Annotated in this window: 49 protein-coding genes, 1 pseudogene and 1 riboswitch (1 of these 51 running past the window's edge); of the genes and pseudogenes, 27 read left to right on the top strand and 23 right to left on the bottom strand. The window is 71.2% G+C overall.

Translation table 11 applies throughout. From position 1 onward, the window contains the following. The 4 genes from AB0M26_RS23885 to AB0M26_RS23870 form a co-directional block, all read left to right on the top strand. Positions 1-347, top strand: partial view of a roadblock/LC7 domain-containing protein gene (locus tag AB0M26_RS23885; RefSeq protein ID WP_365263857.1) — the 3' portion only. The gene continues 85 nt to the left of window position 1, outside the view; the window shows 347 of its 432 coding nt (coding positions 86-432); the start codon falls outside the window, past its left edge; it ends in the stop codon at positions 345-347. A 461-nt stretch (positions 348-808) separates the two neighbouring features. Continuing rightward, complete coding sequence (locus tag AB0M26_RS23880) at positions 809-1,615, top strand: carbon-nitrogen hydrolase family protein (RefSeq protein WP_365263856.1); 807 nt, start codon at positions 809-811, stop codon at positions 1,613-1,615. A gap of 57 nt (positions 1,616-1,672) precedes the next feature. After that, positions 1,673-3,376: an NAD(P)/FAD-dependent oxidoreductase gene (locus AB0M26_RS23875; protein WP_365263855.1), complete on the top strand. Its 1,704-nt coding sequence runs from the start codon at positions 1,673-1,675 to the stop codon at positions 3,374-3,376. Between the two features lie 214 nt (positions 3,377-3,590). Beyond that, positions 3,591-4,076 (top strand): phospholipase, encoded by a 486-nt coding sequence (locus AB0M26_RS23870; RefSeq protein ID WP_365263854.1) that lies wholly within the window; start codon positions 3,591-3,593, stop codon positions 4,074-4,076. A 12-nt stretch (positions 4,077-4,088) separates the two neighbouring features. Here AB0M26_RS23870 and AB0M26_RS23865 read toward each other — a convergent pair whose 3' ends face one another. After that, positions 4,089-4,781 (bottom strand): DUF5995 family protein, encoded by a 693-nt coding sequence (locus AB0M26_RS23865; protein ID WP_365263853.1) that lies wholly within the window; start codon positions 4,779-4,781, stop codon positions 4,089-4,091. Positions 4,782-5,395: 614 nt separating this feature from the next. After that, the gene (locus AB0M26_RS23860) at positions 5,396-6,667 is read right to left on the bottom strand and encodes an MFS transporter (protein WP_365263852.1); all 1,272 of its coding nucleotides are present in this window, start codon (positions 6,665-6,667) and stop codon (positions 5,396-5,398) included. Positions 6,668-6,764: 97 nt separating this feature from the next. On the opposite strand from AB0M26_RS23860, the gene AB0M26_RS23855 reads away from it, so the two are divergent. From AB0M26_RS23855 to AB0M26_RS23805, 11 genes are all read left to right on the top strand, one after another. Then, positions 6,765-8,054: an ROK family transcriptional regulator gene (locus AB0M26_RS23855; protein ID WP_365263851.1), complete on the top strand. Its 1,290-nt coding sequence runs from the start codon at positions 6,765-6,767 to the stop codon at positions 8,052-8,054. 160 nt (positions 8,055-8,214) lie between these two features. Next, positions 8,215-8,345: riboswitch (FMN riboswitch) on the top strand. Between the two features lie 151 nt (positions 8,346-8,496). Then, positions 8,497-9,636 carry a bifunctional diaminohydroxyphosphoribosylaminopyrimidine deaminase/5-amino-6-(5-phosphoribosylamino)uracil reductase RibD gene (ribD, locus tag AB0M26_RS23850; protein ID WP_365263850.1) on the top strand — a complete coding sequence of 380 codons (1,140 nt, stop codon included), beginning with the start codon at positions 8,497-8,499 and terminating at the stop codon, positions 9,634-9,636. A gap of 1 nt (position 9,637) precedes the next feature. Further along, a complete protein-coding gene (locus tag AB0M26_RS23845) occupies positions 9,638-10,285 on the top strand; it encodes a riboflavin synthase (protein ID WP_365263849.1) in 648 nt (215 codons plus the stop codon). Beyond that, positions 10,282-10,929: a nicotinamide mononucleotide transporter family protein gene (locus AB0M26_RS23840; protein ID WP_365263848.1), complete on the top strand. Its 648-nt coding sequence runs from the start codon at positions 10,282-10,284 to the stop codon at positions 10,927-10,929. Before AB0M26_RS23845 ends, AB0M26_RS23840 begins: the two co-directional genes overlap by 4 nt. Continuing rightward, entirely contained in the window at positions 10,926-12,359 is a 1,434-nt protein-coding gene (gene ribA, locus AB0M26_RS23835; protein WP_365263847.1) for a GTP cyclohydrolase II, read from the top strand. The genes AB0M26_RS23840 and ribA overlap by 4 nt, the downstream gene beginning before the upstream one ends. A gap of 101 nt (positions 12,360-12,460) precedes the next feature. Further along, complete coding sequence (ribH, locus tag AB0M26_RS23830; protein WP_365263846.1) at positions 12,461-12,946, top strand: 6,7-dimethyl-8-ribityllumazine synthase; 486 nt, start codon at positions 12,461-12,463, stop codon at positions 12,944-12,946. A 135-nt stretch (positions 12,947-13,081) separates the two neighbouring features. Then, positions 13,082-13,354 carry a phosphoribosyl-ATP diphosphatase gene (locus AB0M26_RS23825; protein WP_360854301.1) on the top strand — a complete coding sequence of 91 codons (273 nt, stop codon included), beginning with the start codon at positions 13,082-13,084 and terminating at the stop codon, positions 13,352-13,354. A gap of 75 nt (positions 13,355-13,429) precedes the next feature. Further along, positions 13,430-14,278: an ATP phosphoribosyltransferase gene (gene hisG / locus AB0M26_RS23820; RefSeq protein WP_365263845.1), complete on the top strand. Its 849-nt coding sequence runs from the start codon at positions 13,430-13,432 to the stop codon at positions 14,276-14,278. A 141-nt stretch (positions 14,279-14,419) separates the two neighbouring features. Next, positions 14,420-14,827 (top strand): PH domain-containing protein, encoded by a 408-nt coding sequence (locus AB0M26_RS23815; RefSeq protein WP_365263870.1) that lies wholly within the window; start codon positions 14,420-14,422, stop codon positions 14,825-14,827. Positions 14,828-15,059: 232 nt separating this feature from the next. After that, entirely contained in the window at positions 15,060-16,571 is a 1,512-nt protein-coding gene (locus tag AB0M26_RS23810) for a hemolysin family protein (protein ID WP_365263844.1), read from the top strand. Further along, a complete protein-coding gene (locus AB0M26_RS23805; RefSeq protein WP_365263843.1) occupies positions 16,568-17,683 on the top strand; it encodes a hemolysin family protein in 1,116 nt (371 codons plus the stop codon). The genes AB0M26_RS23810 and AB0M26_RS23805 overlap by 4 nt, the downstream gene beginning before the upstream one ends. Positions 17,684-17,724: 41 nt before the next feature. Here the strand turns inward: AB0M26_RS23805 and AB0M26_RS23800 are convergent, their stop codons facing one another. Further along, positions 17,725-19,623 carry an AAA family ATPase gene (locus tag AB0M26_RS23800; RefSeq protein WP_365263842.1) on the bottom strand — a complete coding sequence of 633 codons (1,899 nt, stop codon included), beginning with the start codon at positions 19,621-19,623 and terminating at the stop codon, positions 17,725-17,727. A gap of 488 nt (positions 19,624-20,111) precedes the next feature. Next, positions 20,112-20,654 carry a hypothetical protein gene (locus AB0M26_RS23795; protein WP_365263869.1) on the bottom strand — a complete coding sequence of 181 codons (543 nt, stop codon included), beginning with the start codon at positions 20,652-20,654 and terminating at the stop codon, positions 20,112-20,114. Between the two features lie 272 nt (positions 20,655-20,926). Here AB0M26_RS23795 and AB0M26_RS23790 point away from each other — a divergent pair, with 272 nt between their 5' ends. From AB0M26_RS23790 to AB0M26_RS23770, 5 genes are all read left to right on the top strand, one after another. Continuing rightward, positions 20,927-22,348, top strand: coding sequence for a peptidase C39 family protein (locus tag AB0M26_RS23790; RefSeq protein WP_365263841.1), 1,422 nt, complete (start codon positions 20,927-20,929; stop codon positions 22,346-22,348). 313 nt (positions 22,349-22,661) lie between these two features. Then, on the top strand, positions 22,662-23,489 hold the full coding sequence (locus tag AB0M26_RS23785) for a SigB/SigF/SigG family RNA polymerase sigma factor (protein WP_365263840.1): 828 nt from the start codon (positions 22,662-22,664) through the stop codon (positions 23,487-23,489). Positions 23,490-23,575: 86 nt separating this feature from the next. Then, positions 23,576-24,148, top strand: coding sequence for a TetR/AcrR family transcriptional regulator (locus tag AB0M26_RS23780; RefSeq protein WP_365263839.1), 573 nt, complete (start codon positions 23,576-23,578; stop codon positions 24,146-24,148). A gap of 152 nt (positions 24,149-24,300) precedes the next feature. Next, positions 24,301-25,482, top strand: coding sequence for an acyl-CoA dehydrogenase family protein (locus AB0M26_RS23775; RefSeq protein ID WP_365263838.1), 1,182 nt, complete (start codon positions 24,301-24,303; stop codon positions 25,480-25,482). Beyond that, positions 25,482-26,240 carry an SDR family NAD(P)-dependent oxidoreductase gene (locus AB0M26_RS23770; RefSeq protein WP_365263837.1) on the top strand — a complete coding sequence of 253 codons (759 nt, stop codon included), beginning with the start codon at positions 25,482-25,484 and terminating at the stop codon, positions 26,238-26,240. Before AB0M26_RS23775 ends, AB0M26_RS23770 begins: the two co-directional genes overlap by 1 nt. Positions 26,241-26,522: 282 nt before the next feature. Here AB0M26_RS23770 and AB0M26_RS23765 read toward each other — a convergent pair whose 3' ends face one another. The 3 genes from AB0M26_RS23765 to AB0M26_RS23755 form a co-directional block, all read right to left on the bottom strand. After that, positions 26,523-28,490 (bottom strand): ABC transporter permease, encoded by a 1,968-nt coding sequence (locus AB0M26_RS23765; RefSeq protein ID WP_365263836.1) that lies wholly within the window; start codon positions 28,488-28,490, stop codon positions 26,523-26,525. A gap of 94 nt (positions 28,491-28,584) precedes the next feature. Beyond that, the gene (gene modA / locus AB0M26_RS23760) at positions 28,585-29,385 is read right to left on the bottom strand and encodes a molybdate ABC transporter substrate-binding protein (protein ID WP_365263835.1); all 801 of its coding nucleotides are present in this window, start codon (positions 29,383-29,385) and stop codon (positions 28,585-28,587) included. A 120-nt stretch (positions 29,386-29,505) separates the two neighbouring features. Then, positions 29,506-29,901, bottom strand: a complete 396-nt coding sequence (locus AB0M26_RS23755; protein WP_365263834.1) for a helix-turn-helix transcriptional regulator — start codon at positions 29,899-29,901, stop codon at positions 29,506-29,508. A 204-nt stretch (positions 29,902-30,105) separates the two neighbouring features. On the opposite strand from AB0M26_RS23755, the gene AB0M26_RS23750 reads away from it, so the two are divergent. After that, positions 30,106-30,528 carry a TOBE domain-containing protein gene (locus AB0M26_RS23750; RefSeq protein WP_365263833.1) on the top strand — a complete coding sequence of 141 codons (423 nt, stop codon included), beginning with the start codon at positions 30,106-30,108 and terminating at the stop codon, positions 30,526-30,528. Between the two features lie 796 nt (positions 30,529-31,324). Continuing rightward, entirely contained in the window at positions 31,325-32,668 is a 1,344-nt protein-coding gene (gene gdhA / locus AB0M26_RS23745) for an NADP-specific glutamate dehydrogenase (RefSeq protein WP_365263832.1), read from the top strand. A 648-nt stretch (positions 32,669-33,316) separates the two neighbouring features. Here the strand turns inward: gdhA and AB0M26_RS23740 are convergent. The 5 genes and pseudogenes from AB0M26_RS23740 to AB0M26_RS23720 form a co-directional block, all read right to left on the bottom strand. Then, complete coding sequence (locus AB0M26_RS23740; RefSeq protein ID WP_365263831.1) at positions 33,317-34,501, bottom strand: zinc-dependent alcohol dehydrogenase; 1,185 nt, start codon at positions 34,499-34,501, stop codon at positions 33,317-33,319. Positions 34,502-34,639: 138 nt separating this feature from the next. Further along, entirely contained in the window at positions 34,640-35,761 is a 1,122-nt protein-coding gene (locus AB0M26_RS23735) for a sulfite oxidase (RefSeq protein WP_365263830.1), read from the bottom strand. A 345-nt stretch (positions 35,762-36,106) separates the two neighbouring features. Beyond that, on the bottom strand, positions 36,107-36,862 hold the full coding sequence (locus AB0M26_RS23730) for an SRPBCC domain-containing protein (RefSeq protein WP_365263829.1): 756 nt from the start codon (positions 36,860-36,862) through the stop codon (positions 36,107-36,109). A 79-nt stretch (positions 36,863-36,941) separates the two neighbouring features. Further along, a pseudogene (locus tag AB0M26_RS23725) lies at positions 36,942-37,766 on the bottom strand (SAM-dependent methyltransferase). A gap of 195 nt (positions 37,767-37,961) precedes the next feature. Beyond that, positions 37,962-38,711 (bottom strand): DUF2071 domain-containing protein, encoded by a 750-nt coding sequence (locus tag AB0M26_RS23720; RefSeq protein WP_365263828.1) that lies wholly within the window; start codon positions 38,709-38,711, stop codon positions 37,962-37,964. A 354-nt stretch (positions 38,712-39,065) separates the two neighbouring features. On the opposite strand from AB0M26_RS23720, the gene AB0M26_RS23715 reads away from it, so the two are divergent. Then, complete coding sequence (locus AB0M26_RS23715; protein WP_365263827.1) at positions 39,066-40,955, top strand: penicillin-binding transpeptidase domain-containing protein; 1,890 nt, start codon at positions 39,066-39,068, stop codon at positions 40,953-40,955. Positions 40,956-41,007: 52 nt separating this feature from the next. Here the strand turns inward: AB0M26_RS23715 and AB0M26_RS23710 are convergent, their stop codons facing one another. Next, entirely contained in the window at positions 41,008-41,841 is an 834-nt protein-coding gene (locus AB0M26_RS23710) for a serine hydrolase (protein ID WP_365263826.1), read from the bottom strand. A gap of 483 nt (positions 41,842-42,324) precedes the next feature. On the opposite strand from AB0M26_RS23710, the gene AB0M26_RS23705 reads away from it, so the two are divergent. The 4 genes from AB0M26_RS23705 to AB0M26_RS23690 all read left to right on the top strand — a co-directional run bounded on the left by AB0M26_RS23705 (position 42,325) and on the right by AB0M26_RS23690 (position 48,312). Continuing rightward, positions 42,325-44,556: a SpoIIE family protein phosphatase gene (locus AB0M26_RS23705; protein ID WP_365263825.1), complete on the top strand. Its 2,232-nt coding sequence runs from the start codon at positions 42,325-42,327 to the stop codon at positions 44,554-44,556. 122 nt (positions 44,557-44,678) lie between these two features. Next, on the top strand, positions 44,679-45,494 hold the full coding sequence (locus AB0M26_RS23700) for an SAM-dependent methyltransferase (RefSeq protein WP_365263824.1): 816 nt from the start codon (positions 44,679-44,681) through the stop codon (positions 45,492-45,494). 724 nt (positions 45,495-46,218) lie between these two features. Continuing rightward, on the top strand, positions 46,219-47,205 hold the full coding sequence (locus AB0M26_RS23695; RefSeq protein WP_365263823.1) for a right-handed parallel beta-helix repeat-containing protein: 987 nt from the start codon (positions 46,219-46,221) through the stop codon (positions 47,203-47,205). A gap of 42 nt (positions 47,206-47,247) precedes the next feature. Then, entirely contained in the window at positions 47,248-48,312 is a 1,065-nt protein-coding gene (locus AB0M26_RS23690) for a methyltransferase (RefSeq protein ID WP_365263822.1), read from the top strand. Positions 48,313-48,501: 189 nt separating this feature from the next. On the opposite strand, the gene AB0M26_RS23685 is transcribed toward AB0M26_RS23690, so the two are convergent. The 10 genes from AB0M26_RS23685 to AB0M26_RS23640 all read right to left on the bottom strand — a co-directional run bounded on the left by AB0M26_RS23685 (position 48,502) and on the right by AB0M26_RS23640 (position 56,868). Next, a complete protein-coding gene (locus AB0M26_RS23685; RefSeq protein WP_365263821.1) occupies positions 48,502-49,902 on the bottom strand; it encodes an acetyl-CoA carboxylase biotin carboxylase subunit in 1,401 nt (466 codons plus the stop codon). Positions 49,903-49,906: 4 nt separating this feature from the next. After that, positions 49,907-50,542 carry a biotin/lipoyl-containing protein gene (locus tag AB0M26_RS23680; protein ID WP_365263820.1) on the bottom strand — a complete coding sequence of 212 codons (636 nt, stop codon included), beginning with the start codon at positions 50,540-50,542 and terminating at the stop codon, positions 49,907-49,909. After that, entirely contained in the window at positions 50,539-52,260 is a 1,722-nt protein-coding gene (accD, locus tag AB0M26_RS23675) for an acetyl-CoA carboxylase, carboxyltransferase subunit beta (RefSeq protein ID WP_365263819.1), read from the bottom strand. Before accD ends, AB0M26_RS23680 begins: the two co-directional genes overlap by 4 nt. 33 nt (positions 52,261-52,293) lie before the next feature. Further along, on the bottom strand, positions 52,294-52,629 hold the full coding sequence (locus AB0M26_RS23670; RefSeq protein WP_365263818.1) for a TcmI family type II polyketide cyclase: 336 nt from the start codon (positions 52,627-52,629) through the stop codon (positions 52,294-52,296). 149 nt (positions 52,630-52,778) lie between these two features. Continuing rightward, positions 52,779-53,264: an SRPBCC family protein gene (locus AB0M26_RS23665; RefSeq protein ID WP_365263817.1), complete on the bottom strand. Its 486-nt coding sequence runs from the start codon at positions 53,262-53,264 to the stop codon at positions 52,779-52,781. 1 nt (position 53,265) lies between these two features. Further along, positions 53,266-53,523, bottom strand: coding sequence for an acyl carrier protein (locus AB0M26_RS23660; RefSeq protein ID WP_365263816.1), 258 nt, complete (start codon positions 53,521-53,523; stop codon positions 53,266-53,268). 35 nt (positions 53,524-53,558) lie between these two features. Further along, the gene (locus AB0M26_RS23655) at positions 53,559-54,809 is read right to left on the bottom strand and encodes a ketosynthase chain-length factor (RefSeq protein ID WP_365263815.1); all 1,251 of its coding nucleotides are present in this window, start codon (positions 54,807-54,809) and stop codon (positions 53,559-53,561) included. Next, on the bottom strand, positions 54,806-56,074 hold the full coding sequence (locus AB0M26_RS23650; RefSeq protein ID WP_365263814.1) for a beta-ketoacyl-[acyl-carrier-protein] synthase family protein: 1,269 nt from the start codon (positions 56,072-56,074) through the stop codon (positions 54,806-54,808). Before AB0M26_RS23650 ends, AB0M26_RS23655 begins: the two co-directional genes overlap by 4 nt. Beyond that, positions 56,071-56,505 carry a cupin domain-containing protein gene (locus tag AB0M26_RS23645; RefSeq protein ID WP_365263813.1) on the bottom strand — a complete coding sequence of 145 codons (435 nt, stop codon included), beginning with the start codon at positions 56,503-56,505 and terminating at the stop codon, positions 56,071-56,073. The genes AB0M26_RS23650 and AB0M26_RS23645 overlap by 4 nt, the downstream gene beginning before the upstream one ends. A gap of 105 nt (positions 56,506-56,610) precedes the next feature. Further along, a complete protein-coding gene (locus tag AB0M26_RS23640) occupies positions 56,611-56,868 on the bottom strand; it encodes a hypothetical protein (RefSeq protein WP_365263812.1) in 258 nt (85 codons plus the stop codon). Between the last annotated feature and the right edge of the window lie 167 nt (positions 56,869-57,035).

Genomic DNA, 57,035 nt, shown 5'->3' with positions numbered 1-57,035 from the left:
TACGGCAGGCCGTGCTGTTGTCCGCGGACGGCCTCGCCACCAGCGCATCGGAGGGGATGCGCGGTGAGGACATCGACCATCTCGCCGCGGTCGGTTCCGGGTTCCACAGTCTCGCCAAGGGGCTGGCGGATCGTTTCGCTGCCGGTGGGGTGCGGCAGACGATGATCATGCTCGACGATGCGTACCTCTTCGTCACCCCGGCCGGCCAGGGAAGCCGTCTGGCCGTCCTGGCCGGAGCCGAGACGGACACGGGACAGCTCGGCTACGAGATGGCGCTGCTCGTCAAGCGCGTCGGGCGGCACCTGTCAGCACCGCCGCGCGGGGGGTCCAAGGCCGCGAGGCGTTGACGCGTCCGGACGCCCGGGCCCCCGCGCGCTCGCCGTTCGCCGGCGACGTGGACGGGCCGCTCACCCGGCGTCCGGGCCGTGCTCGGCGATCTCGTCGATGCCGGGCTCGTATGCGTCGGGGGCCCTCGGGGGCCCTCGGGGCCCTCCGCCCGCCGGCGGGCGTCCCGACCCCTCGCTGCTGCGCGATGTCCTGAGACGTCTTCGCGACCTCTGACCTGCTCGGTAGGTGTGGTGGGCGGGCGCGTGCTCCGCATACCGCGCCCGGACAACGATTCGCCGAGATGCCCGGAAAGCGCGCAACACATCGCTCGCCGATGCGCAACGGACGCGCCTTGTCCACCCGTACGCGCGGAACGTACCGTCGTGACGTCTCCCCGAGCACGCCCGCAGGCCGCCCTGCGCACCGCTGCTCACCCCTGCCCACCCGCAGTCCAGCCCTGCACACACCGCGAAGAGGTCCCATGACGCCGTTGCGCACCGCGCTGCTCCAAGGCCCCGGCGGCGTCCCGTGCTCCAGCGAGGACAGTCTCGCCGCACTCGACGCCGCCGCAGGCCGTGCCGCCCGCGCCGGCGCCCGGCTGCTGGTCACGTCCGAGCTGTATCTGACCGGCTACGCCGTCGGCGACGCGCTGCCCGGGCTCGCCGAGCCCGCCGACGGGCCCGCTGCCCGCCGCGTCGCGGAGATCGCCGCGGCACACGGCCTGGCCATCGCCTATGGCTATCCCGAGCGCGACGGTGGGGCCCTCCACAACTCCGTCCAGTTGGTCAGCCCCGGCGGCGACCGTCTCGCGAACTACCGCAAGACGCATCTCTTCGGTGCGTTCGAGACGGCCTGGTTCACGCCCGGCGACGAGCCCGTGGTCCAGGCGGAACTCGACGGCGTCCGGCTCGGCCTGCTGATCTGCTACGACGTCGAATTCCCGGAGACCGTACGGGCTCACGCCCTGGCGGGCACCGAGCTGCTGCTGGTCCCGACCGCCCTCATGCGCCCGTACGAAATCGTGGCGCACACCCTCCTCCCGGCCCGCGCCTGGGAGAGCCAGCTCTTCATCGCGTACGCCAACCGCTGCGGCCCGGAAGGCGACTTCGACTTCGCCGGGCTGAGCTGTCTCGCCGCGCCGGACGGGAACGCCCGCGCCCGCGCCGGGGCGGGCGAGGACCTGATCCACGCCGATGTGGACCCCGGTCTCCTCAAGGTGTCCCGCGCCGAGAACACCTACCTCGGTGACCGCAGGCCCGGGCTCTACGGCTCACTCGTCCGCGACTGAGCCTCGCGCCCGCTCACCCCGTACCGCCCCGCATACCCGCCAGGAAAGACCACGCCCATGACGTCCGTGCCCACCGCAGTCCACGACGAACAGCACGCCGAGGCGCAGGAGCAGCCGCCGATCACCATGTTCGGCCCGGACTTCCCGTATGCCTACGACGACTACCTCGCCCACCCGGCCGGTCTCGGGTCCGTCCCGGCCGCGCGGCACGGCACCGAGGTCGCGGTAATAGGCGGCGGCCTGTCCGGCATCGTCGCAGCGTACGAGCTGATGAAGATGGGCCTCAAACCGGTCGTCCACGAGGCCGACCGGATCGGCGGCCGGTTGCGTACGGTCGGCTTCGAGGGCTGCGACGCCGAACTGACCGCGGAAATGGGCGCGATGCGCTTCCCGCCCTCCTCGACCGCCTTCCGGCACTACGTCGACCTGGTCGGCCTGGAGACGCGGCCCTTCCCCAACCCGCTGGCCCCGGACACCCCGTCCACCGTCGTCGACCTCAAGGGCGAGACCCACTACGCCCGTACGGTCGAGGACCTTCCCGAGGTCTACACCCAGGTCATGAACGCCTGGAACGCCTGCCTGGAGGAGGGCGCCGACTTCTCCGCCATGCAGCATGCGCTGCGCGAGCGCGATGTGCGCAAGGTCCGCGAGATCTGGTCCCGGCTGGTGGAGAAGCTGGACAACCAGACCTTCTACGGCTTCCTCTGCGACTCCGCTGCCTTCTCCTCCTTCCGGCACCGTGAGATCTTCGGCCAGGTCGGCTTCGGCACCGGAGGCTGGGACACCGACTTCCCCAACTCCATTCTGGAGATCCTCCGGGTCGTCTACACCGGCGCTGACGATGACCACCGCGGCATCGTCGGCGGCAGCCAGCAACTCCCTCTCCGCCTCTGGGAGCGCGAGCCGCGCAAGCTCGTGCACTGGCCGTACGGAACGTCGCTGTCCGCGCTGCACGGCGGTCACCCGCGCCCTGCCGTGACCCGGCTGCACCGCACCGCGGGCAACCGCATCACGGTCACGGACGCGGGCGGGGACATCCGGACGTACGAGGCGGCGATCTTCACCGCGCAGAGCTGGATGCTGCTCAGCAAGATCGACTGTGACGATTCGCTGTTCCCCATCGACCACTGGACGGCGATGGAGCGCACCCACTACATGGAGTCGTCCAAGCTCTTCGTTCCCGTCGACCGGCCCTTCTGGCTGGACAAGGACGAGGACACCGGTCGGGACGTGATGAGCATGACGCTCACCGACCGGATGACCCGCGGCACCTACCTCCTGGACAACGGGCCCGATGAACCCGCCGTCATCTGCCTCTCGTACACGTGGTGCGACGACAGCCTCAAGTGGCTGCCGCTGAACGCCAACGAGCGGATGGAGGTCATGCTCAAGTCGCTGTCGGAGATCTATCCGAAGGTCGACATCCGCAAGCACATCATCGGCAACCCGGTGACCGTGTCATGGGAGAACGAGCCGTACTTCATGGGCGCGTTCAAGGCGAACCTGCCGGGCCACTACCGCTACCAGCGGCGTCTGTTCACCCACTTCATGCAGGACCGGCTGCCCGAGGACAAGCGAGGCATCTTCCTCGCGGGCGACGACATCTCGTGGACCGCGGGGTGGGCCGAGGGCGCGGTGCAGACGGCGCTGAACGCGGTGTGGGGCGTCATGCATCACTTCGGCGGCGCCACGGATGCGACGAACCCGGGGCCGGGCGACGCGTACGAGTCGATCGCGCCGGTGGAGCTCCCGGAGGACTGACCGGGTGTCACGCCCCGGCGTGACGGCGGAGATGCGGGCCGGCGACGTGCGAGCAGCACGGCACCGGCCCGCGTTCATGTCCCGACACCCGCCCTGTACAGGATTTCATGGGGAATTGAGGTGCTTGAGGTGTGAAAGGGCCGTTGAGTTGTCAATTATTTTGTCATGAACCTGCGGCCCTACGGGCGGGTCGCAGCCCACTGGAGGTGTTGGGATGCACCGCAGACGCTCCACCGGCCTCGCCGCAATTGGCCTCGCCCTCCTCTCCGCCGTCGTCACCGCTTCGTCCGCTGCCGCCGCCCCTGCCGCACCGCCGGACAAGCCCCAAGTCCTGGCGAGCTGGACCCGGACCAGCGTCGCCGGCTACAACGCCTGGGCCGCCGCGCGCGCCGACCAGTCCGCCTGGACCGCGTACGCCTTCGACTGGTCCACCGACTACTGCTCCTCGTCCCCCGACAACCCGTTCGGCTTCCCCTTCCGGATGTCCTGCGCCAGGCACGACTTCGGTTACCGCAACTACAAGGCGATGGGCGCCTTCGAGGCCAACAAGGCGCGCGTCGACAGCGCCTTCTACGAGGACCTCAAGCGCGTGTGCAACCGCTACAGCGGGGCGACCAGAACCGCTTGCAACAGCACGGCGTGGACCTATTACCAGGCCGTCAAGATTTTCGGCCGCCAGAACCCCGCCCTGGTGGGGTGACCGGCCGGACGATCAGCCCAGGGGGGTGAGCAGAAAGCGCCCGACGAGACCGACCCCCTCGTCGAGCCGCTCCGCGAACTCCCCGTACAGACCGTCCGTATGCCGCAGCCCCCACAGCACGCGGGACGCCGCCCACGCGGCGTCCCGCGCCCTGTCCAGACTCCATGATCCGGCGAGGTGGGTCAGCGGATCGGCGACGTCGAGCAGGTCCGGGCCCGGCATCAGGTCCTCACGGATGCGCTCCTCGAGTGCGGCGAGCACATCGCCCACGCGCTCGAAGTCCGTCTCCAGCGCGGCGGGTCGGCAGGCCAGACTCGCGCAGGTGTCCACCACCGCCAGTGCCAGATCGTGCCCGACGTGCGCGTTGATCCCGGCGAGGGCGAACTGCACCGGGCTCACCCCGGGGTGACGGCGCTGCTGGAACAGCGGACGCCAGCAGGCCGGGGGCCGCTCCCCGGCCGCGGCGGCATCCACGGCCCGCAGATAGCGGTCGGCGAAGCGCGCCGCGAGGGCGGAGGCGGACGAGGGGTTCCGGAAGAAGCCCGCGGCGCCTCGCAAGGTGATCTCGTCGGTGACGGCCAGATAGACCCGGTTGAAGATCGCGACCCCGTCGTGGGCGGGCAACCCGGCGTCGAGCGCGCGCATGCGCTCCGCCGCACGGTGCAGATCCGCCGCCACCGTGCACGGCTGCCGAGTCGTCGTCATGTGCCCAGGGTGGCAGGGCACTTCGCCGGAGAGCGGCTGCACCGGCACGGATGACCGGAACGGCGTAACGGGCCGCGGGGGCGGCGGTGGAGGGCCGTCGGATCGTGGGGGTGCGCACGTCTCTGGCACAGCGCTCATGCGGCGCCTACCGTGGACTCATGGGAAGCGTCGAGGACCACAAGGGCTGGAGTTCCGCCAAGTTCTCCTGTCGCGTGTGCAAGAGTCCGGTCCCGGCGGTGGCGAGGAAGCGTCGCAAGGTGTTCGGTGCGTATGTCCCGGTATGGGAACCAGGTCCGTGCGAGAACCCGGAGTGCCCGCTGCTCGCGGGTGCGGCGTCGGCGTCGGCGACTGAACGGACGTCGGCATCGGCCCCGGCCCCCGCGGAATCGCCGGAGTCCTCCGGTGCGGAGTCCGCGGACCGGGCCGAGGACGGTCCGGGTGGCGGCTCCGAGAAGACCGAACCGGGCCAGGGGCCCATGGGGAGTCCGGGTCGGTCCGCTTAGGGAAAGCCGAGTCGGTCCCGTTGGTGAAAGCCGGTCGGTCCGGTTGGCGAAACCGGGTAGGTCGCGTTAGTAACCCGGTCGGTCCGTCTTGGGAGCCCGGGTTGGTCCGGTTCAGGAATCCCGGCCCATGCCGCTTCCCTGTGAGCTGTTCGCCCCCGCACGGTCCACGTCCTGCCGCGCCACCGCATGCGAACCCCGCCCAGCGGACCGCAGGACGCCCGCGCCCACCACGAGCCCGAACGCCAGCACCGTGACCAGGCCGAACGACACCGTCAGCGACGTGACATCAGCGATCGAGCCCATGGCGGACGGTGCGATGAGGCCCGAGGTGTACGTGATGGTGGCGACACCCGCGATCGACTGGCTCGGCGCCGGACCGCTGCGCCCCGCGGCGGCGAACGCCAGTGGCACCACGACCGCCACGCCCAGGCCGATGAGCGCGAACCCGCCCATGGCCATGACGGGATGGACCGCCGCGACGACCAGGGCACCGCCCGCCGTCGCGAACACCCCGCCCGCGCGCACCGTCCGTACCGGTCCGAACCGTTCCACCGCGGCGTCGCCCGCCAGCCGCGCCGCCGCCATCGTGCAGGCGAAGGCCGTGGTGGACCCCGCGGCGAGCCCGGCCGACGTACCGAGTGCGTCGCGCATATAGACCGCCGACCAGTCCAGGCTCGCGCCCTCGGCGAAGACCGCGCAGAAGCCGACCGCGCCGATGATCAGGGCGGACTTGGGCGGCAGGGCGAAGTGCGGCGGCGGATGCTCCTCCGGATCGCTGCGCAGATCGAGGACGCCCTGGCAGGCGGCCACGCCGATGGCGGTGAGGACGGCCGCCGCGAGCGCCAGATGCGTACGGGCATCCAGGTTCGCGTGGGCTGCGACGGTCCCGGCCGCGGAACCGGCGAGAGCACCGGCGCTCCACATGCCGTGCAGCCCGGACATGATCGACCGGCCGAGGCGCTCCTCGGTCTCGACACCGAGCGCGTTCATCGCAACGTCCGACATCCCCGAGGTGACACCGAAGACGAAGAGAGCCGCACAGAGGGAGGGGAAACCGGTGGCCAGCGCGGGCAGCGCGAGGGCGGCGGTCCACAGCGCGATCAGCCCGCGCAGGGCGGCCCGGGCGCCGAAGCGGTGGCTGATCCGGCCGGCGAGCGGCATGGCGACGGAGGCGCCGATCGCGGGGAAGGCGAGCGCGAGGCCGAGCTGCCCCGCACTGATCCCGGCGTGGTCCTGTATCCAGGGGATCCGGGTGGCGAAGCTCCCGGTGACGGCGCCGTGGACGGCGAAGACCGTCGCCACCGCGATACGGGCCCGGCGCAGCCGTTGTCCGGGTATCACCTCCCGGTGTGCCGGTGCGCCCATGGCCCCGCTGCTGTCCATACAGCCAGTCCTCCCCGAAGCGCCCCGGCCACGTCAAACCCGTAAACTATCAGGAACCCTGCCTGATAGATAGGCGCCGATCTGAGAGGATCCGGGTGTGACACCGACACGCGTTCACCCGGCAGGCCGTACCGCATCGCCCAGTACCGCCCGGGCCATCAACGACCGGCTCGCGCTGCGCCTGCTCCAGACGGAAGGCCCGCTGACCGCCGGTCAGCTCAAGACGCTCACGGGTCTGTCCCGGCCGACCGTCGCCGACCTCGTCGAGCGGCTGCAGGGCGCGGGCCTGATCTCCGTGGTGGGCGAGGCCGGCGCCGAACGCCGCGGCCCGAACGCGCGGTTGTACGGAATCGTGGCCGACCGCGCCCATCTGGCAGGTGTCGATGTCCGCCGGCACGGGGTCACTGTCTCGGTCGCCGATCTGCTCGGCCGCCCGCTGGCCGAGGCGTCACTGCCGGTCGACCCCGGAGCGGACGGCACGCGCGCCGTCGGAAGCGCGGTCGCGCTCCTGGAACGTACGGCTGCGCGGGCCGGAACCAGCGCGCTCCACACGATCGGCGTCGGCGCGCCCGGTCTCGTCGACCCCGCCAGCGGCGCCCTCGGGCCCACCGGCCAACTGCCCACCTGGCACGGCGAACTCGTCGCGGAACTACGCCGGAAGCTGGAGGTCCCCGTCCTGCTGGAGAACGAGGTCAACCTCGCCGCCGTCGCGGAACAGCGCGACGGCGCGGCCCACGACCGCGACACCTTCGTCCTGCTGTGGCTGGGCCACGGAGTCGGCGCGGCCGTGGTGCTCGACGGCCGCCTGCGGCGCGGCGCCTCGGGCGGCACGGGCGAGATCGGCTTCCTGCCGGTGCCCGGCACCTCCGGCCCGCCCTCGGCGACGGGCTGCGGCGGCGGCTTCCACGCCCTGGCCGCGAGCCATGCGGTCTGCGCGCTTGCGCGTGAGTACGGCCTCAGCGGATGGGCGGACACCGCCGCCGCGAGCCGAACACGGGGGGCCGCGGGAGCGGATGCGGTACGGGGACGTGAGCCGAGTGCGCTGCCGGCGGCGGACGACGCGACGGATGCGGAGTCGGCGATCCGGTGTGCACTCGGCTCGGGGGAGCGGGGCGAGGCGTTCCTCGACGCGGTGGCCGACCGGATCGCCATGGGCGCCGCGGCGGTGACGGCAGTCCTGGACCCGGGCTGCATCGTGCTCGGCGGCGAAACGGGGCATGCGGGCGGAGCCGCCCTGGCCGGTCGCGTGGCCGACCGTCTGCTGCGGCTGTCCCCGCTCCCGACGGAGATCCGTCCGGCCACGGCGGGCGGCACGGCGGTCCTCCGCGGCGCGGTGCTCACCGCAATGGACGCGGCACAGGAAACGCTCTTCACCCCGAACGCGTAGACACCGCGACCGCGGTTCATCCGCCGGCGTTGCCGCGGCCCGGTGCGTCCGCCGACGTTGCCGCGGGTGACCTCCGGACTGCGTGCTGTGAGGCAAGCCACAGAGATCGGCTGCATGGTCCTATCGCTGCCGTGGCAGACTGGACCCGTACCAGTGACGCAAGCGCACTCCGGGGTCGGTGAAAGTCCGAACCGGCGGTTACAGTCCGCGACCCGTCCGCATCCAGCGGCCGGTTGACCAGGTGAAATTCCTGGACCGACGGTGAAAGTCCGGATGGGAGGCAGTGCGCGGCGGAGCAAGCACCGGTGCGCCGCCGTCCCGGCGGCCCGTCCGCGATCCGCAGATGGTCCGTACGAATCGGCCTCGGCGCCCCTGTTGCTCTGTTCCGCATCTGTCATCTCGACAGCCCCGGAGTCCGTGCCCGAAGAGGCAGGAGGACCCGGTGGCCACCTCAGCGGCCGAAGCCGACGCGATGCGCCGTGCCATCGCACTCGCCGCGCGCGGTCTCGGATCCACCAGCCCCAATCCCGTCGTCGGGTGCGTGATCCTCGACGCCTCGGGGGAGACGGCCGGGGCCGGCTGGCACCGCCGCGCCGGCGGGCCGCACGCCGAGATCGAGGCGCTCCGCGAGGCGGGGGAGCGGGCCCGCGGCGGGACCGCGGTCGTGACCCTCGAGCCCTGCAACCACACCGGTCGTACGGGCCCCTGCACCCAGGCCCTCATCGACGCGGGGGTCGTACGCGTCGTCCATGCCGTGTCCGATCCCAATCCTGCCGCCACGGGCGGTGCCGCCACGCTCGCCGCAGCCGGGGTGGACGTCGAGAGCGGCCTGCTCGCGGAGGAGGCCGAGGCGGGCAACATCGCCTGGCTCACTTCCGTACGGCGCGGCCGCCCCTTCGTGCTGTGGAAGTACGCCGCCACGCTCGACGGCCGTGTCGCCGCGGCCGACGGCACCAGCCGCTGGATCACCTCGCCCGAGTCCCGCGCCGATGTCCACCGGCTGCGCGCCCAGGCGGACGCCGTGGTCGTCGGCTCGGGAACCGCCCGCACCGACGACCCCCAACTGGGCGCCCGCGTCCGTGAGTCGGGCCTGCTGGACTCCGAGGTCACACAGCCGCTGCGCGTCGTGGTCGACAGCAACGCCGGGGTCGTCAAGCCCGGTGCCCGAGTCCTGGACGGTACGGCTCCGACGCTCATCGCCGTCGCCGAGGACGCGGACGCGTCGCACCTGGAAGGCCTGGCCCCCGTCGTGCGGCTGCCCCGCGCCCCCCTCGGCCGTCGCGGTCTGAGCATCCCCGCCCTCCTTACGGCCCTCCAGGAGCGCGATGTCCGCTCCGTGCTGCTGGAGGGCGGGCCAACGCTGGCCGGAGCCTTCGTCGCCGCGGGCGCGGTCGACCAGGTCGTCGCCTATCTCGCGCCCACCCTGCTCGGTGCCGGGGCCGCGGCCCTGGCCGACGCCGGAATCACCACCATCGCGCAGGCGTTGCGGCTCGAGGTGACCGACACCGTCCGTCTGGGCCCCGACCTGCGCATCATCGCCGTACCCGCCCCCATCACCGCACCATCTCCCGAGGAGAGCTGACGTGTTCACCGGAATCGTCGAAGAACTGGGCGAGGTCGTCGCCGTGGAGGACCTCGGAGACGCCGCCCGCTTCCGGCTGCGCGGCCCCGTCGTCACCGAGGAGGCCCGGCACGGCGACTCGATCGCCGTCAACGGCGTCTGCCTCACCGTCGTCGACGTCCGGAACGGCGAGTTCGCCGCCGATGTGATGGCCGAGACCCTGAGCCGCTCCAGCCTCGGCGCCCTCGCCCCCGGCTCGCGCGTCAACCTCGAACGCCCGATGGCTCTCGGCGGGCGCCTGGGCGGCCATCTCGTCCAGGGGCACGTCGACGGCACCGGCACGGTCCTCGACCGCAAGAGCGCGGAGAACTGGGAGATCGTCACGGTCTCGCTGCCGGAGCACCTGACCCGGTACGTGGTGGAGAAGGGCTCCATCACTGTCGACGGCATCAGCCTCACGGTCGTCGACGCGGGCCCCGACTTCTTCACCGTCAGCCTGATCCCGACGACGCTCGCGCTCACCACCCTCGGCAGCAAGCAGCCCGGGGACCCGGTCAACCTCGAGGTCGACGTCATCGCCAAGTACGTCGAGCGGATGCTCGCCGCGGGGGCGGTGGGCGCCGCGGCCGCCGCACAGCCGGGCCGTACGGAGTCGGAGGGCGTCAAGTGAGCGCTCTCGACTGGCTGAACGGCCAGGCTTTCGACATCTTCGGCCAGCGGGTGATCCGGTCGGACATGATCGGCAACACCATGGGCCTGATCGCCCTCGGGCTCGGCTGGCGCCGGTCCATATGGACCTGGCCCGCCCAGCTCCTGGCCGGAGTCGTCCTCGTCGCCGCCTATGCCTCCGCCCAGCTCAGCGGCGGCGTCGGCAAGCAGCTGCTCGTCATCGGCGTCGCGGTCTGGGGCTGGTACCAGTGGCGTCGCGGCCACCGCGACCAGGACGGGGAGATCGCCGTACGGTTCGCCACCCGGCGCGAGCGCGGCATCCTCGCCGGTGGAACGGCGGCGGGCACCTTGGCCGTCGGCGGCCTGTTCACCGCCGTACCCGAACTGTCCTGGAACCCCTGGCCCGACGCCTACATCTTCGTCGGCACTCTCGCCGCGATGGTCGCGCAGGCGCGCGGCCTCGTGGAGTTCTGGTTCGCCTGGATCCTGGTCGACCTCGTCGGCGTCCCGCTCGCCTTCAGCAGCGGCCTCGCCTTCTCCGGTCTCGTCTACGTCGTGTACCTCGTTCTCGTCCTGTGGGGCATGCGCGACTGGTGGCTGCGCACGCGAAGTCCCGGGCCCGCCTTGGAAGGAGCAGCGGCATGACCGCACTGCAGAGTTGGTACGGCGGCATGGAGGGCGAGGAGGACGAGCTGAGGCTCGACCCCGTCGGCCGTGCGATCGCCGAGATCGCCGCCGGGCGGCCCGTGGTCGTCGTGGACGACGAGAACCGCGAGAACGAGGGCGACCTCATCATCGCGGCCGAGATGGCCACCCCCGAAATCGTCGCCTTCATGATGACCGAGTGCCGCGGGCTGATCTGCGCCCCCATGGAGGGAACGGAACTCGACCGCCTCGAGCTGCCCCAGATGGTCGAGGACAACACCGAGTCCATGCGGACGGCCTTCACCGTTTCCGTCGACGCGTCCGCCGCGCACGGCGTCAGCACCGGTATCTCCGCCGCCGACCGGGCCACGACCCTCCGTCTGCTGGCCGAAGGGACCAGCACGGCGGGCGACTTCGTGCGCCCGGGCCACGTCTTCCCGCTGCGCGCGCGGCCCGGCGGCGTGCTCGAACGCAACGGCCACACCGAGGCAGGTGTCGACCTCGCGCGCCTGGCGGGCCTGCGCCCGGCCGCCGCGATCGTCGAGATCGCGGCCGAGGACGGCACGATGATGCGGCTGCCCGAGCTGATCCCCTTCGCGCGCAAGCACGGCCTGGCGATCATCTCCATCGAGGACCTCATTGCGTACCGCAAGGGCGCCGAGCCCACGGACCGGCCCGAAGCGGTGACGGGCGTCCTGCCGGAAGCGGTGACGGGTGTCCTGCCGAAGACCGAAGTTCTGCCCGAAGCGGAGACCGAAGTTCTGCCCGATGGGGAGACCGAAGTTCTGCCCGGCGCCGAGACCTTCGTCCGGCGTGAGGCCGAGACACGACTGCCCACGGCATTCGGCGACTTCCGGGCGTACGGCTACCGCTCCACGGCCGACGGCGTCGAGCACATCGCCCTCGTCCAGGGCGAGATCGGCGATGGCGAGGAGGTCCTGGTCCGGGTCCACTCCGAATGCCTCACCGGCGACATCTTCGGCTCGCTGCGCTGCGACTGCGGCCCGCAGCTCCAGGCGTCCCTGGCCCGGATCACCGAGGACGGCCGGGGCGTGGTCATCTATCTGCGCGGGCACGAGGGCCGCGGCATCGGCCTGCTGTCCAAGCTGCGCGCGTACGAGTTGCAGGAGCGCGGCCGGGACACCCTTGACGCCAACCTCGAACTCGGGCTGCCCGCCGACGCGCGCGACTACGCCGCCGGCGCCCGGATGCTGACCGACCTCGGGGTGCGCAGCCTGCGCCTGATGACCAACAACCCGGAGAAGAGCGAGGCATTGGTACGCCACGGCCTGCGGGTCATCGGACGTGAGCCCATGCCCGTCCAGGCGGGCGAGCACAACCTCCGCTATCTGCGAACCAAGCGGGACCGGATGGGACACGAGCTGCCCTGGCTGGACGGCGAGCAGCTCTCGGCCTGCGGCAACCAGTAGGGCCGTTGCGGCGGACGGGCCCGCGAGATCCGAACGCCGGGCAGCGACGGCAACCACAACCACCACAGCAACAAACAGCACCGGATCCACCGAGGAGAGACGTGAGCGGCAAGGGCGCCCCAGAACTGACCGTGAAGAACTGCCGGGACCTCCGGGTCGCGGTGATCGCGGCCCAGTGGCACGAGAAGGTGATGGACGGCCTCGTCCACGGCGCCCTGCGCAAGCTGCACGGGCTGGGCATCGACGAGCCGACCCTGCTGCGCGTCCCGGGCAGCTTCGAACTGCCGGTCGTGGCCAAGGTACTCGCCGGCCGCGGCTACGACGCGATCGTGGCGCTGGGCGTCGTCATCCGCGGCGGCACCCCGCACTTCGAATACGTCTGCCAGGGCGTCACCCAGGGCCTGACCCAGGTCACGGTCGACACCGGAGTGCCCGTCGGGTTCGGTGTGCTGACCTGCGACACCGAGGAGCAGGCGCTCGACCGGGCGGGTCTGCAGGGCTCGTCGGAGGACAAGGGCGACGAGGCGGTCACGGCCGCCGTGGCCACCGCCGCCCTGCTGCGGTCGGTGTCCGAGCCCTGGCGGTGACCGGGCGGTGGCCCGCCCTGGCCGTGGCCGGGCGGTGGCCCTGGCCGTGACCGGGCCGTGGCCCTGGCGGTGACCGGCCCGGACCGGGCGCCCGGGCGAAGAGCGCGCCGCCCGACACCGTAGGCTAGGGCCACCATGGCGAACAAGACTTTCGAGGAGCTCTTCGCCGAGCTCCAGCACAAGGCCGCCACCGGCGACCCCAGCACGTCCCGCACCGCCGAGCTGGTCGGGAAGGGCGTGCACACCATCGGGAAGAAGGTCGTCGAGGAGGCCGCCGAGGTGTGGATGGCCGCCGAGTACGAGGGGGCCGACCGTACCGCCGAGGAGATCTCCCAGCTCCTGTACCACCTTCAGGTGATGATGGTCGCCCGGGGCATCTCCCTGGACGACGTATACGCTCACCTTTGAGCCTTTCCCGCGCCCTCGGCCCTCCGGCGGCCGGCGTCGGTTTCACCCGCACCCAGACGAAGGAAGAGCAACCCCATGCTGCGCATCGCCGTCCCCAACAAGGGTTCATTGTCCGACCCTGCGTCGGCGATGCTGCATGAGGCCGGCTACAAGCAGCGCAAGGATCGCCGCGAACTGGTCCTCGTCGACGCCGAGAACGAGGTGGAGTTCTTCTTCCTCCGTCCCCGTGACATCGCCGTCTACGTCGGTTCCGGCCGGCTCGACATCGGCATCACCGGCCGCGATCTGCTGCTGGACTCCGGCGCGGAGGCCGAGGAGATCATGCAGCTCGGCTTCGCCGGCTCCACCTTCCGCTACGCGACCCGACCCGGCACGGCGAAGGACGTGAAGGACTTCGGCGGCATGACCGTCGCGACCTCCTTCGCCGGGCTGGTCACCCGCCACCTCGCCGAGAACGGCGTCGACGCCTCGGTCGTCCGCCTGGACGGTGCGGTGGAGACCGCCATCCAGCTCGGCGTCGCCGAGATCATCGCCGATGTCGTCGAGACGGGTACGACGCTGCGCAATGCGGGCCTGGAGATCATCAGCGAGCCGATCCTGAGGTCCGAGGCCGTCGTCATCCGGCGCACGGGCGAAGGCACCGAGGACCCCAAGATCCAGCAGTTCCTCCGCCGCATGCAGGGCGTTCTGGTGGCCCGGCGCTACGTGATGATGGACTACGACATCCGCGTGGAGCACGTCGAGCGGGCCGTCGCGCTCACCCCCGGCCTGGAGTCACCCACCGTCTCCCCGCTGCACCACGAAGGCTGGGTGGCCGTCCGCTCGATGGTCCCGTCCAAGGACGCCCAGCGGATCATGGACGAGCTCTACGACCTGGGAGCCCGCGCCATCCTGACCACCGGCATTCACGCCTGCCGTCTCTGACAGCCCCGTGCGGGCCTCCGACAGCCACCACAGCCTCCGAACCGTCTTCGATCCGCCCCCGGATCCGGCCGAAACGTGACCACGACCGTGCCCCAGTCCGAGACCCCCGACCTCCCCGAACTGCCCGTCACCTTCCGGCCGATGCGCACCCGGGTCGTCCTGCTGACCGTTGGCGCCGCGCTGTTCGCCGTCCTCGTGGTGATCGCCGTGCTGCTGCCGACGCCGAGCCCCGGGGAGCGGCTGAGCTTCGTCCTCACCGGATTGCTGTTCTTCCTGGTCCTGCTGCTTCTCAGCCGTCCCAAGGTGGTGGCCGACTCCGGCGGTGTCACCGTGGTCAACCTCACGACCAGGCGTCGCCTCGAGTGGGCCGAGGTGCTGCGCGTGAACCTCCGCCCCGGCGATCCGTGGGTCCATCTCGACCTGGCCGACGGCACGAACCTGCCCGCGATGGGCATCCAGCCGGGCATCGCCAAGGAGCAGGCGGTGCGCGACGCCCGTACGCTCCGTGCCCTCGCCGAGGCGTACGGTACGGGGGAGTCCACGGTGTGAGACCCCTGCACCCGCCGACGGGGACCGCCCTCGGCAGGGTGTCTTCGCAGAGTTTTTCTCAATGATTACTCTTGTCGCGGCGGCGCGTAGTGCGCCGTCGCCCCGTACCGCGGAGCCCGCGCACAGCCCGTGCCCCGCAGGGGCACCTGCTCATCGAGGAGTGACACCCTCCGGCAATGGACGGATCGTCCTGTAGTACCTGCGCCGCCCCCTTCCACGAGGTGGCGGCAACATGACCACCTCCCTGCTCCTGCTCGGCGCAGCCCTGCTGCTGATCCTCGCCAACGGGTTCTTCGTGGCCGCCGAGTTCGGGCTCGTCACCGTCGAGCGCCCCGAGGCCGAGCGGGCCGCCGCCGACGGCGACCGCCGTGCCCGCACCGTGGTCACCGCACTGCGCGAACTCTCCTTCCAGCTCTCCGGCACCCAGCTCGGCATCACCATCACCTCCCTGGTGGTCGGCATGCTCGCCGAGCCCGCGCTGGCGCATCTGCTGGCCGGACCCTTCGCGGCCACCGGGCTCCCCGAGGGGGCGGTCCCCGGTGTGGCCGTGGTCGTCGGCATGCTCGCCGCGTCCGCCGTCCAGATGGTGGTCGGCGAACTCGTGCCCAAGAACTGGGCCGTCTCACGGCCGTTCCAGGTCGCCCGGTTCGTCGCCGGCCCCCAGCACGCCTTCTCCCGCTTCTTCCGCCCCGTCATCGCGTTGCTCAACGCCGTCGCGAACCGCATGGTGCGCGCGGTCGGCGTGGAGCCCACCGAGGAGCTGGCCTCGGCTCGTACGCCCGACGAACTGGTCTCCCTCGCCCGTCACTCCGCGCGGGCGGGCGCCCTGGAGGAGGACACCGCCGACCTCTTCGTGCGGACTCTCTCCCTGGGCGAGCTGACCGCCCAGCACGTCATGACGCCGCGGGTGCGGGTCAGCGCCCTGCAGGCCACCGCGACGGCCGAGGACGTCCTGAACCTCACCCGCGCCACCGGCCTGTCCCGCTTCCCCGTCTACCGGGACCGGTTGGACGAGGTCGTCGGAATGGTCCACCTCAAGGACGCGCTCGCCGTGCCCGCGCACGAGCGGCTTCGCACGCCCGTGGGCCGGGTCGCCGTACCGCCGCTGCTGGTCCCGGAGACCGTTCCCGTCCAGCCGCTGCTGGAGCAGTTGCGCAGCGAGCAGCCGATAGCCGTGGTCGTCGACGAGTACGGCGGTACGGCCGGGGTCGTGACCCTGGAGGACATCGTCGAGGAGCTCGTGGGCGAAGTACGGGACGAGCACGACGGCGACGATCTTCCGGAGCTGGCCTCGGCCCTCCCGGAGGACGGCCGTCCGGCCTGGGAGGCCGACGGAAGCTGCCGCGTCGACACCCTCCGCCGGATCGGGCTCGAGGCACCCGAGGGACCGTACGAGACGGTGGCCGGTCTGGTCGCCGATCTGCTCGGCCGCATCCCCGCGCCGGGCGACATCGCGGAACTGCCCGGTTGGCGGCTCCGGGTGCGAATGGTCGACCACCACAGGGCCGCACGGGTACGGATCGTCCGGCCGGACGGTACGAGGGCCCGGCAGGAGGGCACTGCGGGCACCCCCGATTCCACCAAGGCGTCCGAGAAGGCCAAGTCGCCCCGGAGCACCAAGGCCTCCGACGGCGCAAACGGCGCGCACGATGCCGCAATGGCCGGAGGCGCCAAGGCTCTGCTGCGGGAGGGCGCCGCGGAGCGGAAGGCCCGGCAGAACGGCACGAAGGCGGCGGCCCGATGAGCGCACTCCAACTCCTCTTCGCCATACTTCTGGTCCTGGGCAACGGCTTCTTCGTGGGGGCCGAGTTCGCCCTCGTCTCGGTGCGCCGCAGCCAGATCGAGCCGCTGGCGGCCGAAGGTTCCGCCCGTGCCCGTACCGTGCTGCACGGGCTGGAGAACCTGCCGCAGATGATGGCCGCCGCGCAGTTCGGCATCACCGTCTGCTCGCTGACGCTCGGTGCGGTCGCCGAGCCCACCGTCGCGCGACTGCTGGAGCCGGTCTTCCATGTCGCGCATGTGCCCGACGGGCTCATCCATCCGCTGGGGTACGCGATCGCGCTCGCCGTCGTGGTCTTCCTCCACCTGGTCGTCGGCGAGATGGTGCCGAAGAACCTCGCCATGGCGGTCCCGGAGAAGACCGCGATGTGGCTCGGGCCCGCGCTGGTCGGATTCGCCCGGCTCTGCCGCCCGGTGACCGCGTTCTTCGGTGCGTGCGCCAGGCTCGTCCTGAAACTGTTCCGGGTCGAGCCCAAGGACGAGCTGGAGGCCGCGTTCACCAGCGAGCAGCTGACGCATCTGCTGGAGGACTCCCGTCAGGCGGGCCTGCTCGAACCCGGAGAGCAGGAGCGTCTCGCCGACGCACTGGAGCTGGGCAGCCGTCCCGTCACCGAGGTCCTGCTCGACCGGGCCGGTCTCGTCACCGTCGATCCGACCGTGACGCCGCAGGAGGTCGAGGAGCTGACGGTGCGCACCGGCTACTCCCGCTTCCCCGTGGTCGCCGCGGGGGCCTTCATGGGCTATCTGCATGTGAAGGACGTCCTGGACCTGGAGGAGACGGACCGGGCGGTACCGCAGCAGGTGTGGCGGCCGATGGCCACGCTGCGGGCGGAACTCCCGCTCGACGACGCGCTGACCGTCATGCGCAGGGCGGCCAGCCACCTTGCGCAGGTGGCGGACTCCACAGGCCGGGTGCTGGGGCTCGTCGCCCTGGAGGACGTCCTGGAGATGCTGGTCGGTGAGGTCCGCGACCCGGCGCATCGCATGGTGGCGGTACGGCAGCGCAGGCCCGGAGGCGTACCCGTGGCGCAGCCCGAGCCGGCAGGCGAGCGGTCGCCGGTGGCGGCCGGGAAGTAGGGGCTCCACGGCCGGGCCGCCGCGTGAGGCGGCCCGGCCGGTCACATCAGCGGGTCCTGGGGGCCGCGGTCCCGCGGGCCTCGGCCCGAGAGGACCTCGCCGTACGCCTGCATCAGATCCGGCAGGCGGAGCGTCGCCAGGTCGTCCCTGCTGGGCGGGCCGCTGTAGCCGGACAGCCGCAGATCGCGGTACGCGCAGCTCTTCTCGTACAGCGTGCGCAGAAACCGGCCGTTGCCCAGCTCGTCGATCCAGCCCTGGTCCACCACGTGTCCGCTGATGCTGCGCAGTTCCTCGACGGCTTCCTCGTCCCAGCAGTCGCCGTTGTCCGCGGCCAGCACCTCGCCGATCTTCGTCAGTTCCAGCGGGCGGTAGCTGGGGAAGTCGACCCGGGTGGTGAAACGTGAGCCGAGGCCGGGGTTCGCGGCCAGCAGCCGGTCCATTCCCTCCGGGTAGCCGGCCAGAATCACCACCAGCCGGTCGCGGTTGTCCTCGGCCCGCTTCAGCAGTACCTGGAGGGCCTCGTCGCCGTATGCGTCGCCCTTGCTGTAGCCGGTGTTGGACAGGCTGTACGCCTCGTCCACGAACAGCACGCCGCCGAGCGCCGAGTCGATCAGCTCATTGGCCTTGACCGCGGTCTGCCCCAGGAACTCGCCGACGAGATCGGCACGCTGGGCCTCGACCAGATGGTCTCCGCCCAGCAGCCCCAGGGCGTAGAAGACCCGGCCGAGGATCCGCGCCACCGTCGTCTTCCCCGTGCCGGAGGGGCCCGAGAAGACGAAGTGGCGTTTCGGCGGCTGCACGGGCAGGCCCTGCGCCGCCCGGAGCCGCGCCATCCTCAGCTGTGCCGACAGCGCCCGCACCTGCCGCTTCACCGGTTCGAGGCCCACCATCCGCTCCAGCTCCGCGAGCGCCTGCTGCAGCAGCACGGCGTCGGCCGGCCCCGACGGCAGCGCCGGCTGCGAGGGCTGCACCGGGAAGACGGCCTTCTCCCGTACGGAACCGTCCGCGTCCACGGGGGCCGTGATGGGCACCGGCTCGTCCGGATCCGCCGGGAGGGTGGTCCTGCCGTCTCCCGGCCCGTCGGGGGAGAGGAGGTCGGGGTCGGCCGTGGCGTCGAGCGCGTCCTGGCCGATCCCGGCGATGGAGACGGCGGCCAGGCCACCCGCCTCGTCCAGGCCGTCGCCCTCGGAGATCGCGGCCAGCCGTGCCGCCGTGTCCATGAAGGCCGGATCGACGCGGTGGACGGCGCGGTAGAGCGGCAGGGCCGCGGCGCTGCGGCCGGTGCCCTCGTGCGCGCGGGCGAGCCAGTAGCGCAGCTCCTTGCGCTGCGGCTGCTCGCTGCGACAGCGCATCAGGGCGGCCGACAGCAGCGGTTCGGCCTGCCCGTACATCTCCAGCCGCACCCGTGCCATGCCGCCGAAGAGGCCGGCCTCGATGCCCAGCATCGGATCGTTGAGCAGCGGCTCGGTGTGGCGTACGAGCTGCTCCCAGTCCTTGACGAGATACGCGCGGCAGGCGTGCAGGAAGCGCACCTGCGGATCGGCGTCCACGGGCGGGCAGCCGGCGAGGGCACGGTCCAGCTCGGGCACGTGCCGGCCGTCGAGCCAGTGGGAGGCGTGCGCGAGCAGCAGATCCCGCGGGCTCTCCAGGACGGGCTGGACCCACCAGCCCAGCCAGTACCAGGAGTTGAGCGCCCGGCGGTGGCGTGCGCGCTGCTCGCCGAAACGGTCGCGGTGGCGGTTCATCCGCAGCAGCGCGGTCGTGGTGTCGACGCGCAGCGCGTGCAGGCCGAGCCATCCGTCCGCCATACCGGGGTCGAGCCGGACCGCGGTCCTGAATTCTTCCTCGGCCTGCGCGTAAGCGCCCATGGTGTAGGCGTCCACGGCCCGAACCCAGGCGAGATCGGCGGGGGCGTCCGAGCCCTGCGAGCCGATGTCCATCACGTCCCCCACAAACCGTGCCCCCGTGGTGTGCCGCCGGGCCTCTGCCGGGCGGCGGCTTGCCGAACCGCCGCACTGTGGACGGGAGTTGTGCTCCCGAAAGGCATCGTACCTGCGCCATCGCCGGCCGCCGAGGTGCGCCGCGCGACGATCGTCGAACCGGACTCTATCCGGTCGGACCGAAAGGCGGTACGGGCGTGCGCATCCCGCTTGTGACCGAGCGTGAGTGGGCCACCGCGCGGGGCGCCTGAATTGGGTGATCCTATGCGGATCCCGGAAGTGCGCCCGGGCAGAACGAAGCCCCCGATCACGGGGGAACAACCGGGGGCTTCGCATCTGCGGGCGGTCGTCGCAGACCGCTCATTGAGAACGTAAGACCTGTACGGCCGCCAGGTCAAGCCGAGTTGAGTCAGTCGCGGGGTGTCCCGGACACCTGTCCGGACGCCGCTGCCCGGGAGTTGTTCACGCTGTGTGAACGAACGGGTGGTTCACGCGGTCGCAGCAGGGCCCGGCAGCACCACGTATCCCTCGTTCCCCTGCCGTACCAGGGCATCGGCGTACGGGCGCGAGGGATCGGCGGCGAAATGCTTCCGCTCGGCGGCAGTCCATGCGTCCCAGAATCCGGTGAGACCGGGGCCGTCGCGCCGGCGCCCCCGTTCCCACGCCAGATGCTCGGGAACCTCCAGCCACAGCAGGCGGGCGAGATGCGGCCGCAGGGCGCGCCGGCCGCTCCCCACGCCCTCGACGACGACGAGCGGAGCGGGCGGCAGGACCTCGTGGCGGCTGAAGCGGCGCCGTACCCAGTCGTAGGTGCCGTAGCGGGCGGTGCGGCCGAGGGAGAGCGGGGTGAGAACCTGGTCGCGCAATCGGTCGGTCCAGGCGAACACCTCGTCGTGCGTCGCCAGGTCGTCCAGGTGGAGCACGGGGGCTCCGCCCGCGGCCCGTGACAGGTGCGCGGCGAGGGTGCTCTTGCCGGAGCCCGCATGCCCGTCGACGGCCACCAGCCGCACCGGCCCGCACGAGGGTTCCAGCGCCCGGAGGCTGCGGACGAGTGCGTCGAGCCCGCTCGGTCGGGCCGGGGCAGAGGGCTGAGCGGATGCGGATTGCGGCTGGTCCACGCGCTTCACCCTACGGGCCCCGCCCGTGCCCCGGGATGCGAGCCCCCTGGTCACTTCAGTGGTCTCGACCAATATTGGTCCCCTGGCACCCGGAGAGTCTCTGGCAGAAGCGCCGGATGACCGGAGATAGTTGAGCATCTGTCGTGCACCTGTCCCACTTGAAGACGACTGGGGGACCTTCTGTCATGACCAGACCCACCCCACGGCGAACCCTGCTGGCGGCCGCCCTGGCGGCGGCAGCGGCGGGCACCGTGCCCGCGTCGTCGGCGCACGCCGCCGAGACGGCCGCATGCGGCTCCGCTACGGACTCCGGTTCCGGAGGTTCCGGAGGATCCGGTCCCGCCCGAAGTCCTCGACCGGGAAAGGGGGTCGCTCGCGTGGACTACCGCGGCTGGACCACGTACAGCGACTGGCGCAGCGGCTCCGCCCGCGGCACCCGCGCCGAGGCCGGCCCCCGTCCCGGCCTCGTCATCGGGACCCCCGCCGGCCGCACGGACTACACCGACCCGCACACCGGCAAGAAGTCCTCATGGGAGTACGCAACCTGGACCGCCCCGGTCCACAGGCCCGAGGTGCCCGCGAGCGAACTGGTCGCCTCCTGGAACGCACGCACCCCGGCCGGAACCTGGCTTCAGGTCGAACTCCTCGGCGCCTACACCGACGGCAAGAAGACCCCGACGTATCTGCTCGGGCGATGGGCGGCGGGTGACCGCGACATCAGGCGCACCTCCGTCGACGACCAGACCGACGGGAAGAGCACGGTGTGGACCGACACCTTCTCGATCGACGACACCTCGAAGCCGCTGCGTCTGGCCTCGTACCGGCTGCGGCTGACCCTCTACCGCAAGCCGGGCACCGACCTGACGCCGATGGTCTGGCGCCTGGGCGCCATGGCCTCCGATATCCCGGACCGCTTCGAGGTGCCGGCATCGAAACCGGGGGAGGGCGCCGGACGGGAGCTGAAGGTCCCGCGCTACTCGCAGAACATCCACAAGGGGCAGTACCCGGAGTACGACAACGGCGGCGAGGCGTGGTGCAGCCCCACCTCCTCCCAGATGATCATCGAGTACTGGGGCCGCAAGCCCACCAAGGGCGACCTGGCCTGGGTCGACCCGGACTACGCCGACCCGCAGGTCTGCCACGCGGCCCGCTACACCTACGACTACCAGTACGAGGGGTGCGGGAACTGGCCGTTCAACGCCGCCTACGCCTCGACGTACAAGGACATGCAGGGGGTCGTCACCCGGCTCGGGTCCCTCAACGACCTGGAGAGGCTCATCGCCGCGGGAATTCCGGTGATAACGTCCCAGTCCTTCATCGAGTCCGAACTCGACGGCGCGGGATACGGCACGGCGGGGCATCTGATGTGCGTCGTCGGCTTCACGAAGAGCGGTGACGTCGTCGCCAACGACCCGGCGAGCGACAGCAATGCCGAGGTCCGCAACGTCTACAAGCGGCGCCAGTTCGAGAACATCTGGCTGAGGACGAAGCGCAAGGACGCGGAGGGCAAGGTCAAGAGCGGTACGGGAGGCGTCGCGTACCTGTACTGGCCGGCGCGTCCCACCGCGATCCAGAAGAGGGTACTCGCATCGCTCGGCATCGAGTGAGCATGCGCCTGAAGGTCGACTCGACGAACGGGCGGCAACTCCCGCTGCCAAGAAGGTGAGTTGACCGTAGCGGTCCACCATGACCTTGACATGGCTGTGGCCCATCCGACGGGGCACCTCGTGGATGGGCCACACCCTTGCAGGTGAGCGACTTTGGCCGGTTGCCTGTTTGTCGCCCTGTCTCAGGGGCAGGCGCATCAACGTGCTTCGGACCGTAGGCACTCCCGTGGGAGCGGTGTGTCTGCTCGGGTGTCCTCCGGCGCGGTCCTCGGAGCTCCTGCGGTCAACCGAACGCCGTTGATGGAGCTTGACGATGACGACCGTACGAGCACAGGCTGCAGCACCCCTCCGGGCCGAGCGCCCCTCCGCGAAACACCCGCATGACGACGCCCCCGACACCACCGCCGAGTTCGAGGAGATCTCGCATCTCCCCGACGGCCCGGAGAAGGAAGAACTGCGGCAGCAGGTCGTCCAGGCGTGGATACCGATGGCCGAGCGGCTGGCCCGGCAGTTCCGCAATCGTGGCGAGTCCCTGGAAGACCTCGAGCAGGTGGCCGCGCTCGGCCTGGTGAAGGCCGTGATCCGTTACGACCCGGCGCGCGGCGCGGCGTTCGAGAGCTTCGCCGTCCCGACCGTCGTCGGCGAGGTCAAGCGGCACTTCCGGGACCACATGTGGGGTCTGCACGTACCCCGCCGGGTCCAGGAGCTGCGCAACCGCGTACGCACCGCCCACCGCGAGCTCTCCCACTCACTCGACGGACGCGGACCCGGCGTCGAAGAACTGGCCGAGCACACCGGGCTGACCGAGGACGAGGTCCGTACGGGCCTTGAGGCGCTCGACAGTTTCTCCACGCTCTCGCTGGACGCACAGACGGCCGGCTCCGAGGACGGCTTCGCCCTGATGGACGTCCTCAGCGATCCGGAACCCGGTTACGACCGGATCGTCGACCGCGAATCGCTCAAGCCGAAGCTCGCGGTGCTGCCCGACCGCGAGCGGCAGATCCTCTACCTGCGCTTCTTCCGCGACATGACGCAGAGCCGGATAGCCGAGCGGATCGGCATCTCCCAGATGCACGTTTCCCGCATCATCAGCCGTACCTGTGCCTCGCTGCGCGACCAGGTGATGGCCGATGCCGGCTGACCCGCGTCGGCCGCCCGCGCCCCGGCCCCCGGCCGGAGGGGATACGCACCGTGGTTGCGTTCGGGGGCGCCGGTTACTCTGAGCCCATGCCGCCTGTACGCCGTACCGCCCGCCAGACCGATCTCCTGGAACGGCTGGTCGCGCTGCTGGCGGCCGAGGGGTTCGCCTCCTTCACGCTCGACGATCTCGCCGAGCGGCTGCGCTGTTCGAAGACCACGCTCTACCAGCTCGCCGGGAGCAAGCAGTCGCTCGTCCAGGAAGCGGTCAAACACTACTTCCGGACGGCCGCGGATGCCGTCGAGAAGCGGGTCGCCGACACGTCGGAGCCCTCGGAGCGCGTGGTGACCTATCTGAACGCGGTGGCCGAGCAACTCCGCCCGCTGTCACGGCAGTTCCTCGACGACATGGCCGCATCCGAGCCCGCGCGCGAGGTGTACGAGGCCAATACACGGCTTGCCGCCGAGCGGGTCCGCCAGTTGATCACCGAGGGCGTCGCGGTCGGTGCCTTCCGTGAGGTGCACGCCGCCTTCGCCGGCGAGGTCGTGGCCGCGACGATGCAGGAGATCCAGCGCGGCGAGGTGGCGGCCCGTACCGGACTGAGCGATTCGGCCGCCTACGCGGAGTTGGCGTCGCTCATCGTCCACGCCGTCTCCTCCTGACGGGCTGTCCGTCGGGACGCCCCGGGCCCACCGGCTACTGATCGCAAAACCGACCGACTCGAACGGGTGGCGGCGGATGTCGTCAGCAGCGCAAGCGTACCGAGACTGATACTGTCGTATCCAGCTCAGTATCATTTTCGTGGAGGGTCCGGATGCCTGCCACCCGCACGGTGCCCACTCAGGAAGCCGCCGATCTCATCTGCCTCACCCGTGAGCTCGCGGAGAAGGAGCTGCTGCCCCGCGTCGCCCGGGCAGAGGCCGACGAGGAGTTCCCGCGCGAGGTCTTCCGCACGCTCGGCCGCGCCGGACTGCTCGGCTTGCCGTACCCGGAGACCCACGGCGGCGGCGAGCAGCCGTACGAGGTCTATCTGCAGGTGCTCGAGGAGATCGCGGCTGTCTGGTCCAGCGTCGCCGTGGGCATCTCCGTCCACGCCCTCTCCTGCTTCGGCCTCGCCGCCTTCGGTACCGAGGAGCAGCAGGCCGAGTGGCTCCCCGACATGCTCGGCGGCGAACTCCTCGGCGCGTACTGCCTGTCCGAGCCGCACGCCGGCTCCGACGTGACCGCCATGCGCACGCGCGCCGTCCGGGACGGCGACGCCTATGTCCTCAACGGCGCCAAGGCGTGGACCACTCACGGCGGGCACGCCGACTTCTACAAGGTCATGGCCCGCACCTCCGATGACCGCAACCACGGCATCTCCTGCTTCCTCGTCCCCGCCGACACCCCGGGCCTGAGCGCCGACCCGCCCGAGCGGAAGATGGGGCTCACCGGTTCCGCCACAGCCACCCTGCGGCTGGACGACGTACGGGTCCCGGCCGACCGGCTGCTCGGCGAAGAGGGTCAGGGGCTGCAGATCGCGCTCGCGGGCCTGGACGCCGGCCGCCTCGGCATCGCGGCGGTCGCCACCGGCCTGGCCCAGGGGGCGCTGGACCACGCCGTCCGCTATGCCCACGACCGCGAGACCTTCGGCAAACCGATCATCGAGCACCAGGGCCTGGCGTTCGTGCTGGCCGACATGTCGGCCGCGGTCGAGTCGGCCCGGGCCACCACCCTCGCCGCCGCCCGGCTCAAGGACCGGAAGCTGCCTTACGGGCGAGAGGCGTCGATTGCGAAACTGGTGGCCACGGACAACGCCATGCGGGTCACCACGGATGCCGTTCAGGTGCTCGGCGGGTATGGATACACCCGTGACTTCCCGGTGGAGCGCTACATGCGCGAGGCCAAGGTCATGCAGATCTTCGAAGGAACGAACCAGATCCAGCGCATGGTGATCGGCCGTGCGCTGAACAGGGACACCCAGGGCGTCATCGCCGTACACGGCAAGGAGTACTGATGCAGCTCGACAACACCGCCGCGATCGTCACGGGCGGGGCCTCCGGCCTCGGCGGCGCGACCGCGCAGGCCCTGGCGAAGCAGGGAGTGGCGGTCTTCGTCCTCGACCTCCCGGCGAGCATCGAGAACGCCCCGGAGGTCGACCATGTGACGTACATCGGGACCGACGTCACCGACGGCGAGCAGGTACGGGCCGCGGTGGAGACCGCGGCGTCGAGCGGCGTCCCGCTGCGCACGGCCGTCAACTGCGCCGGCATCGGCCCCTCGATGCGCATCCTCGGCAAGAAGGGTGTGCACGACCTCGACTTCTACGCCAAGGTCGTCCAGGTCAACCTGATCGGGTCGTTCAACGTCCTGGCGCTTGCCTCCGAGGCCATCGCGCAGACCGAGGCCGACGAGCAAGGGCAGCGCGGAGTCATCATCAACACCGCCTCCATCGCCGCCTTCGACGGCCAGGTGGGCCAGGCCGCGTACGCCTCCTCCAAGGGCGGCATCGTCGGCCTGACCCTGCCCGCCGCGCGCGACCTCGCCCAATACGGGATCCGGGTGTGCACCATCGCCCCGGGAATCGTCGAGACCCCGATGCTCGCCACCGTCTCGGAGGAGTTCAGGGCCGGACTGGCCGCCGGTATCCCGTTCCCGCAGCGCCTCGGGCGGCCGGAGGAGTACGCCCAGCTCGCAATGTCGATCATCGCCCACGACTACCTCAACGGCGAGACGATCCGCATGGACGGCGCCCTGCGCATGGCACCTCGCTAGTGCCGCCCCGTCAAGTCTGCCCGGTGGCGAGGTGTCCAGGTGCGGTCGGAGCAAGTCGCCGGAACGTTCTCGTAGTGGGCCTGCTCGGCTGATCCGGCAAGGCAGCAGACGGCCGTGCCGGGGGCGGGCGACGAGCGGGGCAAACCTTGGCGGGGTCGGTGCCAGCCCTGTCTTGAGAGTCCCGTCCGCTCCCGGCGCCCGCCCGGCGGGCGGACGCCGCTCCTTCGAAGACGGGCCACGTGCCGCCGCGGAGGTCGTCGGCCGCGCACCCCGGTTCGTCCTTCACAGCGGGACGAGCGCGACCTCCGTCGCTTTGACGCTCGTGAACACCGGTGTGCCTTCGGCCAGTCCGAGCTCCGCAGCGGCCGCCGGAGTGACCTCGGCGACGAGGTCCGGGGCCTCGCCGGACGTCACGAGCACGCGCAGACGGCTGCCCACCGCGGTGATCTCGTGCACCGTGCCGGGCCAGACGTTCCGCGGGCTGCCGCTGGGCCTCTCACGGTGCAGCGCGACCGCCTCGGGGGCGATGACCGCGAGTGCTTCCACCCCCGGGTCCACCGGCTCGGCCGCGACGATGCCCGTACCGCCGGGAAGTCGGAGACCGTCCGCCGTGGACGTGCCCGGCCAGGCGTTCCGGCCCAGCATGCGCGCGACCCACGGGGAGCGCGGATGGCGGGTGACCTCCAGCGGGGGCGCGTCCTGCAGGGCACGGCCGTCCTGGAGGACGAGCACACGGTCGGCCAGGGACACCGCCTCGACGGGATCGTGGGTGACGACAAGGCAGACGCCGCCGAACGCTTCGAGGTGGCGTCGCAGCAGATGCCGTACACGGGCCCGAGTCGACTGGTCGAGGGCGGCCAGCGGCTCGTCCAGGAGCAGCAGCCGCGGGCGGGCGGCCAGCGCGCGGGCGAGAGCGACCCGCTGGGCCTGGCCGCCGGAGAGCTGCGCCGGCCGGCGATGGGCGAGAGAGCCGACGCCGAGCCGTTCCAGCCACACCTGCGCGGCCCGGCGCGCCTCGGTGCGCGGCACGTGGTGCGCCCGCAGCCCGTACGCGGTGTTGGCGAGGGCGGACAGATGCGGGAACAGCGCCCCGTCCTGCGGGACCCACGCCACGCCGCGGCGGTGCGGCGGGAGCGCGGTGACGTCGGCGCCGCCGAGGCGCAGCGTGGCGCGGGACCGGTCGGTGAGGCCCAGCAGCGCGCGCAACAGGGTCGTCTTTCCCGCGCCGTTGGGGCCTACGACCGCGATGGTCGTGCCCGGCTGGGCTTCCAGGGCCAGCCGGTTGAAGCCGGTGACCTCCGCGAGCAGGGACGTGAGGGGCGTGTCGTTTCCCGGTACGGGGGACGGGGCGCTGTTCTCCGTTGCGCCTTCCCACGGCACGGGCGCGTCGTCGTCCCCGTCCGGCCGCTCCGGCGGGCCGCTGGGCGAACGGCCGCCCGTGACGCCCGTCCAGCGCCCGCGCAGCGCGACGAGTACGGCGAAGGCGACCGAGAGCAGCAGCAGCGAGACCGAGGTGGCTGCCTCCGGCCGGTCCTGGAGCAGCAGATACACCTGGAGCGGAAGGGTCTGGGTGGTGCCGGGGAGATTGCCGGCGAACGTGATGGTCGCACCGAACTCGCCGAGCGCCCGCGCCCAGGTCAGCGCGGCACCTGCGGCCAGCCCCGGGGCGACCATGGGCAGCGTGACGGTGAGGAAGACCCGTATCGGCGAGGCGCCGAGCGAGGCGGCCGTCTCCTCGTACCGGCGGCTGAGCGCGGCGAGCGTGCCCTCCAGGCTGATGACGAGGAACGGCATCGCCACAAAGGTCGCGGCGACGACCGCCCCCGAGGTGTGGAACGGCAGGGTGACGCCGAACCACTCCTCCAGCCATGGCCCGAGCAGCCCGCGTCGCCCGAAACCGAGCAGCAGCGCGACACCGCCGACCGTGGGCGGCAGCACCATCGGCAGCAGGACGAGCGATCGCACCAGAGCCTTGCCGGGGAAGTCGACGCGTGCCAGGAGCCAGGCCAGCGGCACGCCGAGGACGAGGGAGAGCACCAGCGCCCACGCCGATACGACCAGCGAGAGCCGCAGCGCCTGGACGGACTGCGGAGTGCCGAGGTGGTCGCCGAGTTCGCCCCAGGACGTCCGCGCCAGGATGCCGATGAGCGGCAGGAGCAGAAACGCGACGGCGAGAGTTGCGGGGACGGCCAGGGGGAGGGGCGCGCGCGGCCGGCGAGCCGGCGGGCGTATGCCGTGGCTGATTCTCATCGTGATGTCCCGGAGCGGTGTGCGGGGGAGTGCTGGTGCACCGGGGGGGGCGCCCGTCCCCCCACACGCGGCCGGCCCCCGTGCACCGGGTCGGTCACGGCTTCTGGAACCCGGCGTCCCGGAGGATCTTCTGCGCCTCGGCGGACGACAGCCACGCCACGAACGCTTCGGCCGCCTCCGCGTGCGCCGACTGCTTGAGTACGGCGGCCGGGTACTCGGCTACGGCGTTCTGGTCGTCCGGGATCGTCACGGCGTCGACCTTGCCGGTCGCCGTGTCCGCGTCGGTCTTGTAGACGAGCCCCGCGTCGGCCTCGCCGAGTTCGACCTTGCTCAGGACGGCCCGGACATTCGGCTCCTCGGAGACCGGCTTCACCGAGACCTTCCGCGCGTCCAGGATCTGCCGGCTGTAGCGCCCGACGGGGACCTCCGGCGCTGCCAGAACCACCTTGAGCTTCGGGTCGGCGAGGTCCTCCAGGCCGTCGATCTTCTCGGGGTTGCCCTCGCCGGTGGCGATCACGAGGCGGTTCTCGGCGATGACCTTGGGCTTCCCGGTGTCGCCCTTCAGTCCGTCCATGGTCTTGGTGTCGGCGGTGACCAGGGCGTCGGCGGGGGCGCCCTGTTTCACCTGGGCGGCCAGTTCCTGTGAGCCCGCGAAGGAGAACGTGATCTTCGTGCCGTGGTGCGTCTTCTCGTAGGCGTCCGCGGCCTTCTCGAAGACATCGGTGAGGGAGGAGGCGGCGAGCACGGTCAGATCGGCCGGGGGCGCGGAGGTCGCCTCGGGGGACCCGGAGCCGGTGTCCTTCGTGTCATCGCTGCCGCAGGCGGCGAGAGACAGCGCCGGCGCGACGGCGAGGAGGGCGGCGGCGGCACGGCGCCGGGTGACGGCGAGGGACATGGGAATTGCCTCCTGGGAGAGGTGACGCGACGCGCGCGGTGGCGTCCGGCGAGGGCGAGGGAGCGGACGGCGGTCGGCCGGGCGGACCGGAAGACGGCCCCGCCCGTATGTGACGGGGCATCAGGTGCGGTCGACGTGCACGCTCGTGGACTTCACCCGGGCGGTGGCCTGCATGCCGACTTCCAGCCCCAGCTCCTCGACCGCCTCCCGGGTCAGCAGCGAGACCAGCCGGTGAGGTCCCGCCTGGATCTCCACCTGGGCCGCGACATCGCCGAGCTTGACCGCGGTGACGATGCCGGGGAACGCGTTGCGGACCGAGGTGTACGAGGTCTCCTCCTCGCCGGTGCCGCTCTGCGCGAGTTCGGTCGAGAACGCGGCCAGATCTCGGCCGTCGATCAGGCGGCGGCCACTGTCGTCGCGGTGGGTCGCGACCCGGCCCGCGTCGGCCCAGCGGCGCGCGGTGTCGGGACTGACACCGAGGAGACGCGCCGCCTGGCCGATGGTATAGGACTGCATGTGCGCCACCGTAGAGCTGAAGTCCTCGCATCTGCAATGTGTCAGGCGCGTTGTTGTAGCAAATGCGGACTCGCTTGGAGGAACTGCCGAGCGGCGGGACCTGAGGTCGCCCGTCGGGGTGCCGGACGGTGGTCCACGGCATGGCTAGAGTGCGGAGGCACCCGACGAAACATGACATGCGATCAGAGGATGGGGCATTCCGGTATGGACTTGAGCATCCGCAATCAGTTGGCCGGCACCGTCGTTTCCGTGACGCGGGGCGAGGTCATGGCCGTCGTCAAGGTCCGCCTCTCGGGCGGGCAGGAGGTCAGCGCGGCGGTCACGGCCGAGGCCGTACGGGATCTGGGCATCGCGGGCGGCTCCGCTGTGCAGGCACTGGTGAAGTCCACCGAGGTCGCTCTCGCCACCGGGCCGGTCGCCGCCATCAGTATCCGCAATCAGATCCCCGGCACGGTCACCGGTATGACGGCCGGCAGTGCCATGGCGGGTGTGAAGATGGATGTGGAGGGCGGCGCGACGCTGACCGCCGCGGTCACCCAGGACGCCGTCGCCGATCTCGGTCTGACGGTGGGAAGTTCCGTGGTCGCGCTCATCAAGTCGACCGAAGTCTCCCTCGCCACGGCCTGACCCGGGGGCCGCTCCGCGTGTGACGCGCCCCGGGGCGGGTGAGCCGAGGCCCGTCCTCGAACGGAGCGTTGCGGTCCCGCGCTGCCCGACCATCCGCGAGGGGTCACTTCCGCGGCAAGGTCACCCGGGCCTCCGCCCGGCCATGGGCTTGTTTGCACGCCCATGGCCGTGGCTGCTTCCCGACGACGTCGACGCTCGTGCGGCGGACGAGTCTGAGCGTTCACCTAGCGTGTCGCTGGCTATCGTCGGCATCGATCCCGGCCCGCCCGCGCGCATGGTCCGCACCAGCCGCCGCCCCTGCCGTGAGGAGGCCTCGTGCCCGTCCCGAACACTCCCGTACCGATGGCGCCGTCACCGCCGCGCGCGCCGGCGCCGGTGACGGCCGGCGGACCAGGGCGGCGCGGCCCGCGGCGCAGGACCCGCCGGTGGCGCCGTGCTCCGCCGATTGCGGGACGCGTGCTGATCCCCGGGCGGCCCGCGCCCAGGCCGTACGCCCGTGGCACCGCCTCCAACTCGCCGTTTGGACATGCGCCTCGGTGCCGCGGCGCTCCGGCGCCCGTAGACACGGGTGCGTGTAAACGGGCCGAAGCGGCGGCCGTGCCCCGTGCCGGGACGACCAGCGGAACACTCCGAAGCTCCGGAAGTCCGCTCAAGCCGTGAAGGGGCGCCGCGCGACGGCTGAACGGATTTCCCGAACCGGCTGATGCACAGGGCCTTTCGGCGAGGCGGGAACGTCGCGGTCGCGCATGCGGCAGTATCGCGATGAGCACAACCACGAGAAAGGACCGTCACGGTGATGAGGCTCAACCCTGCCACCGAAGCTCTCTACGAGAGCGTCGTGGGGCGCAACCCCGCGGAAGCGGAGTTCCACCAAGCCGTTGCCGAGGTGCTGCAGAGCATTCAGCCCGCACTCGACCTGCGCCCCGAACTCCGCGACGCGGCACTCCTCGAGCGGCTCTGCGAACCCGAGCGCCAGATCATGTTCCGGGTCGTGTGGACCGACGACAACGGCAGGGCGCACGTCAACCGCGGTTTCCGGGTGGGATTCAGCTCCGCTCTCGGTCCGTACAAGGGAGGGCTGCGCTTTCATCCCAGCGTCAACCTCGGAGTCATCAAATTCCTGGCATTCGAGCAGATCTTCAAGAATGCGCTCACGGGGCTGGGAATCGGGGCTGGAAAGGGCGGTTCGGACTTCAATCCCGCCGGGCGCTCCGACGGCGAGGTCATGCGCTTCTGCCAGGCCTATATGACGGAACTGCATCGGCATATCGGCCCGCAGACCGATGTGCCGGCCGGGGACATCGGCGTCGGCTCCCGTGAGATCGGCTATCTGTTCGGCCAGTACAAGCGGCTCACCAACCGCTTCGACGCCGGCACGCTCACCGGCAAGCACCTGCTGATCGGCGGCAGCCACGTCCGCCCCGAGGCCACCGGCTTCGGTACCGTCTACTTCCTCGACGCGATGCTCGCTGCCCGCGGCCATTCCCTGGAGGGGAAGACCGCCGTCCTGTCCGGCTCCGGCAACGTCGCGTACCACGCCATCGCAAAACTGCACGAGTTGGGCGCCACCGCCGTGGCCTGCTCCGACTCCACCGGCTACGTCCACGACCCCGCGGGCATCCGCCTGGATGTGCTCCACGGGGTCAAGACCGTGCAGCGCCGGAAGCTCGACGCCTACGCGGAGCAGGTTCCGTCGGCGACGTTCGTCCGCGGCAGGGTGCCCTGGGACCTTCCCTGCGACCTTGCCCTCCCCGCCGCCACTCAGAACGAACTCGGTGAGGCCGACGCCATCTCCCTCACCAAGAACGGACTGCTGGCCGTGGCTGAGGGGGCCAACATGCCCTGCACGCCGGAAGCCATCCGCATCTTCCAGGAGGCCGATGTCGCCATCGCTCCGGGCAAGGCGGCCAACGCCGGCGGAGTCGCCACGTCCGCACTGGAGATGCAGCAGAACGCCTCCCGGGACCGCTGGTCGTTCATCGAGACCGACAAGCGCCTGGCGGAGACGATGCGCACCATCCACGACACGTGCCTGGCCACCGCGGAGGAGTACGGGCAGCCGGGCGACTACATCAGCGGGGCGAACATCACGGGATTCCTGACCGTCGCCGACGCCATGACCATGCTGGGGCTGGTCTGAGGAGGGTTCGTCCGAGAAGCACATGGGCGGCTGGGCCGGGGCGTTTCCCGCGGCCCGGCCGCCGACTTCCGTGCCCGTACGGCGCGGGCCCGGTCCGTCCGGCCGGTCTCATTCGGCCGCCCGGTCGGGCCGCCGCGGCTCGGCCGAGGAAAGGCCGGTGGTGCATCGCGAGGAGACCGGATGTCAACCTCTCTCCGTGGCCTCGGATATCCGAACCCCATGTGCGCAATTCCCCCTGGGACCGGCCGAGTTGTTGGGGGATCACCGTCATGGGAAATGCCGTGAGCCCGTATGCGGGCAGCGGGCCGAACTGACCCGGCTGACCCGGGAGTTCTCCGAGGAGCCGCTTGGCGTGCCTTTTCGGGCGAAGTTGGGGAAAGGTGGTGCGACCAGGGTTGATTCTGGTCGGACCACCCTTCGTTCCGCACTGGTGAGTTGCTCACCAGCAATCAGTGGTTCCCCTTTTCCCGCCCACCGTTGCGGGCCTTGTGAACTCCTCCATGCCTCCAACCATGCGGGTGCCCCGGAAGTGTTTTTCAAACCTCCCTGCATTGCTGTTTGTTGAAGTCCTCACGAGGTATCCGAGGGGCCCCGCGGCCGCGCGTCGAGATATTCGTGCGCATTGCGGTGTGGCCCGTATTCGTGCATTCACGGTTCGAGGAGAACCTTCACCATGCCGTCCGCTTTCGCCTGGAAGGTCTGGTACGCCCACGGTGCGTCTTCCAGCCGCACATGGTGGGTGGCGAACCCCTCCACCCCCAGCGGATCACCGTCGGAGACCAGCGGCATGATGTCGTCCACCCAGCGCCGGACGTTGGCCTGACCCATCCGGAGCTGAATCTGCTTGTCGAACAGGGTCATCATCGGCAGCGGGTCGGTCATCCCGCCGTAGACACCGCTCAGCGAGATCGTGCCACCGCGCCGAACGACGTCGACGGCGGTCAGGAGCGCGGCCATGCGGTCCACGCCCGCCCGCCCCATCACCTTCTCGCCGACCGCGCCCGGCAACATCCCCGCGAGCTGCTGCGCCACCTTGGCCGCCGTCGCGCCGTGCGCCTCCATGCCGACCGCGTCGATGACGGCGTCCGGTCCCCGCCCGTCGGTCATGCCGCGGATGACGTCACCGATGTCCGCTTCGTGATCGCGCAGATCCACCACGTCCACGCCGTGCTGCCGGGCCCGCTCCAGCCGCTCCGGTACGAGGTCGACGCCGATGACCCGGCCCGCGCCGCGGTGCAGCGCGATCCGGGAGCACATGTCCCCGATGGGCCCGAGGCCCAGCACCGCCACGCTGCCGCCGGGCGGGATCGCGGCGTACTCGACGGCCTGCCACGCGGTGGGCAGTACGTCGGAGAGGTAAACGAAGCGTTCGTCGGGCGGTCCGTCCGGGACCCTGATCGGCAGGGTGTCGGCGAAGGGCACCCGCAGATACTCGGCCTGGCCGCCGGGCACTTGGCCGTAGAGCTTGGTGTAGCCGAACAGGGCCGCACCCATACCGCGCTCGCGCACCTGGGTGGTCTCGCACTGGGAGTGCAGGCCCGCTTCGCACATGAAGCAGGTCCCGCACGAGACGTTGAAGGGGACCACGACGCGGTCGCCGACGGCCAGTGACGTCACGCCGGAACCGGTCTCCTCCACCACCCCCATCGGCTCGTGCCCGAGGATGTCGCCCTCCTCCAGGAACGGTCCGAGCACCTCGTACAGGTGCAGATCCGATCCGCAGACGCCGGTGGAAGTGATCCGTACGATCGCGTCGGTCGGCTGCTCGATCCGCGGGTCGGGAACCGTGTCCACCCGCACATCGCGCCTTCCGTGCCAGGTCAGAGCCCTCATGACGCCTCCTTGCGGGATCATCGCTCCGGTCGCCCCCGGCACAGGACGGGTGCACCTGAGGGCCCGGACCGAAACACCCCGGGGACAACGCGCCGCTTCCGCATCCGCAGGCGGCGCGTCGCCGCGCTGCCGACGGTGTCAGCCCCGGTGGTGCAGGGACAGTACGTCGACCCGTTGCACGGCGTTGTTGGCGAACCCGCCGCGGTTCCACGGCGGGTCTACGGGCTGAACGTGCCCCCCTGCGTCGTGGGCACGCGTGGTCAGCACATACCGGCCGGGGGCGGCCGTCCAGGTGTATTCCCACCGGCGCCACGCCCAGGGGGCTCCGCCCGCGGGGTCGAGGTCGGCGGTGTCCCAGGTGCCGCCGTCGTCCGTGCTCACCTCGACGCTCGTCACGGGTGCGAGGCCCGACCAGGCGCGCCCCTCCAGCCGCACGGTGCCGGGGCGCACCACGCGCGAGCGCGACATGAAGTCCGGGAACCCGGGCGGGATCATCAGCGAACGGGGCGCGATCCGCGTCACCGGCTCGCCCGCCTCGCCGGGGTCCTGCCGCAATCGGTACGCCTCGGCCTGCTGGAAACCGGTGAAGGGGGTGTCCGTGATCCTGATGTCGCGCAGCCACTTCACATGGGCCATGCCGTACCAGCCGGGGACCACCAGCCGCAGCGGGTGGCCGTGCTGCGGCGGCAGCGGGTGGCCGTTCATGGCGTAGGCCAGCAGGACGTCCGAGTCCCGTCCGGCCGCAACCGAAAGCGGCAGGCTGCGCGCGTAGTCCTGCTCGACGCCCCGCTCCACGCCGTGATCGGCGCCGGTGAAGACCGCCTCGACGGCACCGGGGCCGGGCGCGGCGTCGGCGAGCAGTGTGCGCAGCGGCACCCCGGTCCACTCCGCGGTGCCCACGGCCTCGACCAGCCAGGGCTGGCTCACCGGCCGCGGTGTGAGATCGGCCCGGCCGTTGCCGGCGCACTCCATGGTGACGCGTACCGTGGTCGAGGGCAGCGACCGGAGGTCGTCCATCGAGACCGCCAGGGGGCGGCGTACGTCGCCTTGGACCGTGAGCTGCCAGGTCGAGGGGTCGGCGGCCGGGATGTCGTAGTGGGTCAGTACATAGTGCAGTCCCGGCGGGGTCACGTCGTAGCGGAGAGCCTCCAGTGGCAGCGCGTGGTTGCGGGCTGCCAGCGCGAGTTCCTCCCGGCTGATTCCCTCACCGGGGTCGGCGATCCGCGCCGATGCGCTGACATCGTCGATGTGCGGGCTCATACGGCCATTGTGCGTCCGGGCACCGCGGCGCGAAGGCCGAGTCGGGCGGGGAGAGGCAGGGATGCGGGTGCCTCGTCCCCTGGCCGCCGGAGCCCGGTGTCGGGTCCGGGCGGGCGACTGAGCACGGAGGCGCGGCGCGGCACGGTCCGGGCGTACGGCTCGGCGCGGAGGCGCGGCGCGGTGCGGTGCGGTCCGGGCGTACGGCTCGGCGCGGAGGCGCGGCGCGGCGCGGTGCGGTGCGGTCCGGGCGTACGGCTCGGCGCGGAGGCGCGGCGCGGTGCGGGCGTACGGCTCGGGCCGGGCACGGCCCGGTCCAGGACTCAGCCGTGCATCTCCGCCCAGGACTCAGCCGTACATCATCGATCCGGGCGTCGTGAGCTGCTCGCCCGTCTCCAGCCAGGTCTTGAGGCCGGAGAGGATCATCGGCCAGCCGCCGTAGAGTTCGTCGTTGGCGCCCTCACGGAGCTGGTCGTGGGTCACGGTGAGCCGGCAGGAGTCGCCGACCGGCTCGACCTCCCAGGTGACTCGCGAGGTGCCCTCGCTCTTCACGTCGTCGCTCCAGAGCGCGACCATGCTCTGGACCAGCCGCCGCGGAGGATCGACCTCGAGGTTCTCCCCCTCGCCCAGAAGGCCCTCGGCGCTCGGGTGGGCCATCTCGAACCGCGATCCGGGCGTCCAGTCGGAGGAGACGCGGACGCCGAAGTTGTACTTGCTCCGGATCTCGCCGTCGGTGATCGCCTCCCAGAGGCGTTCCGGAGTCGTACGGATGTAGATCTCGAAAACCTTCTCCATGGGACTCTCCAGTCTGCTCTTGAGGCCGCTGAGCGCCGCCGCCCAGGGCTCCGCGTACTTGCTCACCCACCGGTCGTGGACGAGCCGGATCGGGACCGGATTGAGAAAATGGAGCTTTTCGCGGCCGCGCCGCCGGGTGACCACCAGTCCAGCTTCCTCGAGCTGCTTCAGGTGCTTCATCACGCCGAAGCGCGTCATCGAGGCGAAGCGTTCCGCGAGCGCGTTGAGTGTCTGGCCGTCCTCGCGGAACAGCTCGTCGAGCAGGCTCCGCCGGGTCGGATCGGCGAGTGCCCGGAACACGGCGTCCATGCCATCGATGATAGGTGACTGTTTGGTCACCTATCAACCCGCGGTTGCGCCCGGGTGGGGCCCGGGCGCAACCGGCGGTTCAGGACGGCTTGCGCGCCACGCCCGCCCAGTAGTACGCCCCGTTGGGGTCGTCCGGGAGGTCGCCGTCCGGCCGCCAGCCCATCACGGGCACCACGCCCGGCTCGATGAGTTCCCAGTCGCCGAAGAACCGCTCCACCAGGGTCCGTTCGCGGGGGACCAGCGTCATGTGCCCCTGTTCCGCGGCCTTGACGACCTCGCCCATCGTCGCTGGATTGAAGTCCTGGCTCGGGTGTGTGATGGCGACATGGCTGCCGGGCAGGAGGGCGTCGAGGAGTACGGCCGTGCTCGCCCAGGGGTCGTCCTGGTCGTCGAGGAGCATCAGTACCGCGATCAGCAGCAGTCCCACGGGACGGTCGAGGTCGAGTGCGGCTGTGAGGTCCCGAGACCGGAGCAGTTCCTACGGCTGCCTCAGGTCCGCCTGCACGTGGACCGTTCGCGACGACGCGCCGCCGGTCGCCGTCTTCCGGGCGTGCTCCTGCGCGTGCGCGTTGACGATCGGGTCGTTGTCCACGCAGACCACCCGGCTGTCCGGCGCGACGATCCCGGTGACCGAGTGGGTGTCGCCCGGGGCCGGGATACCGGTTCCGATGTCGAGGAACTGGCGTATCCCTGCCTCCTCGACCATGCAGCGCACCGCCCGCCCCAGGAAGCGCCGGTTCTCCCGGGCCATGGTCCTGATGCCGGGGATCGCCTGCTCGAATGCCTGGCCAAGAGCCCGGTCGGCTGCGAAATTGCTGCTCCCGCCGAGCCAGTAGTCGTACATGCGGGCGGAGTGCGGCAGGCTGGTGTCGATGCCCGACGGGGGGACCTGATCATTCGTCATGGCGCCCAATCTGCCGGATCCCGCCCACGGCAGCCACCGGAACGCCGTCGAATTCCCTCTCCGCCAAAGCCTGTTGGGGCGGGCGTTGGGGCGGGCGTCTGCGGCGAGCGTCTGCGGCGAGCGGAACGGAGAGCCGCTGCGGGGTGGTGCGGAGGTCCGCGGCGGAGCGGCAGCCCTGCGAAGGCGGGCGGTGGTTCAGTGCGTCGCGCCCGTCGGTGCCCCGAACACGGCGGGGACCCCCGGCGCATACAACACGCTGCACGGTGGTCCCGCGGGCGCGGGCAGCCCGGCCGAGGCGATCACCTCCTCTTCGAGGCCGAGGAGCGTGGCCGTGCGGAGCGGCCATGTGGGGTGCGCGTTCGGCAGGTGGAGGGTGCGCCCGAACCAGTCGACGTGGAGTCCCCAGCGCGCGGTCAGAAACGTCTCCAGCCCGGTCGGCTCGCCGATCTGCTCGCCCACCTCGATCCGCACGCGGTACGCCCCGGCACGCCCGCCCGTACGGCGCCGGGCGAAGGCCGGCCGCCTTCCGGTGTACGTGATGCGGTTCCCGCTACGGGAGATCCGCATCGACGACCAGCGGTACGGCAGCCGGAACCCCGCGCGCCCGGCGAGGACCGGCAGCAGACGGGCGGCGTCCAGGCTCAGGAAGACCACGCCGCGCCGCCCGCGCTCGTCGACGCTGTAGAGCCGGACGTTGGTCTCCGGAAAGGTGCCCAGATAGGGGAGTGCCGGGCGGCGGCCGATCGCGACCCGTTCCATCCGGAACGGCACGAGACCGACGTACGTCCTGCCCTCGAAGAGGTCGGGACGGGTGCCGTGGGGGAGGAGCGGGGCGACGGAGGCGGGGTCGGCGGGCCAGTGCAGGAAGGTCACGTCGGTCCACCACTGCGACATGATCGGGCGCCGGACGGTGCGGGGCGACGTCGCGGTTACAGGTTCGTCCATGGTGAGACGGACTCCGGTTCGGCTGTGGAGGGTTGTCCGGCCGACCCGCCGTATCGCTCGGGCCGGACACCTCCACCCCGCCGGGGATCGTCCCGCCCCGTCCCGTCCCGCCCCGGGCCGGGCCGGGGCGGGGCGGGGCGGACAGGGGCGCACCCCCGAGCCCCCTCCTCGGTCGCCGGGTGAAATCCGGCGGGGAGCGGCGGGACGCCACTGCGCGGGGGCACCTGTGTCGACAGAGGTGTGGCAGGGTCCGCAGGGCCGACTCCGCCGGACCCGGGCACCAGGAGCCGTCGTCCGCCCGGGTTCCCCTCTCAGCGTCCGATCCCATCGGCTCGACCCAGGAGAAGAGCGCTCATGCGGCACCCAGGCACCGCTCCCACCGCCCGCGCCGGCGCGGCGGCACTCGCGGCGGCCGTGATCGCGAGCCTGATCGCCGGCTGCGACTCCGACCAGGACCCGGCCGCGAAGGCTGCGGCGTCCTTTCTCGCCGCCTGGGCCGGCGGCGACGAGAGGAAGGCGGCCTCGTACACCGACGACCCGAGGAGGGCCGAGGCCGAACTGACGCGTCTGCGCGGTGAACTCGACCTGGAGAAGGCGGAGTTCACCCCGGGGGGAAGGGAGGACGGGAAGAGGGAAGGGACCGCGCGTGTGCCGTTCCGCGTCCGGCTCACCCTCCACGGCGCGGGCACCTGGACGTACGGATCCGGTACCGAGGTACGCGAGTCCGGCGACGGCTGGAAGGTGCATTTCGCCCCGTCGGTCCTGCACCCGGCCCTCGACGAGCCGTTCATGCGTCTGGTCCGCGAGCGCGAGCTGCCGCGCCGCGCCGGCGTCCTGGCCGCGGACGGGACGAACCTGGCGCCCGAGGGCAGCGTGTGGAACGTCCGCATCTGGCCGGCCAAGCTCAGTGACCCCGGCCGCGCCTACCGAGCGCTGAAGAACCCGGCTCTCGGCGCCGACATCGACACCGGCGCCCTCAAGTCCCGTGTGGAGGAGGCGAAGCCGGACCAGGCCGTCCCGGTGATCACACTCCGGGACGAGGTGTACCGCAAGGTGAGAAGGGACCTCCTCCCCATCCCCGGGTTCCAGTTCTACGAGCACCCGCGCGCCGTCGCCACCACGGCCAGGCCCCTGATCGGAACGGTTCAGCCCGCCACGGACCGTACGCTGAGGAACGCCGGGCCGTACGCCGAAAGCACCGACGAGGTGGGGACGGCAGGACTCCAGTACCGCTACCAGAAGCAGCTCGCCGGACGGCCGTCCATCACCGTCCGCGCCGTCAACGAGGTGGAGGAAGCCGGGCCGCCGCTCTACCGCAGTCCCGCGAAGGCCGGGAAACCGGTCCGGACCACGCTCGATCCGGACACGCAGGCGGCCGCGGAGAAGGCCCTCGCCGCGGTGAGGAAGAAGGCGGCCCTGGTGGCGCTGCGACCGGCGAGCGGCGAGATCGTGGCCGTGGCCAACACCCCCGACTCCGCTGAGAACCGTGCCTTCAGCGGCCGCTACGCACCCGGCTCCACGTTCAAGGTCGTCACGACAGCGGCCCTGCTGCGGGCCGGGATCGGACCGGACAGCGCGGTTCCGTGCCCCCGTACGGTCACTGCGGGCGGCCGGGCCTTCCAGAACCAGGACGAGTTCGACCTGCCCTCGGGCACCACCTTCCGCAGGGACTTCGCCCAGTCCTGCAACACCGCGTTCATCGGCCTGGCGGACCGGCTCGGGGACGCCGGACTGGCCGAGGCCGCCGGGCAGTTCGGCATCGGAGGCGCCTGGAACGTCGGGGCGGCGACCTTCGACGGCAGCGTGCCCGAGGCAACGGCCGCCGAGGAGCGAGCCGCGAGCATGATCGGCCAGGGGCGGGTCGAGGCGAGCCCTCTCGTCATGGCGTCCGTCGCGGCCACCGTCCGGTCGGGTTCGTTCAGGCAGCCGGTGCTGGTACCGGATGCGGTGAAGGCCCGGCACCGCACGGCAAGGGCCTTGGACCGGGACGTCGTAGGGCAGTTGAGAACTCTGATGAGGGCCGTCGTGACCGAGGGCTCGGGCACTGCTCTGCGCGGCATCTCCGGGAACCCGGCAGCGAAGACCGGTACCGCGGAGTTCGGCACCGGCAGCCCACCGCGCACACACGCGTGGATGATCGGCTACCGGGGCGACCTCGCCTTCGCGGTCCTGGTGGAGGACGGCGGCTCGGGCGGCAAGGACGCGGGCCCGGTGGCGGCGGAGTTCCTGCGCCGCCTGGACTGAACCGGGTGGCGGCCAAGGGTACGTGCAGCGGCGCTGCCCCAACGGGCAGGTGTCAGGCCGAGTTCATCACCACATCCGTGGCGGCTCTGGCCGCGGCCTCCACCTGCCGGACACCGATGTCCATCGTGCGGTGGCTGTCGGAGACGACGGCGACCAGCAACCGGTGGCCGTCGTGGCGGACCTCGCCGATGCTGTTCACCACCCACAGTCCCGTCGCGCTGCGCGGCAGCCAGCCGTTCTTGAGTGCCGTGGCGGACCCCGGGTCGGCGGCGGCGGAGACGCCCCACGCCTGGTCGGGTTGCACCCGGCTCATCAGACCGTGCAGGAAAGCGCGGTTCCCGGGGGTGAGCGGGGAGTCGTTCGTGCTGATGGCCCGCAGGATCCTGAGCTGGTCGGAGGCGGTCGTGGTCGTCACCCCCCAGGTCGGGCCGGGTGTGGTGGCGGCGAGTCCGAGCCGCTCATTGGCCTTCGCCAGACCGGCTCCTCCGCCGATCCGGTTCCAGAGATACGTGGCCGCGTCGTTGTCGCTGGCGCGGATCATGCGATCGGCGTTGTCGCGCTCGGGAGCGGTGAGCGTACGGCCCTCGTCCTGGGTTCTCAGCAGAAGCGCCGACAGAATATCGGCCTTGACAATGCTGGCGGTGGCAAAAAAGTGGTCCGCAGGCGCGTATTCGCGCGAGGCCCCGCTGTCCAGGTCCAGAACGGCGACGGAGAGATATCCGGACGACAGTGCTCCCGCTTTCTCCAGCGCCGCGGAAATCGCCGCATCGGGACGGCCCGCCGTACTCGGGCGGCCCGTCGCAGCGTTTCCGTCGGCAACGGCCGGAGTTCCGTGCGCGGACATGGTCACCGGCAGGAGGGCGGCGCACAGGGCGGTGAAAGCCACTGCTCTTCCGAAGGGGCCCATGGTCTGTCGTGCCTTTCTGGATGCGGCTCGCTCGGCGCGGCGCTGAGACTTCCGCGATCGCGCTTCACTGCGGGCAGCGGTGCTGCGGAACCGCCGGCTACGGAGGCGTCCGGCCCGGGCGCACCTCGCAGGGCGGGCCGCGGCAGACGGATCCGCGCTGCCCGGCGCCCCGAGCGCTCGCTGCGCCGGCCGCGGGCCGTGCTGCGCCCCGCTCAGGCCTCGCCCGTACCGCGCTCGGAGCTCGGTGCGCGCCGCCCTGCACACGGTGCGGGAACGGACCGGACGGAGTCCGGCGGTGGCCCCCCAGCCTCATGCCCCGCCCTCGCTCCCGACGCGGTCCGGCAGCCGATGTGGTGGGCCTCACATGCGCAAATGCCTCGCGAAAGGATCAAAGGTGCCGTGAAGGGCCTTGTGAGACCATGTACGCGAGGCCGTCCGCCCATGCATGTGCGGAGCACCTTCATGATGGATCACGGTCACCGGCGGTCACTGCACGCCGGACGCAGACAGCGATCGCCCGGGCCGCAGACCGTTGCGCAGGGCCCGGACGTGGCGCTGGCCGCCGTGCTGCGCCCGGCAGTTGACCGCCTCCGGGCGAGCAGCGCCATCACCTATGTCCCCGTCGAGGGAGGCAGAGCGCTGTCCGCGGCTGTCGTGGTCGGCGGTCCGCTGTCCATCTTCACGACCGTGGAGCGAATGTCGGTCGATGACGAGAGATATACGGCGGCGCAGGCGAAACGCACCGGTAAACAAGCAGTGCTCTCCCACCCGGAATCCCTGAATCTCCCGTCCAGACTCGACGTGACCATGCCTTTCTCGTACACGGTGGTGTCCACGCCGGTGCGGGCATTCGGCCGTATTTCCGCGGTGCTCACCATGCTCTGGGTGCCCCCGCGGGGGCCGCGCGAGATTCCGTACGAGGAATTGTCCTATTGCTCGGGCGTGGCGGCGGACCTCGCGCGCGAGCTGGAGAGGATCGGAGAACAATACGTCGCCGTGCGCGGGGCGTCGGCCCCGGTATTCCTGCTGCCCGAACACCGGCAGACCTCCGACCGGGACGAGTACGCGGATGCGGAAGCCTCGGGTGTGTCGCTCCTCTACCACGTGTACAAACTGGCGTCCGCGCTCGCGGAGGCCTCGCGGCTGACCGATGTGATCGAGGCCGTGGTCAACCGCATCATGGAGCCCGTCGGCGCACAGCGCATGGCCGTCCTCACCTTCGACGCCGGGCGACCGTATGTGGTGGGGTACGCCGGCTATCCGCCGGAAACGATCCGCCCGCTGACCCGGGTGTCCCCGGGCGGCGACGACGCCGACCAGCACGTTCCGGCGCCCGAGGAGCCGCTGTTCCTCGAGGACGGGAGCGGCCCGGCCCGGGCGAGTCTCGGCCCCTTCGCCCAGGACATGGAGGCGAGCGCTCTGCTGCCGCTCATCAGCGGGGGCCAGCGGATCGGAACCCTGGTACTCGGCTTCGCCCTCGCCCGCCGCTTCGGCGCGGAGGAGCGGTCGGCCCTGGTCACCATGGCCGGGCTGCTGGCGCAGTCGCTGGAGCGCGCGCGCCTCTTCGAGGCCGAGCACGCCTTGGCCCAGGGCCTGCAGCAGGGTCTGCTTCCGCACAAACTCCCGCATATCGCCGAACTGGACACCGCCGCCCGCTACTTCCCCGCCGCGGCCGGGGGATCGGTGGGCGGTGACTGGTACGACGTCCTGACTCTGCCGGACCGGAAGGTCGGACTCGTCGTCGGGGACGTCGAGGGCCACAGTCCCACTGGTGCCGCCGTCATGGGCCAGATCCGCAGCGGCGTACGGGCCTACGCAGCCGAGGGCCACGGCCCGGCCGATGTGCTGGGCCGGACCAGCCGGCTGCTCGCGGAGCTGGGCACCGACCTCTTCGCCACCTGCTGCTGTGTGTGGATCGACTGCGCCGCCGGCACCGCCGAGGTCTCCTGCGCCGGCCATCCCGCCCCGGTGATCTGCAGCCCCGGCGGGCACGCGGTGACGCCTGACATACCGACCGGCGTCCCGCTCGGCGTCACACCGGACATCCCGTACAGCTCCGGCGAAATGGTGCTGCCGCCGGGCACCATCCTGGCGCTCTACACCGACGGCCTGGTGCACTCGCACACGCTGGATCTCGCGTCGGGCATGCGGCGCGTCGGGGATGTCCTGCACGACGACGACGGCCAGCGCCTGGAGGAGCTGGCCGACCGGCTCACCGCCATCACCGGCGGCGAGGCGAGGCGACGCGACGACGACGTCGCTCTGCTGCTCGCGCGCTACGACGGTGCGCTCCCCGGCACTCAGCGCCGAGTGACCCGGATGTCCGTCCAGCGCCACGACTTGAAGGCCGTCAAGGAGGTCCGGCGCTTCGTCAACAATGCCCTGCGGCACTGGGGACGGGTCGAACTGTGCCGTGAAACCGAGCTGCTGACCACGGAGTTGGTCACCAACGCACTGATCCACGCCGACAGCGACGTGGACGTACGGCTTCGTGAGTACCCCGACCGGATACGGGTGGAGGTACGGGATTCCGACCCCCGGCCGCCCATGCCCGCGCCCATCACGCTCACGGACGAGGCGGACACCGATTCCGAGCACGGCCGCGGCCTCGTCATCGTCGAGACCATGGCCGCCGCCTGGGGCAAGTCACCAAGCGGGCGCGGCAAGTCGGTGTGGTTCGAGGTGAGCGACTGACGGCGCCACCGGCGCACGGGCCCCGCCGACGCCGTCGGCCCACGGCGAAGAGCCCAACTCGGCCCGCTGGCATGGCCGTTCCGCGGAGAGGCATGATGAAGGCAACAGTCGGGAGGCGGAACGTGACCGAGAACGGCGGGGGACCGGCGGATCTGGCCAGGAGCGCGGGAGGGCTCGCGCACAACGCGCGGGTCTGGAACTACTGGCTGGGGGGCGAGGACTACTACCTGGTGGACCGTGAGGTCGGTGACCGGGTGACTTCGATGTACCCCAGCATCGGCGAGGTGGCGCGGGCCGACCGGGCGTTCCTCGGCCGCGCCGTGCGGTATCTGGCCGGTCAGGCCGGGATCCGGCAGTTTCTGGACATCGGTACCGGACTGCCCACGGTCGACAACACCCACGAGGTCGCGCAGCGGGTCGCGTCCGAGTCACGCATCGTCTACGTCGACAACGACCCGATCGTCCTGGCCCACGCCCGCCGCCTGCTCACCGGTTCCTCCGCGGGCGCGACGGACTACGTCGACGCGGACGCCCACGACCCGGACACGATCCTCAGGGCCGCCGCCCGGACACTGGATCTCGACCGTCCCGTGGCCGTGATGATGCTCGGCATCCTCAACTTCATCCTCGACACCGCCGAGGCCGGCGCCATCGTCGACCGGCTGCTCGATGCCATGCCCCCGGGCAGCCACCTCGTCGTCACCCACCCGACGCTGGAGCTGGGAGGCGAGGCGAACGCCGAGGCCATGCGGTTCTGGAACGACAACGCCACACCCCCGATCGTCGCCCGCGGCAAGGAGGACCTGGCGCGTTTCTTCGCCGGGCTGGACATCCTCGAGCCGGGGATCGTCTCCTGCGCCCGCTGGCGGCCCGATCCCGGAGGCCCTGCCGGAGCGGAGGAGGTGGCCCAGTACGGCGTGGTGGGCCGCAAGCCCTGAGGGACCGCCGCGCGCACCGCATCGCCGGACCGCCGTATCCGGGTCCCGAGCGGATCGCGCCGTACGGCGCTGAGCGGCTCGTTGGCGTGCGGGGCCTGGGCGGCTTGTTGCCTACGGTGCCGAGCGGCTCCGTAGCGTGCGGGGCCTGGGCGGCTCGTTGCCGTACGGGAACTGAGCGGCTCGTTGCCGCACGGGCCCCGAGTGGACCGGGTGCGGTACGAGACCCTGGCGACCGGTTCGGCGGTGTTCCCCTGAAGCCGTTCGGGTGGCATTGCGCGCCTCGTGGCCCCCGACGGGTGTCGCGAGGGAGTGTCACACCGTTGGCCTCATGTGACCGTCCCCGGTGTTCGACCCTGGTTCCTGCCGCCCAGTCTCGCGGCGTGGCTCACGGCAGAGATGCCGGGCGGGCCGACCGCTCCCGAGCCGCGTGCGGATCGGGGCTCCGGTCCGCAGCCCGTCGCTCCGCCGGAGAGCGGGGAGACCGGGAGCGAAGAGCGGGGTAGGACGCCGTCGCCCTAGATGCGCATGGCTCACAGCCGCATACGGTGCGCACCCGTTCGACTACGAAATGTGGCGAGCCGTCCAAATCGGCAATAACTTCGCTTTCATGACAAAACGCCATGTTAAGTGTCTCGGTTGGACCACCGCCGTCATAGTCACAAGTCTGGGCGCAGCCGCGCCCGCGGAAGCCAGCGCCGCGCCCAGCGCGCGCCACACCACGCACGTGGTGCGCCCCGGACAGTCGATCCAGCAGGCGGTCGACCGTGCCAGGCCGGGCGACACCATCTTCATCAAGCCCGGTACGTACCGCGAGAGCGTGCTGATCACCACCTCGGATCTGACGATCCGGGGGGCGGGCCCGGACACCGTACTGACGGGTGCGAACCGCAGCAAGTCCGCCCGGCGGTCCGTCAGCACCTGCGCCGCCGACGGCAATGGCATCTGTGTCATCGGCCGGGCCAGCCGTCCGGTCGCGGACGTCAGCATCCGCGATCTGACCCTCACCGACTACAGGAAGAACGGCCTGTGGGCCTCCCGGACCGACCGGCTGAGCGTGACCCGGGTCAACGCCCGGACCAACGGTCAGTGGGGTCTGGCCCAGGAGTGGTCGACCCGCGGCCGGTTCCGTGCCAACGTCGCCCGGGACAACAAGGAGTCGGGCATCTTCATCGCCAACACGGTCGACCGTGAAGGCGGAGGCCTGGACACCAGGGGCGCACGGGTGACCGGCAACCGCCTTGTGGGCAACCGGATCGGCGTGACCCTCCGCCGCGTCAGGAACCTCGCCGTCCAAGGCAACCGGATCAACGGGAACTGCGGCGGCGTGTTCGTCGTCGGCGACGAAGGCACCCCGCCGGCCGGTGACATGACCATCCGCTACAACGTCGTGGAGCGGAACAACCGGTACTGCCCCGGCAACAGCCGCCTCCCGTACATCCAGGGTTCCGGCATCGTGCTCACGGGCACCGAGAAGACGCTGGTGACGCGGAACGTGGTCCGCAACAACCGCGGCGAATCCCCGCTGTCCGGCGGCATCGTCCTGTTCAAGAGCTTCGTGGGCGCCCCCAACGAGCGCAATGTCATCAGCTACAACGTGGCGCTCGGCAACCGGCCCGCGGACCTGGTCGACCAGCAGCCGGGGCACAACAACCGGTTCATCAACAACGTGTGCCTGGTCTCCAAGCCCGCCGGCCTCTGCCGACTCCCGTAGCGGGGATCCCGGAGCGGGCCTCACCGGAAGAATGGAAGCGGAATGACCACCGTAAGTCCCACCCCCTCGCCGGCCATGCGACTGCGGGAGCTGGTGTTCGGGGCGGCATGTGCCGCGGCCGTACGGGCCGCGGCACGCCTGGGCGTCGCGGACGCCCTGGACGACGAGCCCGCCGAGGCGGAGGAGCTGGCGGCTGCGATCAAGGCCGAGCCGCAGCCGCTGCGACGGCTGCTCCACACCCTGTCCTGCTACGGGATCTTCGAAGAGACCGGGGACGGGCGGTTCGTTCACACGGACATGTCCAGGATGCTGCGGGACGACGCGCCGAACAGCCTGCGCTACATCGCCCTGTGGTGCACGGAGCCGTGGACCTGGGACGTCTGGCCCCGGCTGGACGAGGCGGTGCGGTCCGGGAAGAGCGTCTTCCCGGATCTGTACGGCAAGGAGTTCTTCACCTACCTCCACCAGGACGCGCCCGAGTCGGCCCATGTGTTCAACCGGGCCATGACCACCTCCAGCAGGCAGTCCGCGGAGGAGGTCGCGGAACTCCTCGACCTCACAGGGGTGACCTCGGTCGTCGACATCGGAGGCGGCCAGGGGCACGTCCTCGCCAGTCTGCTGGAGAGGCATCCGGAGCTGTGCGGGACGCTGCTCGACCTGCCCGAAGTGGTGGAGAACGCTGACCCGCGGCTCAAGGAGGGTGGCCCTCTCGCTTCCCGGGCCCGGATCCTTCCCGGCGACTGCCGCCGGGAAGTGCCGGTACAGGCGGACATGTACATCATCAAGAACATCCTCGAGTGGGACGACGACAGTACGCGCAGGACCCTGCGGAATGTCGTCGGCGCCGCACGCCCAGGGGCTCGCGTGGTGGTCATCGAGAACCTTGTCGACGACACCCCGTCGATGCGGTTCACGACCGCCATGGACCTGCTTCTGCTGCTCAATGTGGGCGGTGCGAAGCACACCCGGGAAAGCCTGGTCGGCCGGATGACGGATGCCGGTCTGCAGGTCGGTGCGGTGAACCCGGTCAACGCGTATCTGCACGCGCTCGAGAGCACCGTGCCGGCGGGTGAGCGCGGCCGGTCACGGGAGTTGAGCGACGTATGAGGTGATACGAGGTGAGCGGGAAGAGGCCGGGTGCCGGAGAGGATCTCTCCGGCACCCGGCCTCTTGTCTGCGCCGCGAGAACTGCCCGGCGCAAAGTCTGCGCCCGCGAGAACGCAGGGGAACGCGGGATCGAACGCGGTCGCGGTGGAACGGGCGGCCGGGCCGCAACCGGCTCCGATACGGGCTGCGCTAGGCCGCGCTCGGCGCGTCCGCCGCCCCGCCCTCGTGCCGCTCGCCCTCCTCGGCGTCGAGCATCGTCCCCACCAGTCCCGTCGTGTGCTGTGCGGCGCGGAACTCAGGGCGCGCCAGCGTCCGCCGCAGGAAACCGATCGTGGTCCGTACGCCATGACCGTCCACGCGGAACTCCTCCAGGGCGCGGTCCATACGGGCGATCGCCTGCTCCCGGTCCGGCGCCCAGACGACGGTCTTCGCCAGCAACGAGTCGTAGTCCGGTCCGACCAGCCAGTCCGGGAAGCTGTGCGTGTCCACCCGGACGAACGGTCCTCCGGGCGGCACGAATTCGGTCAGGCGGCCCGGGGTGGGGGCGAAGCCACGAAGCGGGTCCTCCGCGTTGACGCGGCACTCCATCGCCGCACCGCGCGGTGCGATGTCCTCCTGGCGCATGCTCAGCGGCAGGCCGGCGGCGATGAGGATCTGCTCCCGGACGATGTCGATCCCGGTGAGCATCTCCGTCACCGGATGCTCCACCTGAAGCCGGCAGTTGATCTCCATGAGATAGAACTCGTGGGCCGGTGTCACGACGAACTCGAACGTGCCGGCTCCCACGTATCCGGCGGCCAGGGCGCCCCGTACGGCCGACTCGCACATCTCCGTGCGCAGTTCCGCCGGCAGATTGGGTGCCGGCGCCTCCTCGACGAGCTTCTGGTGCCGGCGCTGGACCGAGCAGTCGCGCTCGCCGAGGTGGACCGCGGCACCGTGCCGGTCGCAGAGGACCTGGACCTCGACATGGCGAGCGTCCTCGATGAACCGCTCCAGGTACACCCGGTCGTCGCCGAAGACCGCCCGCGCGTGCGCGCGCGTCTCGCGGTACGCGGCGAGCAGTTCGTCGGGGTCGCGCCCGACCGCCATGCCCCGCCCGCCGCCGCCGGCAACAGCCTTGAGGATCACGGGATATCCGGTCTGCTGGGCGATCTCCTTGGCCTCCGCCGCCGTGGCCACCGCGCCGGTGCTGCCCGGCAGCACCGGGAGGCCCGCCTCCGCCATGGCCGCGCGCGCCTCGGCCTTGTCGCCGAGCCGCTGGATGACCTCCGGGGAGGGGCCGATGAAGGTGATGCCGCATCCTTCGCAGATCTCAGCGAAGTCGGGGTCCTCGGACAGGAATCCGTAGCCGGGGTGGATGGCCTGGGCGCCGGAGAGCTTGGCCGCCTCGATGATGGCGGGCGCGTTCAGATAGCTGGCTTTCGAGGGCGAGTGGCCGATGTGCACCGCCTCGTCGGCGAAGCGCACCACGGCCGAGTCGAGGTCCGCTGTGGAGTACACCGCCACCGTTCTGATGCCGAGTTCACGGCAGGCCCGGGCGATCCGCAGGGCGATCTCGCCCCGGTTGGCGACGAGCACGGTACTGAACATTGGATCAGGCCTCCGCCTCTGACAGCGACTCCAGGGCGACAAGGCGCTGCTGGAACTCCACCGGACATCCGTCCTGGACCAGCAGCTCCACGACCCGTCCGCCCGCCTCGGCCTCGATGGTGCTCATCATCTTCATGACCTCGAGAATGCCGATGGGCTGGCCGGGCCTGACCGTGTCGCCGACCGAGACGAACGGCGGGGCCCCCGGCTCCGGTGCGTGGTAGAAGGTGCCGACCGTCGGTGCCATCAGATACGTCAGGTCGTCGACCGCCGGGACTCGTCCGGCAGTTGCGGCCCCGGCGGCCGTGGCAGCCGTGGAGGCTGTTGCGGCCGTGGCGGCTCCGGTGGCGGACTGCAGCGAGGCCGGCGGAGCGACCGTCTCCGGGCTCGGTCCGTCCGGCGGCGCCGGGGCTGCTGCGGCCGGGTCGGGCCACTCCATCTCCACGGTCATATGGCCGTGCTGAAGCTTGATCTTCAGCGGGGGCCTCGGTGCGGCCTTCGCCAGCTCCATCACGCTGTGGCAGACGGACTCCAGGTTGGCGTGCGCGAGGGGCGTGAGGTCGGCGCCTGCAAAGCCGTTCCCGGTGAACGGCACGCGCTGACCGTTCTCATGATGCTCCTTCTTGGCGTCCAGCGTCACGATGAACCTCCTCCGGTTCCGACGGGAATGCTCGCCTCGACACCGAAGCGGTCGAACCGGCTTCTCCGTTCACGGATCAGCCGGCCCGGCTCCCATGGGGTGAGCTCGTCCATGGCCGTGTGCAGCGCGGCGCCCAGCAGCGTGGCCGCCTTCGTGTGGTCCTGGTGGGCACCGCCCACCGGTTCCGGAACGACGCCGTCGACGATGCCCATGCGCAGCAGCTCGCGCGCGTCCAGGCGCAGAGCGGCCGCTGCCGCCGGTGCCGCGTCCGCCTGCTTCCACAGGATGGCCGCGCACCCTTCGGGGCTGATCACGGAGTACACGCCGTTCTCCAGGACGAGCACCCGGTCCGCCACGGCCAGGGCGAGCGCCCCGCCGCTGCCGCCCTCGCCGATGAGTACGGCGACGACCGGTACGCGGAGGCGGGACATCAGCCGCAGATTCTCCGCGATGGCGTTGGCCTGGCCGCTCCGCTCGGACTCCGGGCCGGGGTTGGCGCCCGGGGTGTCGATCAACGTGACCACTGGCAGGCCGAGTTTGTCGGCCATCCGCATCAGCCGGGCCGCCTTGCGGTAGCCGGCCGGGGTCGCCATACCGAACTGGTGGTGCTGCCGCTCGGCCAGCCCAGGGCCGCCCTTGTGATGCCCGATCAGCATCACCGGGCGCCCGCCGAGGCGGCCGGGGCCTCCGACGATCGCGGTGCAGTCCGCGGCCAGCCTGTCGCCGTGCAACGCGTGGAAGTCGTCGAGCAGTTGGTCCGCGTAGTCGAGCGAGGTGGGACGGTTGGGGTGCCGGGCGAGCCGGACGGCGTCCCATGCCTCCCTCTGGTGCACCTGGTCGGCGTCGCGGACGATCGCCCCTGGTTCTGCGGGCGGGCGATCCGCGTCCGGGCGCCGAAGAGACCCGAGGGACAGCAGCCGGGCCAGGGTCGGACGCAGGGCCGACCGGGGTACGACATCGTCCACCATGCCGTTTTCCAGGAGGAATTCGGCGGTCTGGAAGCCCTCCGGCAGACGCTCTCCCGTCGTCTGCTCGATCACCCGCGGCCCCGCGAAGCCCAGCCGGGCACCCGGTTCGGCGATGATCACGTCGGAGAGCGTGGCGAAGGACGCCGCCACACCGCCGTACGTGGGGTCGGTGATCAGCGAGATCGTGAGGACGCCCGCCTCGTCCAGCTCCGCCATGGCCTGGGACGTCTTGGCCATCTGCATCAGCGACAGCACGCCCTCCTGCATACGGGCGCCGCCCGACGCGGTCACCAGCAGAAGGGGGGTACGCTCGCGCAGGCTCGTGCGGGCGGCCTCGGCGATCAGGGCGCCGACTCCGCACCCCAGACTGCCGCCCAGAAAGCGGAAGTCCATCGCGGCGACGACCACCGGCCGGCCCTCGATACGGCCCCGTACGCAGATCACGGCCTCCCGCAGACCGGTCGTGGCCCGGGCGTCCTCGAGCCGCTCCGCATACGGCCGGGTGTCGTGGAACCCCAGCGGGTCGTGCAGCGGCTCCACATGCGCAACCGGGGATGCGGAACCCGGATCCAGCAGCTGGTCCAGACGCTCGGGCGCGGTCAGATGGGCGTGCCAGCCGCAGTCCGGGCACACGCTCAGCGTTCTGCCGAAGCGCTTGCCGTACACCAGGCCGGCGCAGCGCGCGCACCGGACCCACTCCGGCGGTCGCTCGGCCGGCGGGTCGGCCGGTCGGTCGTCGTAAAGCACCATGTCGGGCGTACCTCCAGGCTCTCCGGCTCCACGTCACGCGGTTCCGTCGCGCTCCCAGCGGTAGAACTCACGTGCCATGGCGTCCTTGGGGCTGCGCCAGGTCGCCGGGTCATAGGGGTTGATGAAGGCCGAGAGCCTCTCGCTGATGCCCCGGAACTCCGGGTGGTCGACCATCTTGGCGACGGCGGGGCCGGGCGGTCGGTCCGCCTCGATCAGGTGCATGTACACATCACCGAACTGGAACAGGCTGCGTCCGGTGACGCCGACCAGATGCGGCAGCTCACCGCGGTCGGACGCCGCGAAGACCTCGGCGATGTCCTCGGCCGAGTCCTGCGACATACGCGCGACGATCAGTGCACGGTGCTGCATGAAGGGTCCTCACCTCGTCTGTACGGGCCTGCTGCGGAAGTGACGGCATGCTGCGTACGGGCCCCGGAGCCCGTGCGGGCCCCGGGGGGAGCGGGACCGGCCGGCGGCTCCGCGCGGAAGGGGTGCGGTCGCCGGCCGGTCCCGCTGGTTCAGTTGGGAAGGACGGGCGCGCCGTGCACACCGCGTTCGCGGGCGCGCTGCTCGATCTTGTCCCGGATGAGCTCCATCTGGATCTTGGAGTTCCGGTTGATCATGTCCGTCATCCCGGCGTCGTCGACCGGTGCCTCGGGCCGCATCGCGAAGTCCTGCGTCCAGTGCATCCGCGTGCCGCCGGGCACCTCCGCGTACTCCCACTTGATGTCCATGTGCTTGAACGGGCCCGGCTCGACGCGGCGCGCCTTCACCTTGAGTCCCTTGCGGTCCATCGTCCGCTCCGAGACCCAGGACCAGACCTTGCCGTTCTCGTCGGGGTGCATCGTCAGCCGGAAGGTCGTCTTCTGACCCACACGCTTCATCACTTCGACCGACGCGTACTCGCTGAAGAGCTGCGGCCAGTTCTCCAGGTCGTTGGTCATCTCCCAGACGAGGTCCAGGGGAGCGGCAATCGTGATCTCGTTCTCGGTATGTCCGGGCATCTCAAACTCCTGAGGTCAGTGCACTGTTGACGAGGTTGATGAAGTCCCGCGGGGTCTTGCTCTTCTCGGCGTCCTGGGGCATCGGTACGCCGTACCGGTTCTCCAGTTCGCCGACGATGCCGAGGAGGCCGAGCGAGTCCAGGCCGTATCCGGCGAAGGTCGCGTCCGGCTCGTTCTCCAGCTCCCTCGGATCGACGGTGAGGCCGGCGCCGGACTTCATGAGCGCGGCCAGCTCGTCGAAGGTCAGTTGAGCGGTCATGACGGTTTCTCCTTCTTCGTGAGTCGCGACGGTTCTCAACGGGGGGTGTCGGCGGCATGCCGCAGCACGAGCGCGGAGTTGCTGCCCATCAGTCCGCGACTGAGCACCAGCGCCGTACGGAGTTCCGCGACGCGAGCGACGCCGGTGACCAGATCGAGGTCGTGGCACACCTCGACGACATTGGGGGTGGGCGGCACGACACCGTGCTCCATCGCCAGGGCCGCGGCCACCGTGTCCAGCACGGGAGCGCCGCAATAGGCCCTGCCCGTACCGGTCTTGGGCGCGGTGACCGGCACGCGCCGCGTGTGGGTGCCCAGTGCGTCCGCGATCGCCAGCGCCTCCGCGCGGTCCGCCTCCGGTACGCCGAGCGCATCCGCGAACACCACGTCGACGTCCTCCGCCGCCAGCCCCGCGTCGTCCAGCGCCAGCCGGATCGCCTGGGCCAGCCCCTCGCGCGACTGCTCCCACCGGCCCGCGCCGGTGAAGGTCGCGGCGTGCCCCGCCACGACCCCGCGGACCCGGGCGCCGCGCCCGCGGGCCACCGACTCCTCCTCGACGACGAGCATGCCGCCGCCTTCGGCCGGGACGAACCCGCAGGCGTCGGCCGTGAACGGCAGATAGGCCCGCGCCGGGTCACCGGACCGGCTCAGGTCGTTGTAGCCGAGCTGGCACACCATCGAGTACGGGGCCAGCGGTGCCTCGGCCGAACCCACGACGACCGCCTGGGCGCCGTTGCGGATGATCCTGCTCGCATGGGCGAACGCGTCGAGACCGCCGGCCTCGTCGCTGCACACCACACCGCACGGCCCCTTGAAGCCGCCGCGGATCGACACCTGGCCGGTGCTCGCCGCGTAGAACCAGGCGATGGACTGGTACGGGCCGACGTACGTCGACCCCTTGCCCCACAGCCGCTGCAGTTCCCGCTGGCCGAACTCGCCACCGCCCGAACCCGCGGCGGTCACGACCCCGACGGCGAACGGGGAGCCGCCGTGGTCGGCCTGGTGGAGCTCGGAGTCCTCCAGAGCGAGATTGGCCGCGGCCATCGCGAAGTGCGTGAACCGGTCGGTCTGCACGAGGAAGCGCTCCTCGATCAGCAGCGCCGGGTCGAACCCGCGAACCTCGCCCGCGATCCGGAGCGGCAGGTCCTCGCACCCTTCCCGGGTGACCCGGTCGAGGATGCTCACGCCTTCCCGGGTCGCCTTCCAGAAGGCGTCGGTGCCGACCCCGTTGGGGGCGACGACGCCGATGCCCGTGACGACCGAACGGCGCTTGTGCTGGGGACTCATCCTGTCCTCCCGCCTTCTCTCGTCATGACCACGGCGGACTGGAAGCCGCCGAATCCGCTGCCGACCGAGAGCACGGTGCGCAGCGAGAGTTGACGCGCGGTCCGGGGCACGTAGTCCAGGTCGCACTCCGGGTCGGGCGTCTCGTAGTTGGCGGTCGGCGGCACCACTTGGCGGTCGAGGGCCAGGGTGCAGGCCACGACCTCGATCGCGCCGATCGCGCCCAGCGAGTGACCCACCATCGATTTGATGGAGCTCATGGGGATCTCGTAGGCGTGGTCCTTGAGCGACCGTTTCACCGCCGCCGTCTCGTGACGGTCGTTCTGCTGGGTGCCGGAACCGTGGGCGTTGACGTAGTCCACGTCCGAACCGTTGATACGGGCGTGGTCGAGGGCGCAGTTGATCGCCTCGGCCATCTCCAGGCCCTCACGGGTCAGCCCGGTCATGTGGTACGCGTTGCCGAAGGTGGCGTAGCCGCGGATCTCGCAGTAGACGGTCGCCCCGCGCGCACGGGCGTGCTCCATCTCCTCCAGGACGAGCACAGCGCCGCCCTCGCCCATGACGAAGCCGTCGCGGTGGGCGTCGAAGGGACGGGAGGCGTGCTCCGGGTCGTCGTTGTTGGGCGACGTCGCCTTGATCGCATCGAAGCAGGCCACGGTGATCGGGGAGATCGGGGAGTCCGAGGCGCCCGCGACGCAGACGTCCATCGTGCCCTCCTCGATCGCCTGGAAGGCGTACCCGATCGCGTCCAGCCCCGAGGTGCAGCCGGTGGAGACCGTCTGCACCGGTCCGCGGGCGCCGATCCGCTCGGCCACCTCGGAGGCCAGCGCGCTCGGCGAGAACGCCCGGTGCAGATGGGGACCCGCCTGCCGGTGGTCCACGTCCCAGCGCTGCCCGGACGAGCTGACCGCGACGTAGTCGTGCTCGAGCCGCGTGGTGCCACCGACCGCGGTGCCCAGGGACACCCCGATGCGCCAGGGGTTCTCCGCCTCGGGGTCGACGCCGGAGTCGCGCAGGGCCTCGTCCGCTGCCACCATCGCGAACTGGACGTACCGGTCGGCGCGTCGGATCGTCTCCTGGTCGAGCCCATGCGCTGCGGGATCGAAGTCGCACTCGGCGGCGATACGGGAGCGGAACCCCTCCGGGTTGAAGAGGGTGATGCCCCGCGTCGCCGTACGCCCGGCCGCGAGCATGTCCCAGAACGCCGGTATCCCGACGCCGCCCGGGGCGACGACGCCGACGCCGGTGACCGCCACGCGGCGGGTCACGAAACCTTCTCCGCTCGTTCGGGCGGACCGGCCTGACCCGTGTCCTCCGTGCCCTCGGTGTCCACGTGGCCGAGTTCCGGCCGCGGGGCCAGCGGGCCGAGGTGGAACACCATGCGGGCCTCGGTGTCACCGATGTTGCGGAACCGGTGGCGCATGTGAGGGGGGATCAGCAGTCCCTGGTCGGGCTTGAGCGGGTGCGGCTCGCCGTCCAGGTCCACCTCGAGCTTGCCGCAGACGACGTACACGAACTCCTCGGAGTACGGGTGGTAGTGCTCGCCGATGCGTTCGCCCGGCTCCATGATGGCCAGGCCCATGAAGCCGCTCGTGGCGCCGACCGCGGTGGGGGTGAGCATGGCGCGCAGATCGCCCCCGCGCCGGCGGTTGGGCTGGGTCTCGCTGAGGTCCACGATGCGTGGGTGGGGCTTGGTCATGATGCCTTCCTCCAGGTGGCGTTGATGCTGACGAGGTTGGGGCGGTGCGGCGGGGTCGCAGGCGCGCCGGAAGGGGGGGCGGTCCCCCGAACGGGGCCGGCAGGTTCAGGAAGCCGGTGCAGGCGTGGTGGCGGGGGCCGGTCGATCGGTGATCATCCGCATGTCCGCGTGGGCGATGAAACGCGTGATCTCGCGCTCGGTCCGCAGCTCGCCGCAGCCGCTGGTCTCGATGAGCCGGCCGAGGACCGGGGCTTTGAGCGGGCCGGAGACTCCAAGGATCGAGGACGCGGCCGAGTCCAGGGGCGCACGGCAGTCCATCAGCCGGACAACGATGTCATCGCGCTGGTAGACGGTGCTCGCCACCACAGGGCTGTCGGCGTCGTCGATCGCCTGCTCGTCGTGGGGGGGGGGGGGGGGCGCCCCCCCCCCGCCCCCCCCCGGGGGGGGGGGGGGGGGGGGCCCGGGGGGGGGGGGGGGGGGGGACGCCCCGGCCCCCCCGCCCCCCCCGGGCCCCCGGGGGGGCGCGGGGC

Source organism: Streptomyces sp. NPDC051776 (assembly GCF_040681345.1).
Classification (GTDB): Bacteria; Actinomycetota; Actinomycetes; order Streptomycetales; family Streptomycetaceae; genus Streptomyces.
The sequence above is the reverse complement of the archived record's forward strand: the minus strand, read 5'-3'. Positions and strand labels throughout refer to the sequence as shown.

What these genes read in the sequence shown, in the direction of transcription:
- AB0M26_RS23750 (WP_365263833.1), top strand. Translation starts at nt 30,106, where the DNA reads ATGGACTTGAGCATCCGCAATCAGTTGGCCGGCACCGTCGTTTCCGTG.
- AB0M26_RS23765 (WP_365263836.1), bottom strand. Translation starts at nt 28,490, where the DNA reads ATGAGAATCAGCCACGGCATACGCCCGCCGGCTCGCCGGCCGCGCGCG.
- AB0M26_RS23875 (WP_365263855.1), top strand. Translation starts at nt 1,673, where the DNA reads ATGACGTCCGTGCCCACCGCAGTCCACGACGAACAGCACGCCGAGGCG.
- AB0M26_RS23780 (WP_365263839.1), top strand. Translation starts at nt 23,576, where the DNA reads ATGCCGCCTGTACGCCGTACCGCCCGCCAGACCGATCTCCTGGAACGG.
- gdhA (WP_365263832.1), top strand. Translation starts at nt 31,325, where the DNA reads ATGAGGCTCAACCCTGCCACCGAAGCTCTCTACGAGAGCGTCGTGGGG.
- AB0M26_RS23685 (WP_365263821.1), bottom strand. Translation starts at nt 49,902, where the DNA reads ATGTTCAGTACCGTGCTCGTCGCCAACCGGGGCGAGATCGCCCTGCGG.
- AB0M26_RS23755 (WP_365263834.1), bottom strand. Translation starts at nt 29,901, where the DNA reads ATGCAGTCCTATACCATCGGCCAGGCGGCGCGTCTCCTCGGTGTCAGT.
- AB0M26_RS23735 (WP_365263830.1), bottom strand. Translation starts at nt 35,761, where the DNA reads ATGAGCCCGCACATCGACGATGTCAGCGCATCGGCGCGGATCGCCGAC.
- AB0M26_RS23690 (WP_365263822.1), top strand. Translation starts at nt 47,248, where the DNA reads ATGACCACCGTAAGTCCCACCCCCTCGCCGGCCATGCGACTGCGGGAG.
- AB0M26_RS23660 (WP_365263816.1), bottom strand. Translation starts at nt 53,523, where the DNA reads ATGACCGCTCAACTGACCTTCGACGAGCTGGCCGCGCTCATGAAGTCC.
- AB0M26_RS23715 (WP_365263827.1), top strand. Translation starts at nt 39,066, where the DNA reads ATGCGGCACCCAGGCACCGCTCCCACCGCCCGCGCCGGCGCGGCGGCA.
- AB0M26_RS23775 (WP_365263838.1), top strand. Translation starts at nt 24,301, where the DNA reads ATGCCTGCCACCCGCACGGTGCCCACTCAGGAAGCCGCCGATCTCATC.
- AB0M26_RS23720 (WP_365263828.1), bottom strand. Translation starts at nt 38,711, where the DNA reads ATGGACGAACCTGTAACCGCGACGTCGCCCCGCACCGTCCGGCGCCCG.
- hisG (WP_365263845.1), top strand. Translation starts at nt 13,430, where the DNA reads ATGCTGCGCATCGCCGTCCCCAACAAGGGTTCATTGTCCGACCCTGCG.
- AB0M26_RS23860 (WP_365263852.1), bottom strand. Translation starts at nt 6,667, where the DNA reads ATGGACAGCAGCGGGGCCATGGGCGCACCGGCACACCGGGAGGTGATA.
- AB0M26_RS23770 (WP_365263837.1), top strand. Translation starts at nt 25,482, where the DNA reads ATGCAGCTCGACAACACCGCCGCGATCGTCACGGGCGGGGCCTCCGGC.
- AB0M26_RS23800 (WP_365263842.1), bottom strand. Translation starts at nt 19,623, where the DNA reads ATGGACATCGGCTCGCAGGGCTCGGACGCCCCCGCCGATCTCGCCTGG.
- AB0M26_RS23645 (WP_365263813.1), bottom strand. Translation starts at nt 56,505, where the DNA reads ATGACCAAGCCCCACCCACGCATCGTGGACCTCAGCGAGACCCAGCCC.
- ribA (WP_365263847.1), top strand. Translation starts at nt 10,926, where the DNA reads ATGACCGCACTGCAGAGTTGGTACGGCGGCATGGAGGGCGAGGAGGAC.
- AB0M26_RS23790 (WP_365263841.1), top strand. Translation starts at nt 20,927, where the DNA reads ATGACCAGACCCACCCCACGGCGAACCCTGCTGGCGGCCGCCCTGGCG.
- AB0M26_RS23705 (WP_365263825.1), top strand. Translation starts at nt 42,325, where the DNA reads ATGATGGATCACGGTCACCGGCGGTCACTGCACGCCGGACGCAGACAG.
- AB0M26_RS23825 (WP_360854301.1), top strand. Translation starts at nt 13,082, where the DNA reads ATGGCGAACAAGACTTTCGAGGAGCTCTTCGCCGAGCTCCAGCACAAG.
- AB0M26_RS23815 (WP_365263870.1), top strand. Translation starts at nt 14,420, where the DNA reads ATGCGCACCCGGGTCGTCCTGCTGACCGTTGGCGCCGCGCTGTTCGCC.
- modA (WP_365263835.1), bottom strand. Translation starts at nt 29,385, where the DNA reads ATGTCCCTCGCCGTCACCCGGCGCCGTGCCGCCGCCGCCCTCCTCGCC.
- AB0M26_RS23740 (WP_365263831.1), bottom strand. Translation starts at nt 34,501, where the DNA reads ATGAGGGCTCTGACCTGGCACGGAAGGCGCGATGTGCGGGTGGACACG.
- accD (WP_365263819.1), bottom strand. Translation starts at nt 52,260, where the DNA reads ATGGTGCTTTACGACGACCGACCGGCCGACCCGCCGGCCGAGCGACCG.
- AB0M26_RS23670 (WP_365263818.1), bottom strand. Translation starts at nt 52,629, where the DNA reads ATGCAGCACCGTGCACTGATCGTCGCGCGTATGTCGCAGGACTCGGCC.
- AB0M26_RS23665 (WP_365263817.1), bottom strand. Translation starts at nt 53,264, where the DNA reads ATGCCCGGACATACCGAGAACGAGATCACGATTGCCGCTCCCCTGGAC.
- AB0M26_RS23805 (WP_365263843.1), top strand. Translation starts at nt 16,568, where the DNA reads ATGAGCGCACTCCAACTCCTCTTCGCCATACTTCTGGTCCTGGGCAAC.
- AB0M26_RS23785 (WP_365263840.1), top strand. Translation starts at nt 22,662, where the DNA reads ATGACGACCGTACGAGCACAGGCTGCAGCACCCCTCCGGGCCGAGCGC.
- AB0M26_RS23810 (WP_365263844.1), top strand. Translation starts at nt 15,060, where the DNA reads ATGACCACCTCCCTGCTCCTGCTCGGCGCAGCCCTGCTGCTGATCCTC.
- AB0M26_RS23880 (WP_365263856.1), top strand. Translation starts at nt 809, where the DNA reads ATGACGCCGTTGCGCACCGCGCTGCTCCAAGGCCCCGGCGGCGTCCCG.
- AB0M26_RS23865 (WP_365263853.1), bottom strand. Translation starts at nt 4,781, where the DNA reads ATGACGACGACTCGGCAGCCGTGCACGGTGGCGGCGGATCTGCACCGT.
- AB0M26_RS23870 (WP_365263854.1), top strand. Translation starts at nt 3,591, where the DNA reads ATGCACCGCAGACGCTCCACCGGCCTCGCCGCAATTGGCCTCGCCCTC.
- AB0M26_RS23730 (WP_365263829.1), bottom strand. Translation starts at nt 36,862, where the DNA reads ATGGACGCCGTGTTCCGGGCACTCGCCGATCCGACCCGGCGGAGCCTG.
- AB0M26_RS23655 (WP_365263815.1), bottom strand. Translation starts at nt 54,809, where the DNA reads ATGAGTCCCCAGCACAAGCGCCGTTCGGTCGTCACGGGCATCGGCGTC.